56 protein-coding genes and 1 pseudogene (1 of these 57 running past the window's edge) are annotated in these 56,647 nt (G+C 47.3%); 40 read left to right on the top strand and 17 right to left on the bottom strand.

The window, feature by feature from the left end; genetic code table 11:
• The 11 genes and pseudogenes from I8H75_03335 to I8H75_03285 form a co-directional block, all read left to right on the top strand.
• Window positions 1–190 carry the final stretch of a DUF3516 domain-containing protein gene (locus tag I8H75_03335; protein ID MBH2006363.1) on the top strand. The gene continues 2,246 nt to the left of window position 1, outside the view, so only the last 190 of its 2,436 coding nucleotides appear in the window; the start codon falls outside the window, past its left edge; the stop codon is at window positions 188–190.
• Window positions 191–493: 303 nt separating this feature from the next.
• Window positions 494–898, top strand: a complete 405-nt coding sequence (locus tag I8H75_03330) for a PilZ domain-containing protein (protein ID MBH2006362.1) — start codon at window positions 494–496, stop codon at window positions 896–898.
• A gap of 3 nt (window positions 899–901) precedes the next feature.
• Entirely contained in the window at window positions 902–2,080 is a 1,179-nt protein-coding gene (locus I8H75_03325) for an HD domain-containing protein (GenBank protein ID MBH2006361.1), read from the top strand.
• Window positions 2,028–2,975, top strand: coding sequence for a sigma-70 family RNA polymerase sigma factor (locus I8H75_03320; protein MBH2006360.1), 948 nt, complete (start codon window positions 2,028–2,030; stop codon window positions 2,973–2,975). The genes I8H75_03325 and I8H75_03320 overlap by 53 nt, the downstream gene beginning before the upstream one ends.
• An 8-nt stretch (window positions 2,976–2,983) precedes the next feature.
• Window positions 2,984–3,646, top strand: coding sequence for a hypothetical protein (locus I8H75_03315; GenBank protein ID MBH2006359.1), 663 nt, complete (start codon window positions 2,984–2,986; stop codon window positions 3,644–3,646).
• A 21-nt stretch (window positions 3,647–3,667) separates the two neighbouring features.
• Window positions 3,668–3,931 carry a DNA-directed RNA polymerase subunit omega gene (locus I8H75_03310; protein MBH2006358.1) on the top strand — a complete coding sequence of 88 codons (264 nt, stop codon included), beginning with the start codon at window positions 3,668–3,670 and terminating at the stop codon, window positions 3,929–3,931.
• A gap of 3 nt (window positions 3,932–3,934) precedes the next feature.
• A complete protein-coding gene (locus tag I8H75_03305; protein ID MBH2006357.1) occupies window positions 3,935–4,264 on the top strand; it encodes a hypothetical protein in 330 nt (109 codons plus the stop codon).
• Complete coding sequence (locus tag I8H75_03300; protein ID MBH2006356.1) at window positions 4,249–5,022, top strand: ATP-binding cassette domain-containing protein; 774 nt, start codon at window positions 4,249–4,251, stop codon at window positions 5,020–5,022. Before I8H75_03305 ends, I8H75_03300 begins: the two co-directional genes overlap by 16 nt.
• Window positions 5,023–5,084: 62 nt before the next feature.
• Window positions 5,085–5,978 carry an MCE family protein gene (locus I8H75_03295; protein ID MBH2006355.1) on the top strand — a complete coding sequence of 298 codons (894 nt, stop codon included), beginning with the start codon at window positions 5,085–5,087 and terminating at the stop codon, window positions 5,976–5,978.
• Window positions 5,978–8,551 carry a PDZ domain-containing protein gene (locus tag I8H75_03290; protein MBH2006354.1) on the top strand — a complete coding sequence of 858 codons (2,574 nt, stop codon included), beginning with the start codon at window positions 5,978–5,980 and terminating at the stop codon, window positions 8,549–8,551. The genes I8H75_03295 and I8H75_03290 overlap by 1 nt, the downstream gene beginning before the upstream one ends.
• Window positions 8,548–9,738: pseudogene (locus I8H75_03285) on the top strand (replication-associated recombination protein A). The gene I8H75_03290 and the pseudogene I8H75_03285 overlap by 4 nt, the downstream one beginning before the upstream one ends.
• Here I8H75_03285 and I8H75_03280 read toward each other — a convergent pair.
• From I8H75_03280 to trxB, 5 genes are all read right to left on the bottom strand, one after another.
• Window positions 9,683–10,609 carry a hypothetical protein gene (locus I8H75_03280; protein ID MBH2006353.1) on the bottom strand — a complete coding sequence of 309 codons (927 nt, stop codon included), beginning with the start codon at window positions 10,607–10,609 and terminating at the stop codon, window positions 9,683–9,685. The pseudogene I8H75_03285 and the gene I8H75_03280 sit on opposite strands and share 56 nt — an antisense overlap.
• Before the next feature lie 47 nt (window positions 10,610–10,656).
• Window positions 10,657–11,967 (bottom strand): magnesium transporter, encoded by a 1,311-nt coding sequence (gene mgtE / locus I8H75_03275; protein ID MBH2006352.1) that lies wholly within the window; start codon window positions 11,965–11,967, stop codon window positions 10,657–10,659.
• A complete protein-coding gene (gene glmS, locus I8H75_03270; protein ID MBH2006351.1) occupies window positions 11,960–13,795 on the bottom strand; it encodes a glutamine--fructose-6-phosphate transaminase (isomerizing) in 1,836 nt (611 codons plus the stop codon). Before glmS ends, mgtE begins: the two co-directional genes overlap by 8 nt.
• A 41-nt stretch (window positions 13,796–13,836) precedes the next feature.
• Window positions 13,837–14,547, bottom strand: coding sequence for a thioredoxin domain-containing protein (locus I8H75_03265; protein MBH2006350.1), 711 nt, complete (start codon window positions 14,545–14,547; stop codon window positions 13,837–13,839).
• 156 nt (window positions 14,548–14,703) lie between these two features.
• The gene (gene trxB / locus I8H75_03260; protein ID MBH2006349.1) at window positions 14,704–15,633 is read right to left on the bottom strand and encodes a thioredoxin-disulfide reductase; all 930 of its coding nucleotides are present in this window, start codon (window positions 15,631–15,633) and stop codon (window positions 14,704–14,706) included.
• Between the two features lie 91 nt (window positions 15,634–15,724).
• Between trxB and I8H75_03255 the strand changes: the two genes are divergently transcribed.
• Window positions 15,725–16,381 carry a DUF2608 domain-containing protein gene (locus I8H75_03255; protein MBH2006348.1) on the top strand — a complete coding sequence of 219 codons (657 nt, stop codon included), beginning with the start codon at window positions 15,725–15,727 and terminating at the stop codon, window positions 16,379–16,381.
• On the opposite strand, the gene uvrB is transcribed toward I8H75_03255, so the two are convergent.
• From uvrB to def, 3 genes are read right to left on the bottom strand one after another with little or no spacing between them, the layout of a single operon-like run.
• Window positions 16,361–18,367 (bottom strand): excinuclease ABC subunit UvrB, encoded by a 2,007-nt coding sequence (gene uvrB / locus I8H75_03250; GenBank protein ID MBH2006347.1) that lies wholly within the window; start codon window positions 18,365–18,367, stop codon window positions 16,361–16,363. The two genes, I8H75_03255 and uvrB, sit on opposite strands and share 21 nt — an antisense overlap.
• Window positions 18,339–18,728 carry a hypothetical protein gene (locus tag I8H75_03245; GenBank protein MBH2006346.1) on the bottom strand — a complete coding sequence of 130 codons (390 nt, stop codon included), beginning with the start codon at window positions 18,726–18,728 and terminating at the stop codon, window positions 18,339–18,341. Before I8H75_03245 ends, uvrB begins: the two co-directional genes overlap by 29 nt.
• Window positions 18,725–19,246 carry a peptide deformylase gene (def, locus tag I8H75_03240; protein MBH2006345.1) on the bottom strand — a complete coding sequence of 174 codons (522 nt, stop codon included), beginning with the start codon at window positions 19,244–19,246 and terminating at the stop codon, window positions 18,725–18,727. The genes I8H75_03245 and def overlap by 4 nt, the downstream gene beginning before the upstream one ends.
• A gap of 1,307 nt (window positions 19,247–20,553) precedes the next feature.
• Here def and I8H75_03235 point away from each other — a divergent pair.
• Complete coding sequence (locus I8H75_03235) at window positions 20,554–21,696, top strand: tyrosine--tRNA ligase (GenBank protein ID MBH2006344.1); 1,143 nt, start codon at window positions 20,554–20,556, stop codon at window positions 21,694–21,696.
• Here I8H75_03235 and I8H75_03230 read toward each other — a convergent pair.
• From I8H75_03230 to lon, 5 genes are all read right to left on the bottom strand, one after another.
• On the bottom strand, window positions 21,693–22,334 hold the full coding sequence (locus I8H75_03230) for a YggS family pyridoxal phosphate-dependent enzyme (GenBank protein MBH2006343.1): 642 nt from the start codon (window positions 22,332–22,334) through the stop codon (window positions 21,693–21,695). The two genes, I8H75_03235 and I8H75_03230, sit on opposite strands and share 4 nt — an antisense overlap.
• Complete coding sequence (locus tag I8H75_03225; protein ID MBH2006342.1) at window positions 22,321–22,818, bottom strand: aminoacyl-tRNA hydrolase; 498 nt, start codon at window positions 22,816–22,818, stop codon at window positions 22,321–22,323. The genes I8H75_03230 and I8H75_03225 overlap by 14 nt, the downstream gene beginning before the upstream one ends.
• Window positions 22,815–23,423, bottom strand: a complete 609-nt coding sequence (locus tag I8H75_03220; protein MBH2006341.1) for a 50S ribosomal protein L25 — start codon at window positions 23,421–23,423, stop codon at window positions 22,815–22,817. Before I8H75_03220 ends, I8H75_03225 begins: the two co-directional genes overlap by 4 nt.
• Window positions 23,424–23,497: 74 nt before the next feature.
• Entirely contained in the window at window positions 23,498–23,914 is a 417-nt protein-coding gene (locus I8H75_03215) for a response regulator transcription factor (GenBank protein ID MBH2006340.1), read from the bottom strand.
• A 182-nt stretch (window positions 23,915–24,096) separates the two neighbouring features.
• Window positions 24,097–26,523 carry an endopeptidase La gene (gene lon, locus I8H75_03210; GenBank protein MBH2006339.1) on the bottom strand — a complete coding sequence of 809 codons (2,427 nt, stop codon included), beginning with the start codon at window positions 26,521–26,523 and terminating at the stop codon, window positions 24,097–24,099.
• Window positions 26,524–26,583: 60 nt separating this feature from the next.
• Here lon and I8H75_03205 point away from each other — a divergent pair, with 60 nt between their 5' ends.
• Together I8H75_03205 and uppP are read left to right on the top strand one after the other, a co-directional pair.
• Window positions 26,584–27,195, top strand: a complete 612-nt coding sequence (locus tag I8H75_03205) for a matrixin family metalloprotease (protein ID MBH2006338.1) — start codon at window positions 26,584–26,586, stop codon at window positions 27,193–27,195.
• A gap of 42 nt (window positions 27,196–27,237) precedes the next feature.
• The gene (gene uppP, locus I8H75_03200) at window positions 27,238–28,047 is read left to right on the top strand and encodes an undecaprenyl-diphosphatase UppP (protein MBH2006337.1); all 810 of its coding nucleotides are present in this window, start codon (window positions 27,238–27,240) and stop codon (window positions 28,045–28,047) included.
• A 2-nt stretch (window positions 28,048–28,049) separates the two neighbouring features.
• On the opposite strand, the gene I8H75_03195 is transcribed toward uppP, so the two are convergent.
• Window positions 28,050–28,742 (bottom strand): DUF2520 domain-containing protein, encoded by a 693-nt coding sequence (locus I8H75_03195; protein ID MBH2006336.1) that lies wholly within the window; start codon window positions 28,740–28,742, stop codon window positions 28,050–28,052.
• Window positions 28,739–29,608 carry an RluA family pseudouridine synthase gene (locus tag I8H75_03190; GenBank protein MBH2006335.1) on the bottom strand — a complete coding sequence of 290 codons (870 nt, stop codon included), beginning with the start codon at window positions 29,606–29,608 and terminating at the stop codon, window positions 28,739–28,741. Before I8H75_03190 ends, I8H75_03195 begins: the two co-directional genes overlap by 4 nt.
• Before the next feature lie 49 nt (window positions 29,609–29,657).
• Here I8H75_03190 and aroB point away from each other — a divergent pair, with 49 nt between their 5' ends.
• The 6 genes from aroB to I8H75_03160 are packed head-to-tail and all read left to right on the top strand — an operon-like array spanning window position 29,658 to window position 33,965.
• Window positions 29,658–31,172: a 3-dehydroquinate synthase gene (gene aroB, locus I8H75_03185; GenBank protein ID MBH2006334.1), complete on the top strand. Its 1,515-nt coding sequence runs from the start codon at window positions 29,658–29,660 to the stop codon at window positions 31,170–31,172.
• Between the two features lie 22 nt (window positions 31,173–31,194).
• A complete protein-coding gene (locus I8H75_03180; GenBank protein MBH2006333.1) occupies window positions 31,195–31,473 on the top strand; it encodes a 30S ribosomal protein S18 in 279 nt (92 codons plus the stop codon).
• 8 nt (window positions 31,474–31,481) lie between these two features.
• Window positions 31,482–31,766, top strand: a complete 285-nt coding sequence (locus I8H75_03175) for a hypothetical protein (GenBank protein MBH2006332.1) — start codon at window positions 31,482–31,484, stop codon at window positions 31,764–31,766.
• A 55-nt stretch (window positions 31,767–31,821) separates the two neighbouring features.
• Entirely contained in the window at window positions 31,822–32,388 is a 567-nt protein-coding gene (locus I8H75_03170) for a histidine phosphatase family protein (GenBank protein MBH2006331.1), read from the top strand.
• Between the two features lie 54 nt (window positions 32,389–32,442).
• Window positions 32,443–32,772 (top strand): hypothetical protein, encoded by a 330-nt coding sequence (locus I8H75_03165; GenBank protein MBH2006330.1) that lies wholly within the window; start codon window positions 32,443–32,445, stop codon window positions 32,770–32,772.
• Window positions 32,772–33,965 carry a HipA domain-containing protein gene (locus tag I8H75_03160; protein ID MBH2006329.1) on the top strand — a complete coding sequence of 398 codons (1,194 nt, stop codon included), beginning with the start codon at window positions 32,772–32,774 and terminating at the stop codon, window positions 33,963–33,965. The genes I8H75_03165 and I8H75_03160 overlap by 1 nt, the downstream gene beginning before the upstream one ends.
• Before the next feature lie 16 nt (window positions 33,966–33,981).
• Here the strand turns inward: I8H75_03160 and clpB are convergent, their stop codons facing one another.
• Complete coding sequence (gene clpB / locus I8H75_03155) at window positions 33,982–36,537, bottom strand: ATP-dependent chaperone ClpB (GenBank protein ID MBH2006328.1); 2,556 nt, start codon at window positions 36,535–36,537, stop codon at window positions 33,982–33,984.
• Between the two features lie 231 nt (window positions 36,538–36,768).
• Here clpB and I8H75_03150 point away from each other — a divergent pair, with 231 nt between their 5' ends.
• From I8H75_03150 to rpsI, 15 genes are all read left to right on the top strand, one after another.
• Complete coding sequence (locus I8H75_03150; GenBank protein ID MBH2006327.1) at window positions 36,769–37,029, top strand: helix-turn-helix domain-containing protein; 261 nt, start codon at window positions 36,769–36,771, stop codon at window positions 37,027–37,029.
• A 70-nt stretch (window positions 37,030–37,099) separates the two neighbouring features.
• Window positions 37,100–37,369 carry a hypothetical protein gene (locus tag I8H75_03145; GenBank protein MBH2006326.1) on the top strand — a complete coding sequence of 90 codons (270 nt, stop codon included), beginning with the start codon at window positions 37,100–37,102 and terminating at the stop codon, window positions 37,367–37,369.
• A gap of 158 nt (window positions 37,370–37,527) precedes the next feature.
• On the top strand, window positions 37,528–38,955 hold the full coding sequence (locus I8H75_03140) for a hypothetical protein (GenBank protein MBH2006325.1): 1,428 nt from the start codon (window positions 37,528–37,530) through the stop codon (window positions 38,953–38,955).
• A gap of 143 nt (window positions 38,956–39,098) precedes the next feature.
• The gene (gene tsaB / locus I8H75_03135) at window positions 39,099–39,623 is read left to right on the top strand and encodes a tRNA (adenosine(37)-N6)-threonylcarbamoyltransferase complex dimerization subunit type 1 TsaB (protein ID MBH2006324.1); all 525 of its coding nucleotides are present in this window, start codon (window positions 39,099–39,101) and stop codon (window positions 39,621–39,623) included.
• On the top strand, window positions 39,620–42,364 hold the full coding sequence (locus I8H75_03130) for a DEAD/DEAH box helicase (GenBank protein MBH2006323.1): 2,745 nt from the start codon (window positions 39,620–39,622) through the stop codon (window positions 42,362–42,364). The genes tsaB and I8H75_03130 overlap by 4 nt, the downstream gene beginning before the upstream one ends.
• A 45-nt stretch (window positions 42,365–42,409) precedes the next feature.
• A complete protein-coding gene (gene murG / locus I8H75_03125) occupies window positions 42,410–43,456 on the top strand; it encodes an undecaprenyldiphospho-muramoylpentapeptide beta-N-acetylglucosaminyltransferase (GenBank protein MBH2006322.1) in 1,047 nt (348 codons plus the stop codon).
• The gene (locus I8H75_03120; GenBank protein MBH2006321.1) at window positions 43,450–44,811 is read left to right on the top strand and encodes a UDP-N-acetylmuramate--L-alanine ligase; all 1,362 of its coding nucleotides are present in this window, start codon (window positions 43,450–43,452) and stop codon (window positions 44,809–44,811) included. Before murG ends, I8H75_03120 begins: the two co-directional genes overlap by 7 nt.
• Window positions 44,812–44,815: 4 nt before the next feature.
• The gene (murB, locus tag I8H75_03115) at window positions 44,816–45,697 is read left to right on the top strand and encodes a UDP-N-acetylmuramate dehydrogenase (GenBank protein ID MBH2006320.1); all 882 of its coding nucleotides are present in this window, start codon (window positions 44,816–44,818) and stop codon (window positions 45,695–45,697) included.
• Complete coding sequence (locus tag I8H75_03110) at window positions 45,697–46,377, top strand: FtsQ-type POTRA domain-containing protein (GenBank protein MBH2006319.1); 681 nt, start codon at window positions 45,697–45,699, stop codon at window positions 46,375–46,377. Before murB ends, I8H75_03110 begins: the two co-directional genes overlap by 1 nt.
• The gene (ftsA, locus tag I8H75_03105) at window positions 46,374–47,573 is read left to right on the top strand and encodes a cell division protein FtsA (GenBank protein MBH2006318.1); all 1,200 of its coding nucleotides are present in this window, start codon (window positions 46,374–46,376) and stop codon (window positions 47,571–47,573) included. Before I8H75_03110 ends, ftsA begins: the two co-directional genes overlap by 4 nt.
• A gap of 16 nt (window positions 47,574–47,589) precedes the next feature.
• Window positions 47,590–48,921, top strand: a complete 1,332-nt coding sequence (gene ftsZ / locus I8H75_03100) for a cell division protein FtsZ (GenBank protein MBH2006317.1) — start codon at window positions 47,590–47,592, stop codon at window positions 48,919–48,921.
• The gene (locus I8H75_03095; protein MBH2006316.1) at window positions 48,908–49,348 is read left to right on the top strand and encodes a phosphatidylglycerophosphatase A; all 441 of its coding nucleotides are present in this window, start codon (window positions 48,908–48,910) and stop codon (window positions 49,346–49,348) included. Before ftsZ ends, I8H75_03095 begins: the two co-directional genes overlap by 14 nt.
• A gap of 1 nt (window position 49,349) precedes the next feature.
• The gene (locus tag I8H75_03090) at window positions 49,350–50,063 is read left to right on the top strand and encodes a shikimate dehydrogenase (protein ID MBH2006315.1); all 714 of its coding nucleotides are present in this window, start codon (window positions 49,350–49,352) and stop codon (window positions 50,061–50,063) included.
• A gap of 113 nt (window positions 50,064–50,176) precedes the next feature.
• On the top strand, window positions 50,177–50,623 hold the full coding sequence (gene rplM / locus I8H75_03085; GenBank protein ID MBH2006314.1) for a 50S ribosomal protein L13: 447 nt from the start codon (window positions 50,177–50,179) through the stop codon (window positions 50,621–50,623).
• Window positions 50,624–50,626: 3 nt separating this feature from the next.
• Window positions 50,627–51,022 carry a 30S ribosomal protein S9 gene (gene rpsI, locus I8H75_03080; protein MBH2006313.1) on the top strand — a complete coding sequence of 132 codons (396 nt, stop codon included), beginning with the start codon at window positions 50,627–50,629 and terminating at the stop codon, window positions 51,020–51,022.
• Between the two features lie 48 nt (window positions 51,023–51,070).
• On the opposite strand, the gene I8H75_03075 is transcribed toward rpsI, so the two are convergent.
• Window positions 51,071–51,319, bottom strand: coding sequence for a zinc ribbon domain-containing protein (locus tag I8H75_03075; GenBank protein ID MBH2006312.1), 249 nt, complete (start codon window positions 51,317–51,319; stop codon window positions 51,071–51,073).
• On the opposite strand from I8H75_03075, the gene ribA reads away from it, so the two are divergent.
• The 4 genes from ribA to I8H75_03055 all read left to right on the top strand — a co-directional run bounded on the left by ribA (window position 51,312) and on the right by I8H75_03055 (window position 56,334).
• Entirely contained in the window at window positions 51,312–51,947 is a 636-nt protein-coding gene (ribA, locus tag I8H75_03070; protein ID MBH2006311.1) for a GTP cyclohydrolase II, read from the top strand. The two genes, I8H75_03075 and ribA, sit on opposite strands and share 8 nt — an antisense overlap.
• 9 nt (window positions 51,948–51,956) lie before the next feature.
• A complete protein-coding gene (locus I8H75_03065; GenBank protein ID MBH2006310.1) occupies window positions 51,957–53,684 on the top strand; it encodes an arginine--tRNA ligase in 1,728 nt (575 codons plus the stop codon).
• Window positions 53,668–54,279, top strand: coding sequence for an SPOR domain-containing protein (locus I8H75_03060; GenBank protein ID MBH2006309.1), 612 nt, complete (start codon window positions 53,668–53,670; stop codon window positions 54,277–54,279). Before I8H75_03065 ends, I8H75_03060 begins: the two co-directional genes overlap by 17 nt.
• A 687-nt stretch (window positions 54,280–54,966) precedes the next feature.
• Window positions 54,967–56,334 (top strand): hypothetical protein, encoded by a 1,368-nt coding sequence (locus I8H75_03055; GenBank protein ID MBH2006308.1) that lies wholly within the window; start codon window positions 54,967–54,969, stop codon window positions 56,332–56,334.
• The last annotated feature ends 313 nt before the right edge of the window (window positions 56,335–56,647 follow it).

Below are 56,647 nucleotides of genomic sequence, written 5' to 3'. Positions count from 1 at the left end.
GATTCTGAGCAATCATCAAGCGCGCTTCCCAATTTATACGCGTTTTGAGAAAGTATCCGACTACCGATACCGCGTGAAGCAAGTGATCTTGGATCCACAATCGGAGCATGATTGGTATTTGGATTTCTTAGCGGAGCAATGTCCAGGAGCTAGTCTGCCCACTGTAAGCCTGGAGGAGATCAATCGCTGAGAGCTCGTTGAATGGACTTGAAAACTCCAAAGACTTGTTTAGAACGGAGCTGGTGAGGCCAACAGAACCAGAAGCTTAGTTTCTTGTTTACTATTGCGGCATATTTCCGGTAAATTTGCCGACTATGATTCCAAAGAATGCTAAAAAAGCCTTCAAGTTTGGAGTCGCGAGCTGTTTTAGATCGGCTCAGCCCCTAGATTAGGAGCTCGGGCTTGTTGAATGACTTGGTAGGTTACTCTAAATGTCTTGAACCCGGACAGGAGGTTGAGTATTGGCAGGATTTGGTGTAATCTAAACGAACCTATGCCTTCTATTAAAAAAGATATCCCGACTCCTGGCGAACCTAAATTAGCGCTTACCAAGAAAACCCGGCATTTGAGAGCGCCGATTGAGATTCGAGTCGAGATTACGCAGGGCTTGCAATCTTTTACGTCTACTTCCAGGAATTTAGCTCTTGGAGGCGTGAGTTTTGAATCCGTCACTGAGTTTGAAGTGGGGAGCCTGATTAATATTCTCCTGTACATTCCCGTCAAAAAAGAACTTGAGCTTCTTAAAGCGGCTTCTGAAGTTGTTTGGGTAGAAGACCAGCAGGGCTCTTGGATGATGGGAGCGGCATTTCGTAAATTTGCACCCGGAGACCAGAAGCGGCTCAGAGAATGGTTGCTGGAGTGTGTTCGTGCTCAAAAGGAAGGACGTTCGATCCTATAGCCTATGTCCGTACAAATTCGCGACTCCATCCATGGATCTATTCCAATCGAGCCCTGTGAACTTCGCCTGATCGATCACCCGGCTTTTCAACGATTGAGAAATATTCGCCAGTTAGGCTTTGCTGATTTGGCTTTTCCAGGAGCAACGCATTCCCGCTACAGCCATAGCTTGGGCGCGATGCATTTAGCCACTCGTATTTTTGATCACGTTTTTTCTCAGATTGAAGTAGAAATTCAAGAACGAGCGCGGATGCGGCAAGCCCTACGCCTTGCCGTATTGCTGCACGACTTGGGGCATACTCCTCTCTCGCATTCATTGGAATCGCGCTTGTCTTCGGGGAACAATCACGAAGACATCACTCGGCAGTTGATTCAAAATTCTTCCTTTAGCCTTTGTCTCAGGAAAGAGTTTGAGTGTGCTGAAATCGGCCCGGATGAGATTATTTCGCTCGATTTTAAAATCGGAGGCATCGATTTTCAACCCATCTTGCAGCAGATGGTGAGTTCGGAATGCGATGCCGATCGCATGGATTATCTGCAAAGAGACAGCTTTTACTGCGGAGTGAATTACGGAAAATTTGACGCAGATTGGCTGATCAGCAATCTCGTACCCGTTTATCAAGAAAATCAGGTTTATTTAGGGATTCGCTCAAAAGCATTGTATAGTTTTGAGGACTTTCTATTGTCTCGTTATCATATGTTTGCCAGTGTTTACCTGCATCATACGCCTGTGATTTTCGAGAAAATGCTTGTGCGCTATTTCGAAGACTGCCCAGATGAGTTTGTGATTCCGGTTGACCTTGAAAAATTCATTCAGATCGATGATACCGACGTATGGATGCATTTGAAAAGCAGTCAAAACGTATGGGCTGAACGAATCGTGCAAAGAAAGCCCTATCGGTTGATCTCAGACGAACGAACCCCGGAAGAACATCAGGCGATCTGCCATCAATTAGCTTCCCAATCAATTGACTTTATAGCGTCTGAATCCAAAAATGCCATTTCGAAGTATTTCGAAGGCTCCAGTCAGCCGCTTTACGTTCAAACCAAGCGCGGAGATTTAGTTCCTCTGAACCAGTATAGTGAGCTGTATCAACGTTACCAAAAACCAGTACACTTTAACCGAATTTATGTCGCACCCAAAGACCAAGAACGAGCCCAATCAATTAATCAAGCGTTCTAGCGTAGCGCTTCCAAATGCTCAAGGAGAATGGGTCCGAGGGGCCGAATCTGGCGGTGATCTCTACGCCACTTTTGTTCGCCAAGCGACTCGTATTTCCAGGCTTTCTGACGAAGAAGAACGTACCTTAGGCTTGAGAGTGCGAGATGTTCGCGATCAAGAAGCAGCCAAGAAGCTTGTTTCACACAATATGCGCCTTGCGATCAAAATTGCTCATCAATATCGGCGCTCTTGGACGAGTCGAATGGATTTGATTCAGGAAGCTTTAGCCGGGATGAGCATTGCTGCAACAAAGTGGGATCCGGATCAAAATACTCGATTTGGGACCTACGCTGTTTTTTGGATGAAGGCGCAATTAAGTCGTTTTTTGCTGACCAACTCTCGCTTGATTCATACGGGCAATACGCGTTCGGGGAGAAGAATCTATTTTGCACTCCCGGAGGTACGCAGAGAGTTGGTTGCGAAAGGCTTAGAGCCCACGCCGGAACGAATTGCAGAGCGCCTGAATGAAGATTTGGCTGAAGTTGAGTCGGTATTAGCACGACTGGAAAGCAAAGAGACCAGCCTTTCGGCGATCCAAGATGAAGTGCTTTTCTCACAGGAAGAAAATCCTGAATCACAGACTGCGCGAAGAGAAATCCAGAAGACCATTCATCAGCTGATTGAAACCTTTGAACGTAGCTTGAGTGATCCAAGAGACTTAGCGATTTGGCAAGAACATTTGATCGCTCATGAGCCCTTCAATCTGGTTGAATTGGGCAAGCGATTTGGCGTTTCAAAGCAGAGAATGGGGCAACTGGCTGATCGACTCAAGAAGGCTTTTCGCAGGCACGTCATCGATACCTTAGGCCCAAATACACAACTGTCTTGGCTATTTAGCGAAGATTCAGTACAGTAGGGGCTAAGATGAAAAATCTAAAAGTCTTTACAGGTTGGGTTTCAGCCGTTTCGATGCTGGCGGCTTGTGTGGGCTTTTTGATTGTTTTTCAAGTTGCTCCTCAAGCAGCAATCGCTCGGTTTTGTGTTGACTTAGGGGCATTGTTAGCATTGGTCGCGATTGTTGTGGCTGTCCCAAAGACACAGGAGCTGCGATCGGATGAGGTGACAGATGCTTTGCGAGATTTAGCTCGCGGCAAGTATGAGAGAAGGCTTGCATCGAAAGAGAATGATCCGCTATCTGGGGTGATCCAGGCTTTCAATGAATTGGCTGGAACTTTGTCTGACAATGCTGACCCTGGTATTCACCGTCTCAAGTCTTTTCGTTCTTTGAGATACGAACCCGTGGTAGCTAGACAAATGGTTCATGAAGCACATAGTTTTCACCCAGAGTTGGGGCAAGTTCAACCCTTACCGCGTGCTTTTGAGGGAAGAAATTTAAGAGCTTTGTACGAAGAATTTCGAGAAGCTCATAAAAAATTTGGAAACGAACCCAGTGACTTTGAAACATTTGCAGAGACTCTCGATCGTGCTCGAGAAGAGCTGATGAAACAACATCAGGTCAAGTCGGTTCGTTTCGAGGTCGTTTTAGAAAGCGGGGAAGTTGCTTTAAGGCCTAGACTGGTTCGTTAAGATCCTCTACAAGAGGTCTTTATGGCCCGTGTAACCGTTGAAGATTGTCTTAAAGTCGTAGAAAATCGTTTTGCACTTGTTTTGTTGGCTTCGGCTCGGGCTCGCCAGCTGATGAAAGGGAGCCATTCTTTGGTGGATGCTTCCAAAAACAACGAACAGGTTACAGCGCTTCGTGAAGTGGCCGCTGAAAAGGTCCGTTTCGATCGGTCGATTCGGGAGGTTTTAGAAACTTCGCTGTGTGAGCTCGATCGGCAGCACGAAGAATTCCGTAGCGTTCAGGTTTGAAACATGTCGAATGTCATTCCCTTGTTCAAAGACCAGGGTAAAAAGCAAAGGCCGAGTTTGCAAAAACTGGACGCTTTTCGAAAAGGTCTTGAAGAGGGGGGAGTTGTCATGATTTCCTTGGATACGACGCAGCCTGGAGTATCGCTGCCTTCGCGTTTGATGAATCTTGAGTGCGTTAGTCTCAACTATTCGCATCGCTACAATCTACCTGATTTCGGTTACGATGAAGCAGGCGTTAGTGCAACTTTGTCGTTTGATGAAGGTTTCTTTTACTGCATGGTACCATGGATCTCTGTCTTTAGGGTCGGTGATTGCGTATGGCAGGAAAAGTAGCCGTGAGCTATATTTCCTACCAACACGTTGATAAGGCCTTTGGGCAGCAAGTAGTTTGCCAGAATTTCTCGCTGGATATTCAGCGAGAGGATCGTCTCTGCATTATCGGCCCATCTGGAACAGGAAAAACCGTCACGATCAAGATGTTGATTGGCTTGATTGAGCCGGATGCCGGATCCATTTTTTTTGATGGGATCGATTTGGCATCGTTCACTCGAGATGAGCAGTTCTTGCCGGTCCGCAAGCGAATCGCGATGGTTTTTCAAGGAGCGGCACTTTTTGACTCTATGTCGGTATTTGAAAACGTGGCTTACGGGCTTCATGGGCACGGCTTATCCGCTGGCGAGATTCGAGATCGGGTACAGCATAAGTTGGAGCTGGTTGGTTTACAAGAATCGATGGATAAAATGCCTTCGGAACTTTCAGGAGGGATGAAAAAGCGCGTAGGTCTTGCTCGAGCGATTGCCACCGATCCCGAAGTCGTTCTCTACGATGAACCTACCGCAGGCTTAGATCCGATCAACACAGTTCGGATTGTTGATCTGATTATCGATCTGCAAGAAAAACTAAAATCCACTGTGTTGATGGTGACGCACGATATGCCAGCGGTTCAACGTTTAGCCACACGAGTCGCATTCTTTTATCGAGGACGTGTTTTTGCTCATGGAACCTATCCAGAGCTTCTGCGGCACGAGGATTCTTTTGTTCGTGGATTTTTAACTGCGAACCCAGCTTTAACTGATATATTGGCTTCGTGAGCAAAAATATGGCTGTTACAAAACGTCGAAATAATGATGTGCTGCTCGGGGCCTTTGTTTGTATGGGCATCGTTATCACCATGGTGGCCATCTTCTTGATTGGAAAAGAAAATCACTTGTTTGATCGGTCTGCGCACATCAATGCCTATTTTGAGAATGTTTCTGGGCTTGGGGTGGGAGCGGACGTCATGATTGCAGGGGTCTTGGTCGGGTACGTCGATCAAATCGGATTTCCAGGTTTCTACAAACAATCGGCGCAGAGCTTTGGCAAGATCAAGGTCGTGATACGACTTCCCTACAACAAACTTCCATGGCTTCGAACCGATTCAATCGCTCGAATTGATAGCAAGGGTTTGTTGGGTGATAAAATAATCAACATGAGCTTGGGAAGTCCTGGTAGGCCTGAGCTGGTGGACCAAGATACGGTCAAGACGATGGAATCCTTAGACTTGAGTACAGCGATGGAAAAAGCCGAAGATGTCCTCCAGCATGTCACGGAAGCCGTTCAGCTGGTCCAAGACTTCATGAAGAGCTTTACGGCCCAAGGAGGTGACCAATCGCTTGTGGCGATTGCTAAATCGCTTGAGAGCATCATGAAAGCCGTTGAAACGGGACCCGGTTTGCTCAATCGTCTTATCTTCAGCAAGCAAGCGGCGGACGATTTTGAAAACTCGATTGCGGGGATCGATCAAATCTTACGCTCGGTACAAAGAGGTCCTAGCTTGATTCACTCTTTGGCTTTCGATCCCAAAGGTGCTGAGCTTCTAGATAATCTGAGTGCGATGGCTCAGGGTACCAAAGAAGGGCAAGGAACGATGGGTCGTTTGCTGAATGATCCTTCTCTCTACGACGAAATGAAACTGCTTCTTGGAAACGTTCGACGAAATGAGATATTGAAAGGTTTAATTCGCTACTCGCTTCGTCAGAAAGAATTGATGGTGGAGCGTCAGCCGTGATGCAGTCCCTCTTTTTGTGGGCTCTTTTGTTTCTTGCGGGCCCCGCCCACGATTCTCACACCGAGTTGCCTATCTTTAACCGAGCGATGCTGCAGATTAAGGAACAATACGTACAGCCGACGCGCATTGAACCTAAAAAAATGCTGCTGGGTGCGCTGGAAGCCATGCAACGCGAGATTCCTGAATTCATGTATCGAGAACTTTCTTTGAATGAAATCGAAATTCAGATCGTGGATCGGACAGAAACATGGAAGACGGATTTGATTCAATCGCTTTGGGATCTCAGTTTCTTCATGCGAGATATTTTTCGATTTATTGAGCCGAGCCTTCCGAAATCAGTGGATCGAGCAGAGGTCGAGTATGCAGCCGTCAACGGAAGTTTAAGCCGACTCGATCCGCATTCGGTGCTTCTGGAACCCAAATTTTCCAAAGAAATGAAGCTCTCCACCAAAGGTGAGTTTGGAGGTTTGGGAATTGTTGTTGGTCTTCGAGACGGTGTGCTTTCTGTCATTAGTCCTCTGGAGGGAACTCCGGCCGATCGAGCCGGACTTAAAGCATTGGATCGCATCTTGCGAATCGATGAAAGTTCAACGGTAAATCTTGCCCTGGATGAAGCGGTTGATAAACTCAGAGGCCAACCAGGAACGGCGGTCACTTTGCTGGTACAAGGGCATGGAGAGTCTAGCCATCGCAGAGTCACGATCATTCGAGATAGGATCAAAGTCGATTCGATATCCTCTCATAAAATAGACAAGAAGATTGGGTACGTGAAGATCAAAGCCTTTCATAGCAATACGGCTTCGGATCTAAAATCCGCCATTGACGCATTGGGATCGATCAAAGGGCTCATTCTGGATTTTCGCAATAATCCGGGTGGCTTATTGAATGAGTCGGTTGCGGTATCGGATCTGTTTTTAGATGGCGGCGTGGTTGTGGTCACGCAGGGCTCGAAAGCGTTTCAACGGCAGGAAGAAAAAGCGAGCTCTGGTTCTTCTAAAACGGAATTTCCAATGGTTGTTTTGGTTAATTCTGGTTCTGCGTCTGCATCCGAAATTGTCGCGGGAGCTTTAAAAAATCGCAATCGAGCTCTTATTTTAGGAGAGCAAACTTTCGGAAAAGGCTCTGTTCAGATGCTGTATGATTTTCCGGATCAATCATCTCTAAAGTTGACGATTGCTCAGTACTTGACACCCGGTGATGAAAGCATTCAATCGGTTGGGATTACACCCGATATTCTGCTCCAACCGGCTTATCTCGAAAACAAGCGTCACGTGATTCTGTTCCCATTGGCGAGGATACGAGAGGAGGATCTCGATTCTCACTTGGACAACAAAACTCGTGTTCGTCAGAGTCAACCCGCCTATACTTTGACTTATTTGACACAAAGACTTGGGCTTGAAGAGGCACAAAGGCGCGCCGTTTCTTCCCAGTTTCATGAAGATTTTGAGATATCGCTGGCAAAACGTTTGCTTTTGAGTGCGGAAGGAGCTAGCCGAACGTCTCTTTTAAGTTCTGCAAAATCTGTCGTAGCCGAAGTTCAATTGGAGGAGAGTAAGCGCATCCAATCCGACCTTGCGAAATTAGGCGTGAATTGGGAGCCGCCTTCTGTTCCTTCGTCCGCGAATGTGATGCTGCGAGTCATCGGCGCCTCCAAAGCCAAAGCAGGTTCGGTATTGCGGATTACCTTAGAGGCTAAAAATCTTGGAAAAGAGCCTGCGTATCAAGTTTATGGAATCTCGAAGTCATCAACCTCTTTGTTTGCAGAGAGGGAGTTTATTTTTGGAAAGCTTGATGTGGGGCAGAGTAAAAGGTGGCAATCTGAAATTTCGATCCCTAAAGATGTTTTACCTAGGCATGATGCGATGAAAGTCTGCCTTCATACGAATCATGTGCAGACCCACCGTTGCACGAATGTTCCAATCGATATCCAAGGATTGCCAAAACCCATCTTGGCTTTTAGTTATCAGATTCAACCGACGAAAGAGAACTCCAGATCGAAAGTCAAGGTCCTGGTTCGCAACACGGGTTTAGGAGCTTCGATGGAACCCATGGTTTTGCTGAAAAATAAAAAGAAATCGGATCTCTTTATCGAAGAAGGTCGTGCCAAATTAGGAGTTTTAAAGCCAGGACAAATGAAAGAAGTGGTTCTTGCTTTTCATTCTGAGGCATCTGCTGATGCCAGATCGGCTTTACAGCTTCAAATATTTGATGCTGCAAGCGGCGAGTATTGGCTTGAGGATTTGAATCTAGAATCGACTCAATGGGTCAAAAAGACACCCCCTCAGGTGCGATGGCTCGATTCGGTGCGAACAACGAGTCAAGATATCTACCGGCTTCGAGCCCAAGTTCAAGGGAAACCAAATCTGAAAGATGTGTATGTTTACGTTGGAGACCAAAAGATACTCTACAAAGCTTCAGAAGGCAAAAAAGAGATTGTGATTGATCAGATGGTCAAGTTGAAGCCAGGAGCCAACACCGTGACTCTGTTTGCTCGCGATGGAGAATCTTTTGGCCAAAGGGAGAGTCAAGTGATCTACTCCCGTGTTGGAGATTCTTTGGCGAAAAATCCATGATGCCTTTAGCGGCTTTGATGAGACCCAAGTCGCTTGCCGACATGGTCGGGCAGAGTCATTTAATTGGTCCTCAAGGGGTGCTCACGCGTCTTGTTGAGCAAAAGAGTTTGCCTTCCTTGATTTTGTGGGGGCCTCCTGGTTCAGGAAAGACCACATTAGCTGAGAATTTAGCGAGGGCTTGCCAGCGTCAGCTTGTGAAATTATCTGCAGTATCCGCAGGAGTGAAGGAAATCCGTGAAGCCGTGGCTTTGGGTAAAAAGATTTCTGTCTTTTTATTTGTCGATGAGATCCATCGATTCAACAAAGCTCAACAAGATGTTTTGCTGCCCTATGTAGAAGAAGGCCAGCTGACTTTGCTGGGAGCAACTACTGAGAATCCTTCTTTTTCGATCAATTCGGCTTTACTTTCTCGATGCCGGGTCTTTGTTTTAAAGCCTCATTCGGATTCAGACTTAGATCAATTGCTAAAGCGTGCTCTTCAGCAATCGGGATCTTCGATCGATGAAGATGCCGCAGAGATGCTTATTCGGGCAGCAACTGGCGATGCCAGGGTTCTTCTCTCCACCCTGGAAGTTGCATTGGGTCTTCGAGAGAAGGAATCCATTCGAGCTCAAGAGATTCAACAAGCAGTGGGTCGACGCCATCTTCACTACGATCGGCAAAGCGAAGAGCACTACAATACCATCAGTGCGTTTATCAAGAGCATGCGTGCAGGGGATCCAGATGCTGCCATCTATTATTTGGCTCGAATGTTGGAATCGGGAGAAGATCCAAGATTTGTGGCACGGCGAATGATGATTTTTGCGAGTGAAGATATCGGAAACTCCGATCCGAGAGCCCTGCAAGTGGCACTGGCGGCGTTTCAGGCTTACGAGTCCATGGGTCTTCCAGAGGGCGTTTTGCCCCTTTCTCAGGCAGCGATTTATCTATCGAAGGCTTCCAAGTCGCGAACTGTGATCAATGCCTATTTTGCTGCTAAACAAGACGTCCAAAAACACGGCAGCCTTCCGGTACCAATGCATTTGCGCAATGCCTCAACTCAGCTGATGCGAGAACTGGGCTATGGAACCCGTGAGAAGGCTTTGAGCAATTTACCTGAAAAGCTTGGGTCCAAGCGCTACATTTGAGATCTCAGCTCCTTAAGATGTTTTTAATTTTGAGCAGCGAACTTTGAGCAAATTCGATGATCTCTGCGTTGGTGGCATCTGAATCGGGAACTCGAACGCCAATATTCTTGATCAGATCCAATGCTTTCGTAACACCGTCTTGTTGGCTATCTAAATGTATTCCGCAGTTCTGAAGCGTTTCGATGCTGCCTTGAACGGTTGGAAGCAGCGCAAGAGCTTCTGGCCAACGATCTTTAAATTTTAAGAGCGCGAGCCCAAATAGGATTTGAGCGTGCCGTGTTCGTTCGATGCCGAGTGTCCGAAGCCATACTTTCTGAATAAAGGTTCCTAAGGATTTGAGAGCGCTGAAACCTTTCATTATAGAACCCATGAACGAAAATCCGAGCCCAGCAGGAGCTGCTACGACGCTGGTCGTCGCACTGGCACCGATTATTTGTAAGTCGGTCGCAAAAGCTTTCATGTTTAGTTTTTTGATTCGTTTTTGAAACTGTAATTGAGCGTACTCACACGAATTAGCGAGTAAGTCTTTGCTTTCTATGCCAAGATTTTCCGAATATTGAATCGGATCGATGCCTCTTTTCAAGTTGACGATACTTTGCTTTGAGGTTGATAAGGATTGAAGCCGAACGCGATCAAAGACCTGAAATTGCCTCAACGTTTCTGCTTGGTCTTGCTGAACTCTTCTCTTGGCAAAAAGTGCAAAAAAGCCACCTAAAAAGGGGATGTGATGGAGAAAGGTTGCACCGTGATCTTGAGCGATTTCGGCACTTCGATGAACGGCTTCCACCCCAGCTTCTTTCGGATTTTTGAAAACGTCCCTAAGCTTTTGCTGAAGGGCTTGCTTGCTGAGTTCAAATCGACTGGGAGTTTCCAGCAAGATCTCTTCTGTTCTTTCGATTGGAGGATAAATGCTCTCAATAGGATCTGGCATTCTACGAGTGTATTAAATGTGAATGCAAAATAACAGAAATAAATAAATTAAACAGTGAAAGATTTGAATAATTGAGAAATTAAAATATAAATTAAAATCCCTGTGATGTCGTTTAGGGTTGTTACGAAAGGCCCTGCAGCGATTGCCGGATCCACTCCCAGGCGCTTTAAGAGAGCTGGAGCTAAGACTCCGAGCCCTGCAGCTGTAATCATGGCAAATACCATCGAGAAAAATACAAGAATGCCAAGAGAATGATTAAAATCACTCAATAAAAATGTTGCTACCAATCCCGCGCATATTCCGTAGAAAATGCCCATGATAAGCCCGACTCGAATCTCTTTATAGAGCATTCGAGGGATGTCACTGAGATCAGATTTGCCCGTCGCTAAACCGCGAATCAGGATTGTTGAAGATTGAGTCCCTACGTTTCCGCCCATGGCCATGATGACCGGCAAAAACGCATAGATCACCACCATCTGCTCCAAAAGAGGTTGAAAGAAACGAAGCAGTGAAGCCGAGACTAAGGAACAGCCCAAAGCGACCGCTAGCCAAGGCAAGCGAATACGGGCCGTGGAGAACACTTGCTCTGGATGTCGTAATTCTTGAACGCTGGTACCCGCCATTCGAAGTGCTTCTTCTTCGGCTTCTTCGGTCAGAACATCCACAACGTCATCGACTGAAATCCGGCCAATCAAATGGTTTTCATCGTCTACAACGGGCAGGGTTAGTAAATCGTATTTCTGAAATAGTTCGGCAACTTCCTTTTGATCGACCAAGGGTCGCACGCAAATGATATCCGTATCCATCAAGGTTTTGATCAGGCGAGTCGATTTGTGAATCAATAGATCAGCCAGTTCAACCGAACCCACTAAGCAATCGCTTTTATCAACGACCCAGACAGCCAAGACTTGGACATCGTCTTCTACGAGTTCTCGCACTCTTTGGATTGCTTCTGAGACAGGCGCGTCTGCTCGCACACGAGCCAATTCCAGCTGCATGATACCGCCGGCCGAGTCTTCGGGATATCCTAATAATTCCAGTACTTGCTGTCTTTCTTGATTGGGGAGCCGATACAGTGTTTCGTAACGCAGATTGAGTGGAAGCTTTGCTATGATATCCACAGCATCATCCGATTCCATCTCACGGATGATATTCGCAATCTCTTCTGGGCCTAACTGAGTGAGCAAGTCTTGCCAGTTGCCTTCATCGATTTCAGCGACCACTCGAGCCCGTTTATCTGGGTCATCAATGAGCCTGAGCAACTGAGGCCATTCGGCGACAGGAGACTGTTCCAGATATTCCTTAATATCGGCTGGATGAGGCAAAGATGCCAAATAAGTTTTTAGATCTTCATTCAATGGTGACGCTCTTGGCTAGGTTACGAGGTTGATCAACGTCCTGGCCTCTCAAGACAGCGAGGTGATAAGCCAATAGCTGCAAAGGGAGTATCGCTAAAGCAGGAACAAGATAATGCGGGGAAGGTGGAATGATCAAAGCATCTGGGTAATCTGCTCGAAGTTCTAAATCGTTCTCATTGCACAAGACCAGTACCCGTGCCCCGCGTGACTTTACCTCTTCCAGGTTGGATAAAGTCTTTTCGTAGTTCATGCCTTGGACGGCTAGTACCAAGACTGGCATCTTGTCATCAATCAAAGCGATGGGACCATGCTTCATCTCACCCGCTGCGTATCCTTCTGCGTGGATGTACGAGAGTTCCTTAATTTTAAGAGCTCCTTCTAGCACGGTTGGATACAGGAGACCTCGCCCCATCAAAAGCATGTGATTGGAGTTGACTAAGCTGCGAGCGGTTTCTTTAATCTGTGGCTCTTGTTTGAGGGCTGATTCCAGTAACATGGGCAGAGTAAAAATTTGCTCCAAGTGTTCATGAATCTCTTGGGTGCTCAGAGCATGGCGTTGTTGAGCCATCAAAAGGGCGAGCAAGTACAGGCTAATGATCTGAGTGAGAAGGGCTTTGGTACTGGCCACGCTGATCTCAGGCCCGGCACGCGTGTAGAAGGTGCCTGTACTGGCGTTGCTCAGGCGTGCGATAGCAGAGTCCATCACATTACACAGTGCCATAATTCGAGCACCTCTGGATTTGGCTAGTTGCAAAGCAGCGAGGGTATCCGCAGTTTCGCCAGATTGCGAAATCCCGAGAACCAGGCTCCCTGGCTGAATGAGAGGATTTCGATAACGAAATTCACTGGCTAAATCGACTTCAACAGGAATTTTCGCAAGTTCTTCAAAATAGCGTTTGGCGATGAGTCCCGCATGAAACGAAGTACCACAGGCTACGATGGTGATTTGGTTAACGGATGCGAGATCTTCGGTTCGAATACCGTCCAGGGCTAAATTGAGTTCTCCTTCCGAGAAGCGTCCTCGTAAGGTGTCTATAACAGCTTGGGGTTGCTCAAAAATTTCCTTGAGCATAAAATGCTTGTATCCGCCTTTTTCGGCTGCAGCGGGGGACCAATCAAGCTTGATTGGGTTGCGGGTTTGCGGCACTCCGTTGAGATCTGTAATCTGCACAGAATCTGCACGAACAATCGCCATATCGCCGTCGTCCAAAACGATAAAATGTCGAGTATGGCTTAGCGCAGCAGGAAAGTCAGAGGCCAGAAAATTTTCATTTTCACCCAGGCCGATGACCAGAGGGCAGGCTTGCCGGACTCCAATGATTGTATCTGGATGTTCTTCGTCTATAATCGCGAGGGCATAAGCGCCTTCGATCAATTTGAGGGCGCGTGAAACGGCCAAAGGAAAATCTTTGGGATGCTTTTTTTGATGCTGCGCAATGAGGTGTGCAATAATTTCCGTATCTGTATCGGAAAGAAACACATGACCTTGATTTTGCAGTTCTTTTCGGAGCTTGGCGTGGTTTTCGATAATCCCATTATGGACGAGCGTAATCGAGCCGAATCGGTGAGGATGAGCGTTCACTTCGTTGGGTTTGCCATGAGAAGCCCAACGCGTGTGAGCGATTCCGATTTGTCCAGGAACCGGAGAATCTTTCAAAACTTGAGACAGAGCGGAGAGTTTACCAACCGCTTTTTGAATGTGCGTTTGATGGTTCCACAATGTAGCAATACCAGCAGAGTCATATCCCCGATACTCTAGGCGACGAAGCCCTTCGATGAGTATGCCTTCAGCTGGTTGGTTGCCAATGTATCCAACAATTCCGCACATAGGTGGATCTCCTTCTGCTCCTACCTATGTCGTAGGTAAAGCTACATCAAGTTCTTTTCTTTGATCAGATTCTTAATACCTTGGACCGATCGTTCACGCAACTCCCAGCCTCCCACATAAATCGACGGTGTCCCTCGTACTTGGGCCTGGTTTGTACCAAGATCCATATCCGCTTTGATCATTTCCTCGTATTTTCCATCGTTATCTTTCAAAGATTTTTCAAACTTTGTTAGATTGAGACCAAGTTCTTTGGCCCATTTTTTAAAATTCTCTTCGTTCAGATTCTGCTGGTTCGCAAAAATCTTCTCCATCATTTTCCAAAATTTATCCCCACCTTGTTCGCTGGCGGCGAGGGCAGCCTTCGCAGCGGGTTTGGCGTTTGGATGGAAAGAAAGAGGGAAATTCTTAAAAACAACGTTTACTTTTTCCTTTAATTCCGGATCTTTGACCACTTCACGGAGTAAAGTATCGGTTCCTGCGCAGAAAGGGCACTGGCCATCGCTAAACACCACCACGCTCACGTTTGCGTCTTTCTTTCCTAAGACGGGGCTGTGGGCCACGGGGAGTTGGTAGGCTTTCTCTTGGGCTGCTGGCGCTGGAGGCCGAGCTGCGAGGGCTGGCTTCTTCTCCAATTCCTCAAGGCGTTTTTCCAAAGAACCCAGGCGTTCTTCTATTTTTTTGTTATTGCAACCCACCAGAGCAATGGATGAAATCAGCAGGGTTGCGAGAGAAATTCGAGTCAAATTCTTCATGAGTAGTCACTCCTTGTGGCTTAACGGTTATCAAAATTGCGAAGTTTGTGTCAAGTTTTTACATGAGGAAGTGAAATTAACACAAATCGTTGAATCGTTAGAACATTGAGGCGGGTCCCATGAGCTTCTGGCTGAAACGCGCGTGCGAAGTTTGCATCAATGTCCGAGCGATTCGAGATAGCGTTCGCAATCGATAGCAGCTTGGCATCCGGAGCCTGCAGCGGTAATGGCTTGTCGGTACACCGGGTCTTGCAAATCTCCGCAAGCGAAGACGCCTTCGATGGCAGTTTGAGAGCTTTTAGCCTGTGTTTTTAAATAACCCGTCGATTCCAGAGCGAGCTGCCCGCGAATGAGTGAGCTGTTGGGTTGATGTCCAATGGCGATAAACAGGCCTTGAATTTTCAAGGATTTGTTTTTTAGACGCACTCCGCTGACTTGCTGATTTTCCGTCATAATTTCCTGAACTTCTTCGTTCAGTTCAAAGCGAATTTTAGGATTTTTCTGCGCACGTTGGACCATAATTTTGCTGGCTCTAAAATCATCTCTGCGATGAATAAGAGTGACAGAGTTCGCAAATCGGGTGAGAAATTGCGCTTCCTCGAAAGCGGTATCTCCCCCTCCCACAACCGCGACATCCATGCCTCGATAAAAAGCCCCATCGCACGTCGCACACGCAGATACGCCAGCCCCTTTCGCCATCAGCTCTTTTTCCAAAGGGAGACCCAGCAATTTCGCATTGGCTCCCATGGCTAAGATAACGGTTCGAGTGGTGATCGTTTCGCCATTTTCTGAAGTCACTCGAAAGGGCTGAACGCTGAGATCGAGCTTAACGACATTCTCGGTTCGAGCCATGGCGCCAAAACGCAAAGCCTGTTCTTTAAACTGAGCCATCAGCTTTGGGCCCAAGATGCCTTCCGGAAAACCGGGAAAATTTTCGACCTCAGATGTAATCATTAATTGTCCACCGGGCAGATTGGGAGCGGAGCCTTCGAAAACAAGGGGTTGAAGGGTCGCTCGAGCGGCATAAAGAGCTGCCGTCCAACCTGCAGGGCCTGAGCCAATGATAACGACGTTTTGAGTGCTCATCGGCGAGGCTATAAGCGTATTTTGAGGGATAGGCAAGATGCCTTGTCTGTGGACTTGATCTTAGGCTTGGTTAATGCAAGAACCGGGGTGCATGATTCTGATCTCAATATTGATTTTCTGTTTGGCTTCATCGGTCTCGCTTTCCAAGAGCGAATTCAGCCAGATCAACTCCATTGTAGAAGTCAAGAAACACGTAAACGAAACTTCTCTTTTGGTTTTTGATCTGGATAACACTGTTTTTCAGGCTGCTGTCGCTCATTGCCATGCCAATGTTTTCTACGATCAAGTGAAAACAGGAACCGACCCTGTTGAGGCTTATTCGTTGTGGGAGAATGCACAGGAGAACTGTCCAGTCAGTGCGGTGGAGGCATCTACGCCGGATTGGATCCGAAGTTTTCAGAAACGTGGAATCCAGGTGATGGGATTGACCAGCCGAGGATTTACGGCCCTTGAGACGACTAAACGACAATTGCAATCGATTGGCGTGGACTTGGCCCTAACAGCGCCTAATATCGATTGGGAGAACTACGATTCCGGTATTTTGTTTGTTTCTGTTTATAAATCCAAGGGCGAACAGTTGATCGATTTTCTCAAGGCTCAATCTAAAACTTACAGTCGGGTCGTGATGGTCGACGACTTGAAAAAGAATCTGGAAAGTGTTGGAGAATCGCTGGCAAAAGCAAACGTACCATTTACAGGGCTTTACTACCCGATGGTCACCGATCCTTCACAAGCTGCTTTGAAGTAATTGTTCGAGCAGTTTCGCTTCATCTCTTAAAATGGCTGCCTGTTCAAAATTCAGTTCGGTAGCTGCTTTTTGCATTTCTTTGCGCGTGTTTTGAATGCGCTTTTCTATTTGGCTAACCGAAAGTTTCTTCACTTCCTTTTGAAGTTTTTGTTTCTTCTTCGGTTCTTCGACTAAAAAGTATTCGGATAGTGCAGCGATGGGCTTCTGGATTCCTTGAGGAGTGATGCCATGCTCTGAATTATATTGCTCTTGAAGAACGCGTCGACGGTGTGTTTCATCTATCGCTCGTTGCATAGAATCGGTCATTCGGTCTGCGTAAAGAATCGCGTGTCCGTGAATATTTCGAGCGGCGCGGCCGATTGTCTGAATCAACCCAGTAGTGGAGCGCAAAAAACCTTCTTTGTCTGCATCTAAGATGGCCACCAGCGATACTTCTGGAAGATCAAGGCCTTCTCGGAGCAGGTTAATACCCACCAGTACGTCAAATACTCCGGCACGCAGTTGCTTCAAGATTTCGGTTCGCTCCATGGTGTCGATATCGCTGTGCAGGTACTTGGATCGAATTCCAGCATCTTTGAAATAATCGGACAGGTCTTCTGCAAGCCTTTTGGTGAGTGTTGTGATCAACACTCGTTCACTCACTTTTTGTCTTTGCTGGCACTCGCGAACAACATCTTCGACTTGGTTTGAAACGGGCCGAACTTCTACCAAAGGATCCACAAGGCCGGTGGGCCGAATCAATTGCTCGATTACGTTCGACGCACTGTGATCGAGTTCGTATGGACCTGGGGTTGCTGAAACATAAATCACTTGATGCGTTAGTTCTTCAAACTCTTGAAATTTCAACGGACGATTATCCAAGGCAGAGGGAAGCCGAAAGCCATGCTCAGAGAGAGTTGTCTTGCGAACGCGATCGCCATGATACATTCCGCCAACTTGGGGGATGGTTTGATGAGATTCATCGACTAAGAGTAAGTAATCTTGGGGGAAGTAGTCTAATAAGGTGGGGGGAGCCTCTCCTTTCAGCCGCCCTGTTAAGTGGCGGGAATAGTTTTCGATTCCTTTGCAGATACCGACAGTCTCGAGCATTTCTAAGTCGAAAAGAGTTCTTTGCTCGAGACGTTGCGCTTCCAGAAGTCGATTCTCTGAGCGCAGGGCTTGTAGCCGCTCATGGAGTTCTTCACGAATCGATTTCATGGCTTTTTGAGTTCGTTCCGAAGTGGTGGCATAATGACTGGCAGGCCAAAAAGTGACTTCTTGAATATTTTCCAAGACTTTTCCACGCAGGGGATCGACAATTTGAATGGACTCAATTTCATTGTCAAAAAAGCTGATCCGATAAGCGGTATCTTCAATGTGTGGTGGAAATACTTCAATGACGTCTCCTCGAACTCGAAAAGTGCCACGGGCCAGAGCTAGGTCATTGCGTTCATACTGGCTTTCGATCAGTTGTCTTAGGAAAGAATCGCGTTTTTGTTTTCGTCCAACCGCTGCATACACCGTCATTTCTTGATAGCTGTCTTTGCTTCCAATGCCGTAAATACAGCTGACGGAGGCAACAATGATCACATCCTCTCGAGTGAGTAAGGATGTGGTGGCTCGATGGCGCATGCGATCAATGGTTTCGTTGATGGCGCTATCTTTTTCGATGTAGGTATCTGTGGAAGGGACATAGGCTTCTGGTTGGTAGTAGTCGTAATAACTGACAAAATATTCGACCGCATTGTTGGGAAAGAAAGATTTGAATTCTTCATACAGCTGAGCCACTAGGGTTTTATTATGGGCTAGTATGAGAGTCGGCTTTTGGACTTTTTGAATCACGTTGGCCATGGTGAAGGTTTTTCCCGAACCGGTGACTCCGAGCAGAGTTTGATGTCGCAAGCCCGCAGCAATGCCTTGCGAAAGTCGAGCAATCGCCTGAGGCTGATCTCCCGTCGGCGCGTACGAGGACTCTAGTTTAAAGGTCGAGGGTAAACGGGTATTCATGAGGACGTCCACAAGAAGAGTGCGAGCAAGTTTGCATCCGTAGGACGCCTGAGAGCGGACCTTGTCCTGCAGTGATCTGAGCCAAAATTTCAAATTGACCGCTTAAAAGATGATTTTTATCTCCGGCCGGGAGCTTCGGTTTGGATCTTAACTTCCATCCATTGTGAGCTCTGATCTCAAGTTCGATGGATTTTCCAATGCGCTCCCCGGGAGCGTAAGCGTGCAGCCCACTTGGGAGCGTGACCAGAACTTTAAGTTCGCTTCGTTCGGAATCCAACAAGTACTGGATATGCGGTTCTTGTTTCGTGGATGGATTGCAGGCCATGAGGAGCAGGAGGCCAATCAAAGAAGCAATTTTCATAAGCTAGCCTTGAGCTTGAGCATTTTTTTACGGACCAGCTCTTTTTTGAAGGAGCTTTGATAATCAATCCAGAGCTTGCCGTCTAAATGATCGGCTTCGTGTTGAAAACAGCCGGATAGATAGTCAAACGCTTCACGTTGGTGCGTATTGCCCTCTAAGTCTTGGTAGCGCATGATGACTCGATAAGCTCTTTGCACTTTTCCTCGCTCGCCGGGTATGGATAAGCAACCTTCTTCCCACTCAAACTGACCTTCTTTGAGAATAAATTCTGGGTTGATAAAAAGCTCAGGACCATCCGTTCCATTGCCGTCGTTATGCTCCGGCGGAATATCGGCTATGAACAAACGCTTATGAACTCCGATTTGGGGAGCTGCAAGACCGGCTGAATTTCCAATGGCCTCCATGGTTTGAATCATGTCCTGCACCAACATTTTTAAAGAGGTGTCAAACTCAGTAACGAGTTCCGATTTTTTCTGAAGAGCCGGATCCGGCCAAATAAGAACCTTGCGAACAGCCATGGGTTTTGAGTTTATAAGAATCTTTCGCGCAGGTAAAGACAGGAGAGAACTGGCTAGGGCAATCGCAAAGCCCGCTTAACATGCCTCAGGTCACTGGAGCCGCGAGAATCCTGTAAAATTGAAGACGCATAATCAGATTTTCGATGGGTTCGGTTGCTTCCATTAATGTATGTTCATTAGCGCTTGGGTCTTCATGGGCCGGATATGGACGATGGTAGTCGGATGGGTCGAGAGGTCTAAGTCTGGTTCTGTGAGAGCCTGAGGGTCAGATTCTCTTGGGCTACTCACCTGGTTGAAGTTAGGAAAATGAAATGGCGACACGCTCTAGTCGAAAGACTTTGCTGTACATTGCCAAGACACGTTGCAATGCTGGCCCTCCGGGCAGCACTGAGGATCGCTGTTATCTGTGCAGCACACTTGTCCAAGAGGACAACAGATTGAGAAGGTATCACCGTAACAACACGTTGTATCTGGTGGACAACAAATCTGCGAGTTAGAGCTGTGATCCCCGCAACATACATGATCATCAGAACAACAAATCGGCCAAGTGTCATAAAAACCATAACAGGAGGATTGTCCTTGTGGACAACAGGTGTCATTACCACCCATCTGTTGGTCAAGTATGCATTGAGCACTCGTATTACATAGCCACGAACAAGCCCAATCCATATCACTCATAGTCGCCGGGCAACAAGCCCCCTCCTTGAGGTCGTAGCAAAATGAACGTGATCCTCCCAATGCGCAAAGCGTACTAACATTTTCAGGGCCGCACCAAGAACATTCTCCAAACCCAACACAAACTTCTTGCGATACGATTGTATTGCAAATTGATGTAGGAGCGGGAGTTGCTGGGGCCGGCGTAGGTAGGTAGATCGCTGTGCAACCTTCTGACTCTATCAGAGGGGTCGTTTTATTTTTTAAATAGCAATAGTAATTCAAAAATACTGCAGCAACACAACCGGGGGTGTCTTTGCAGTACGCACAACAATCTTCTACAGAGCTGGCAAATTTCGAGGGAACCAGATCGGCCGAGCTTATGTTGTACCCCTGACTCATACCGCAACCAATGGGTTCTCGATTTTCTGGTGGGTTTTTATGTGCATCTGCCCAAGCAACAATTACCCAAATAAAGGATAACAAGATGACACCTTTGAACTTCTTCATTATTTACTCCTTTTGTAAGAATGCTTTATATCTAGAACTCGACCTTGCTAGCTAGGATGTCAATCCATGTTAAATCCGGACTTTGTGAGCGCCCTGGAGAACTGGCTTGATTCTCCAAGCTCGAAGGGCTAGAAACCAGCTCTATGTTCATCAGTCCTGAGATAAAAGCAGAATTTCAGAAGAAATTAGAGAAAAATCGGCCTTTGGTGATTAAAATTGGTTTTGATCCAACTGCTCCAGATATCCATTTGGGTCATGTGGTTGTTTTGACCCAGCTTCGAAAGTTGCAAGATGAAGGGCATCAAATCGTTTTTATCATTGGAGATTTTACGGCTCGTATTGGAGATCCTACCGGTAAGAACGTGACACGCCCAGCTCTCTCAGAAGAAGAGATTCGAGCCAATGCAGAGACTTATCGAAGGCAGGTTTTTAAAGTTTTAGACCCGAATAAAACTCAGATTCGGTTTAATTCCGAGTGGTTTCAGAATATGAATCTTGCGGAATTCATTCGCATTGCGGCGAAGTATTCGGTGGCTCGAATGATTGAACGCGATGATTTCAAGAAGCGTTTATCCGAAGGACGCACCATCAGCATGCATGAGATTCTTTACCCGCTCTTGCAAGGCTACGATTCGGTGGTTTTAAAAGCAGATTTAGAGATGGGTGGCCAAGATCAGCTTTTTAATCTGCTGGTAGGGCGAGATCTCATGCGGCATTTTGACCTAGAGCCTCAATGTGTGGGGACGGTGCCTCTGCTGGAGGGTTTGGACGGGCACGATAAAATGTCCAAATCCCTGGGAAACTATGTGGGCGTTGAAGAAGATGCGCATACCCAGTTTGGTAAGCTGATGAGTGTGTCCGATGAGCTCATGTGGCGATATTATGATCTCTTATCTCTGAAGACGAAAATCGAAATTGAGGCGTTAAAAGCGGGACACCCGAAAGAAGCAAAAATCGCTTTGGCCCTTGAAATTGTAGAACGTTTTCACGATGCGAAGGCTGCCGATGCCGCATTGCAGCGTTTTAACCAATTGTTTGGCGTGGGCAAGCGCTCGGAAGTTCCTGCCGATGCTCCGAGCCAGAATTTTAAATCGGGACTGACCTTGATGCAACTGATGGCCGAATCTGGCCTGAGTCCCACCAATGCCGAAACCAAGCGTCTTTTGAAACAAGGAGCCGTTTTGATCAATGGCGAACGTGAGAGCGATGGGCAGAAAACGATGGGGCAGGGCGAATATGCGATTCGAGTGGGCAAGACGCGTTGGTTAAAGGCTTCGATCGTTTAAAGACCTTCAAAAATCGCTCGGCCGATTCGGAGCCAAGTGGCTCCATGAGCGATGGCTTCTCGAAAATCTTCGCTCATTCCCATCGACAAGCCTGGCGTATCGGGGCGTGTAAGGGCTTTCATGGTTTGAAACCAATAACTCGCTGGCATTTCAGGTTGCAAAGGCAGGATTGTCATGAGGCCTTCTACCATGAGCTGCTTGTGGCTCTTCAGAGATTCCATGAAAGAATCGAGCTCAGCAGGGACTAAACCTCCACGATGCTCTTCTGGATTTAATTTTACTTGGATGAAGACTCGAATGGCTTTGGTGGCTTGGATTGAAAGAGCCTCTGCGTGTTTCAAGTTGCACAGACTGTGGATGTAGTCGGCTTGGGCAATCAAGTTGATTTTGTTAGACTGGATTTGCCCAATATAGTGCCAGCAAATTTCTGGGCAACGTTCTTGCAATGCCTTGCGCTTTTCAGCAAACTCGATGGCATAATTTTCACCAAAGTGGCGCTGGCCTTCTTGATAAAGGGCTTCAATCGCTTCGATCGATCGATTTTTTGAGACTGCAATCCATTGGACGCTTTGGAGATTGCGCTGGGCTTTTTGGCAAGCGGTATGAATCTCGCTTTGAACGACTTTAAGCGTGGACATGCTCGTTTAAAAGCTCAATCGATTGTTCTATTAAGGTGGGTAGCTTTTGCTGTTCTTCGGTTGAGAAGTTTGAAAGAACGTAGTCTGCTACCTGCATTTTTTGTTCTGGGCGCCCAATGCCGAAACGAATTCGATGAAACTCAAGGCCTAAGACGCGCCCTATATCTCGAAGACCGTTGTGTCCAGCGTGTCCACCTCCCTTTTTATAGCGAATGCTTTCAAAAGGCAGGTCTAACTCGTCGTGGATCACAAAAATTTGATCGGGTTGGATTCGATAAAACTGAGAACAGGCGAGTACGGAATCTCCAGAACGGTTCATGTAGGTCAGGGGTTTGAGATAAACCCAATCGCCTTTTTTAGCCTGTAAACCAGAGAATCCTTTTTGAAATGACAAGCCTAGAAAGTCTAAAACCCGGAATCCAGCATTATGCCTGGTGTTGGCATAGCGCTCGCCCGGGTTTCCCAGTCCAACGATGAGCTTCATGCAGATTTAGCAGCGCCTGGGCCTGAGGTAGCATCTTCTTTTTCTGCACGCGGTATTTTGATGGTGACAACAGGAGCTTCAGGAGCACAAGCTAACGCAACTCCAGCGGGGAGTGGAATAGCGCGTGCAGGCGTCGAGCCAAATTCCAGATCGGTTATATCAAGTTCAAGTTTGACAGGGATTTCGGAAGGCAACACTTTGACTCGGATGGTGTGATTCACTTGCTCCAGTTTTCCGCCTGCCACGACCGATTTGCTTTTACCAAAAGTCGAAAAAGGGACTTCTACTTCAACCGGGATCGAAGGATCAATCTCGATAAAATCAATGTGTGTCAAGTTTCTGCGTACCGGATCAATCTGAAGATCTTTGACCATCACGGTCTTTTGAGCCTGGCCATCCAAATTCAAGTGAATCAGAATGTTGCGTCTCAAGGGAGAAAGCAGCATCTTCGAAGCGGGCTTCGGATCGATTGCGACACTAAGAGCCAGGCTGCCCTTTCCATAAACAACGCCCGGGACCATCCCAGCTTTGCGCAGAACGCGGGAAGGGCCTTTACCAAAAGAATCACGGACAGTTCCTGAAAGTTCATTGATCGGATTGGACATGAGGCCGCTTATATCAGTTTTATAGGCAAAAACAAGAGTTCAATCCTAGCACTCTCGTATCCGGCTATTGTGATCTAGATAGCGATAATGCCTTGACGAAGTCCTTCGGTGACCGCTTCAACTCGGTTGCAGACATCAAGCTTTTGGTAAATGTGTTCTAAATGAGTTCGGATCGTGGCTCTGGAGAGTCCCATCACGCTGGCTGCCTCATGATTGCTCAGGCCTTTGGCGACCATCTGCAAACATTCCTGTTCTCGTTCGCTGAGTTTAGCTTCAGAAATCCCTTTGACAAGGTAGCCAACCGCTCCTTTTTGAATCGTTTCAAGTACGTGAGTCTTGTCATCCGATACGGTCAGCATCAAGATTTCAATTTCAGGATACTTTGTTTTGCACCAACGACAGAGATCGATCCCACTCATATCTGCGGGAGCCTCAATTCGAATTTCAGTGCCTTCTTTGTTTCTAGACGTTATTTTTAGCTTTCCACCCATGAGTCTCACCCTCTCTCGAATGCTTCGAAGTCCGAAATGATTTGGCGGAACCTGATTTGGATCAAATCCGATGCCGCTGTCTCTTATAGTGAGCAAGAGCTGATTTTGTTTAATGAAGGCATCGATTTTGATCTGAGAGGCTCGCCAGTGCTTGCCAATGAGACCTTTAATCCGCTTAAAAATCAGGCTTCTGGTTGCGCGAGTTTTGAATCTTGCGTTATTTTGAGCTCTGGGATGGGCTTCAGCGTTTGGGACAGAGCGAATTCCAGCACGTCTTCAATTCGCTTTGCCAGGATAAATCGAATTTCAGAACGAATATCCATTGGAATATCAACCAAATCCTTCTCATTGCGAAGGGGTAAGATAACATTTTTAATCCCCGCTCGATGAGCGGCTAAGACTTTTTCTTTAATGCCTCCAACGGGCAGAACGAGCCCTCGCAGGGTGATTTCACCGGTCATGGCCGTGTCAGAGCGTGTGCATTGCCCTGTTAAAAGGGAGATCAACGCCGTGACAATGGTGACACCGGCTGAAGGGCCATCTTTGGGGATTGCTCCTGCAGGGAAGTGAAGATGTATATCGGTTCTGTCCAAAAAATGATCTTCCAAGTCCTTGGCTAGTTTAAAATCGGTTGCATGAGTTCGGATCCAGCTTAACGCTGTCTGAGCAGATTCTTTCATGACATCCCCCAGTTGGCCGGTGAGGATCAAAGAACCTTTGCCGCCCATGCGTGTCGCTTCAATGAACAACAGGTCTCCGCCGGCAGCTGTCCAGGCAAGGCCAGTAGACACACCGGGTATCGCCGTTCTTTCAGCGGTTTCATTGTAAAATTTTTCAGGTCCGAGGATTCTTTCCAGTCTTTCGAAGGTGATCACTTGTTTGGGCTGATCTCGGTTTCCAACAACATCAACGGCGATGGCTCGGCATACCGAGGCTATTTCTCGCTCCAAGTTACGCACACCCGCTTCGCGTGTATAGCCGGAAGCAATCTTGAGGATGACTTCTTTCGGAATTTGGATTTGGCTTGCATCAATTCCATGCTCTGTCATTTGCTTGGGAATCAGATGAGTTTCCGCAATGGCAAGCTTCTCCTCAAAGGTGTAGCCCGGAACTTCAATGATTTCCATGCGGTCTCTTAAGGCATGAGGAATGGTATCGCCTTGATTTGCAGTGGCAATGAACAAGACCTTAGACAAGTCGAAGGGAATATCTAGATAATGGTCGCTGAACGCGTTGTTTTGTTCAGGATCTAATACTTCGAGCAAAGCAGAAGCGGGATCGCCTCGAAAGTCATGGCCCAACTTGTCCATTTCATCCAGCAAGAAGACAGGGTTTGCGGTTCCAGCCCGTTTCATGCCTTGAATGATACGACCTGGGAGCGCACCAATGTAGGTTCGCCGGTGGCCACGGATTTCGGCTTCGTCTCGCATGCCGCCTAAAGAAATCCGATGAAATTTTCGCCCAAGCGTGGTAGCAATCGAGCGCCCGAGCGAGGTCTTTCCAACCCCCGGCGGACCTAAAAAGCACAGAATAGGCCCTTTCATATCGGATTTTAGCTTTCGAACGGCTAAATATTCGATAATCCGCTTTTTGATTTTTTCGAGCCCGTAATGATCTGCGTCTAAAGTCTTTCTGGCATTCTCCAAATCCAGATTGTCTTTGCTTTCCTTTTTCCAAGGAAGCTCTGCCAGCCAGTCCAGATACGTACGTGCGACGGTGTATTCGGCTTGGCTGGGCTGCATGTTTCGCATGCGTTTGAGCTCTCGTCTGGAAACTTTGTCGGCTTCTTCAGGTAGATTCGCTGCTTTGAGCCGCTTTTCAAGTTCTTCCACTCCGCTTTCGTCGTCTTCTTTATCGCCAAGCTCTTCTTTAATGGCTTTGAGCTGCTGGCGAAGATAGTATTCGCGCTGAGTTTTGCTCATTTCCCCTTTGACTTGAGAGTTGATTTTGTTCGAAAGCTTTAAGACTTCAAACTGACGATTTAGCAACTCCAGCACACGGGTGAGTCTCTTCTTCAAAACAGTTGCTTCAAGGACATCTTGCTTTTCTTCGATGGTTGCGTCGATGTTTGCTGTAATCAAGTCCGCTAAGTGACCGGGAGCGGTGATGGAGTCTAAGAGCTGCTTTGCCATGACCGGGATCTCTGGCAATAGATCAATCACCTCGCGAGCGGTATTACGCAGATTTAATGAGAGAGCTTCGACTTCAACATCGTTGGTGCCTTCGTCAGGAAGGGCAGAAATCTGAGCGGTAAAAAAAGGATCCTTTCGAGAGTACTGATCAACGTGAAAGCGTGAAATGCCTTCGACAACGATGTTGAACCCATCTTTTCCGGTGCGAGCGAGCTTGATGATGCGTGCCACGGTTCCGATTTGGTATAAGTCTTCCGCAGAAGGATCATCCATTTCGGGAGCTCGTTGAGTGACAATCCCCAGTAAGCTTTTTTCTTGCGTGGCTTCTTCGATGAGGCGAATCGTTTTATTTCGCCCGATGGTTAAAGGCATGACTGCGCCCGGGAAAAAGACGCTATTTCTAAGCGGCAGAATTGGCAACTCCGACGGTAAAGTCAGAGATTTAAGTGCTTCTGGACCTGGCTTTTGCGGTGTCATGACCGAAGATTATAATGACCGAGTTGAATAAGGCAAGCGTAACAGTTGTTTCCTTTCTCTGTGAGACAAAAACCTCTCTATTGGGCTCAACAATCGGTTGGAATTGCCACGGAACAGGATGAACTCAAGGCTCCTCTGTGGGTTGCCATCCAAGAATGGAATGAAGTGGAATGCGGGCAGCTTCGATTGCATTGGGATTCAGCAAGCGAGAACCGTGTGCATCTTCGCTCTCCAGCAGACTGGAAATACAGCCAGAATGTTTTAGCCATGACCACGCAGGTTTATTTCGGAAATCCACACATTTATCGAAATGCTACCATCGAAGTTAATCAGAAGAATCATCTCTGGACCTTTGTCGATTATAAAAATGTTTTGCTTCATGAGCTTGGGCATGTCCTTGGTTTGGAGCACTCAGACAATTTGCTGGCTGTGATGCACCCCAATGGCCAGCTGGGAGATGAAGAGCGTTTTTTGCTAGAGGAGGATCGAAATGCCTATTGTGAATTGCATCCTTTGAACGATCAGATCCTGGAGAGGCAGGTTTTACCTGGAACATCGAGTTGTAGCCAGATTCTTCCATTGTCGACCGTTTGGGGAGACGCTTGCTTGATCTGTGGCCTGTTGATGGCTTTTTGTTTTCGAAAGAACAGGTCTCGCTTGAGGACCTTCTAAGACCGATTGGTATTTGGGCTGAAAATGAGCTAGGTTGAGACGATGGATTTGACTCAAGCATCGGTACTGGGGCTCGTACAAGGCTTAACCGAATATCTCCCTGTTTCCTCCAGCGCGCATTTGGTTTTAGTGCCCCAATGGTTGGATTGGGAGTTCGAACCGAAACAGGCTTTTATCTTTAACGTGCTGGTTCAGTTGGGGACTCTTCTGGGAGTGATTGTTTATTTTTTTAAAGATTTACGGGCCATCGCGATTGCGATGATTCGAGATATGATATCGGGAAGCCCTTTCCGAGAACCGGAGGCTCGTTTAGGATGGATGGTTGTTTTGGCGACGATTCCTGCCGCTGTGGTTGGGTTATTGTGGAAGTCGGAAATATCGGCTTTTTTTGCTTCGGTTCGTTCGGTTTATGGATTCTTGATGGTAACCGCTGCATTGCTGGCGATAGCAGAAGCTTGTAATCGAGGTGTTTCATCAAAAATTCGTTGGTTGGATGCTGGCGTGATGGGCTTGGCGCAAGCGTTTGCCTTGCTACCCGGTATAAGCCGTTCTGGGGCAACGATTGCTGCGGGAGTTGGCTTGGGACTTTCTAAAACCGAAGCCGCTCGGTTTTCGTTCTTCATGTCCATTCCAGTGATGCTGGGTGCTTCAATCGTTGCAGCCAAAGATGGGGTTCAAGATATGGGTGCGTTTGAGACGATGGTGGGCCCAATTCTATTGGGAATGCTGGTGGCCATGACGAGTGGCTACCTCGTCATAGCCTGGTTTATGCGCTTTCTACAGACCAAAAGCTTGCTTTGGTTTAGTGCTTATTGCGGGATAGTGGGTATTTCGGGCCTGCTTTTTTCGTAAATCTATTTTGAGAGAATGCTGCGTAGCTGATTCGTCAGCATTTCATAGATTTGTCGAGAGGTTCCATGGAGCACGCTTAAATGTCGTTCGATGGTTTGTTGATCGCCTCTTTTCACAGGCCCTGTCAAAGCTTCTGCGAGGGTCCGGGATTCAAGATTGCTGGCAACGCTGTGTAATAGCGAGGCGAGTCCCTCTCGGGCCAGTGGCTCGGGTACGCCGGCCTCAGCCATTTTTTCGATGGACAGTTGCACGAGCGCCAGGGTCAGATTCCCAGTCAGCGTACAGGCGGTATGGTATTCAATCGTTTTGCCATGGCTGAGTTGAATGGGTCGAAGTTGCATTTTTCGCGCTAAATCTTGAAGCGTGTGCAGGGCATGTGGGCAATTCGAACTGATCGCGCAGAGGCTATTGGGAGGGATCGGAGAACTGTTTTTCAAAGCTGCGAGTGGGTGAAATTGAGCCAGTGCTGCGTGCTCTTTGAGCGCTCCGAGGACTTCCCACGAGTAGCTGCCGGAAAGATGGGCAATCACAGCCGGAGCTTTAAATTGAGGATCTTGAGCCAGTTGTTGAGCCACTGCTTCGATGGCGTGATCGGGAACGCTTAAAAATAAAACATCCGGTTGTTTCTGAAGGGCTTTGAGCGAGAGGGAAAGCGCACTTCCTGCCTGCCCCAAAGCGTAAACGCTGCAGCTCATAATATCCTTCGATCTATCGTGCTGAAGTCTGGGGCGACTTGAAAATCCATTTTGGCTTCGGATCGAGGGTGCGAAAAAACGATGCGCTCCGCGTGCAGCGCCTGTCGATGAAATCCTGGAATGAGTGGCCCTCCGTAGAGTCGATCTCCTAGAAGAGGGTGGCCGATATCTGCAAGCTGTGCTCGGATCTGATGGGTGCGCCCGGTGAGAAGGTCTACTTGAACTTCTGTCGTTCCGTTTTTGCGCTTGAGCACGGTGTAGCGAGAGTGAGCGATGCGGGTGGTTGTCTCTTGGGTGGTGAATCGCTTCCGGTTGGTTGGATGTCGCTTATGGCCGGTGATCAATTCGAAAGAATCTTTTTTGAGGTTGCCTTGGCAAATGGCTCGATAAGTCTTTTGAATGGTTCGGTTTTTGAAGGCTTCGCTCAGGGCTTGGTGGCTTTCGTTGTTGCGCGCGATCAGAAGGATGCCCGAGGTATCTTTATCGAGCCGATGAACGATTCCAGGTCGTTCCGTGTCGCCAACACAGAGCCCTGGATAGTGGTATAGTAGCGCATTGACCAGCGTTTTATCTGGGTTGCCTGCTCCTGGATGCACAACCATGCCAGCGGGTTTGTTGATCACGATCAGATCTTCATCCGCAAACAGAACTTCTAGTGGAATGTTCTGAGCCTCCAAGGTACTGGGTGTCACGGATGGAGGGCAGAGTTCAATTTTCTCGCCGATTTGTTTTAGGATGCGCGAAGGTTTTTGGTTCGCGATTCTAAGCCAATTTTGAACGCGAGAACGTGACACTTTTGAAAGATGCTTTTGGCAAAAAACATCCAAACGAGATCCCAGATCCTCTTCTGCGACACAAAACGACATGCTTGACTGATAGCAGATAGACCGTATAAAAAAAGCGCTTGATTCAAAAATGCGAAAGAGAAACTTGATACTCACAGGGTTTATGGGAACCGGCAAAACGCGTGTGGGTCGTCTATTGGCCAAGCAGATGAAGATGCCCTTTGTCGATTTGGATCAAATGATTGAAGAGCGACAGGGAATTGACATTTCAAGCCTGTTCCAACGTTATGGACAGTCGTTTTTTCGAGAATTAGAGCATCAATATTGCCAAGAACTTTCTAAGAGTTCTGGGCAGATTATTGCTACGGGTGGTGGAACTTTGGTTTCGCTTGCAAATCGAAAACTTTTTGCGCAGGACTCCATTTTTTGCTTGGAAGCACCCTTCGAGGTGATTCGAGAACGCTTATCTCGGAGTCAGAAGCGACCTCTGGCCGCCAATGCGCGTGAACTTTGGATCGAGCGAAGAGCCGAGTATCGTAAATTTTTGCACCGGATTTCTTCCTGGACACATTCTGTCGAATGGATGGTGGAGAGAATCCAGGTTCTGTACCAGTTGGAGCAGCAATTGGGCCTTGAAGGACAAGCGGACGATTCGATTTCGATTGCCCCAGGGAATCTCAATCGCTTGTCCGATTTTCTGACTTATGTGAATCCCCATCCGGGATCTCAAGTGGTGGTGATCACTCATCCCAGTTTGCAAGCATTGTATGGTTCGCTTTTGGACTCTTATCCTGTCTTATTAGTACCCGAAGGAGAGGCTTCGAAAAGCTTAGAGCAGGCCAGTCAGCTGTACGAAGCTCTATCTCAAATGCAGATTGGACGCAGAGACTTGTTGGTGGCTTTTGGAGGGGGAGTAATCGGTGACTTGGTTGGTTTTGTCGCCGCCACCTATTGTCGTGGAATGCCTTATGTACAGGTTCCTACGACGCTTTTAGCGATGGTGGATTCTAGCGTAGGAGCCAAAACCGGCATCGATTTTCTGGGAAGAAAGAATCAGATTGGTGCTTTTAAAGAGCCAAGAGGGGTCTTCATGGATACAGATTGCCTAAAGTCCCTTCCCAGGCGTGAGCTTGCTTGTGGATTTGCCGAAGTGGTGAAGCACGCTATGATTGGTGACACGGAGCTGTTCGAGTATCTGGAAGCCGGTGGGCGAGATTTTGAGTGGATTATTCGCCGTTCCATTCGGGTGAAATCTCAGATTGTTCAAGAGGATCCGGAAGAAGAATACACGAGAATGGTGCTTAATTTGGGTCATACGTTTGGCCATGCAATTGAAAAATTATCCGCTTTTGAAGTTCAACATGGGGAAGCGGTGGCCATTGGTTTGGTGATGGCTGCCCGATTTTCGAGGCAACAGGGGTATTGCTCGCAGGAATTGCCTGAACGCGTGGTTCGGCTTTTGCAGCAGTTCAATTTGCCTACGGAGCTACCCTCCAACGTGTCCGAGAAGGAAGTATGGGCAGAAATCGCTTACGATAAGAAACGGCAGGGCCACCGAGTTCACCTGATTTTGCCCTACGCATTGGGAGATGTTCGCATTTGCTCTTTAGCCATTGCGGACTTTTCTCTCTTGCCAAAGAGCTAAGAATGTGAGAGGAAGCGGGTTTATGACGAACTTTACGGTGGCTGATGATCCTCTCAATAACCCCAAAAATGCAGTGGGTGGCAATCGCAATAGAAGACGTTTAGCTGATTTCTTCATGCAAAACAAAATACCTGTGGACTACCACAACACCGATGTTTTGCGTCGCTTTATATCTCCAGAAGGTAAGATTTTGCCAGGTCGTCGATCCGGCTTAACCTCCAAAAACCAGAGAAAAGTGATGAAAGCGATCAAAATGGCGAGAGTCATTGGACTTCTGCCCTACGTTAACGTAGAATATTAATAGATTTTATGCGGCTTCATCATGCGATGGCTGCTTGTGTAGCTGTCGCGCTTCTCATCTTTGGGTACACCGCCTTCTCCTCTTCGAGTTTGCCGGCTTATCTGATCCTGAAACGGAAGCACCGAGATCTGTCCGTTCGAGTCGCGCTGCTCCAAGAAAAGAAAATGCAACAGCAAGAGAAAGTACAGCTTTTATCAGGTACGACACCTGAGTCACATGCCAGGCTCAAACAGATTGCGCGACGAGAATATGGTTTCGTCGGAAATGAAGAGACGATCTTGATACTTCATTAAGAATGAAGAAAACATTGATTGGCCGATACCGGTCGACGTGAAAAAGGGGAGAGCTGTGTTTTATTTGGTTCGACACGCGGAGACCCTTTGGAACGTCGAAGGGCGGCAAACAAGTTATACAGAACTCGGGCTGACTTCCAACGGAGAAGAACAAGCCCGCAGATTAAGACCTTTCTTGAATCGCATTGCTTTTCACGAAGTGTGGTGCAGCCCCCTTGTACGGGTTCGGCAGACGTGTCGTTTGGCAGGGTATCAGGATCGTGCTGAGCTCTGGAATGCGCTGGTTGAGTGGAACGCGGGCGAGTACGAGGGTATGCTCGAGGCAGATATCCAAAAAAAACAACCAGATTGGGCCATGATGTTGCATGGTGCGCCGGGTGGTGAAAGCATGGAGGATGTGGAGTGCCGAATTGCTCCCATCCTGAGTCGCATGAAACAAACCCAAGAAAATATCCTGATTTTTTCGCATAGCTATACGATTCGGGCCATTGCAGCTGCATGGATCGGTCAACCCCTGAGCTTTGGGGTTCATTTACCAATGGCTCGCGCAGCCGTGAGTGTGTTGGATGATGAAAATCAGATTCCGGCGATTCGTCTGTGGAGTCATTCCTGCGAAGTCTAAAGAGATAAACTACATAAACTTGACTTTTTATTTGAAAATAGTAACATTTAAGTTATGTCAAAAGGCTCTTTTGCCCATCTCAGCCTTCCACCCATTGCATCTGACGCGTTGAAGAAATTGGGGCAAAACTTCAAAATTGCTCGTCTGCGACGAAGAGAATCGAGAAAACTTTGGGCTCAGCGCTTGGGAGTCTCGATTCCTACCTTGATTCGCCTTGAACAAGGAGATCCTGGAGTGGGTCTCGGTATTTGTGCGACTGCTTTGTGGTTGATGGGTCGAACTCAAGCCATCCTTGAGCTAGCTGATCCGAAGCACGATCAAGGAGCGCTCGAAAAAGAGATACGAGAAGCTTCTTTAAGATATGCGCCAAGGAGAAAGAATTGATGGATACTTTGTTTCTTTGGTATGTAGCAAAACCGAGCGATCCGAAATTAATCGGTGAACTCAGGTTGGTTCAAAGTTCACGAGGTGTATCGTTATGTTACGTCGATTCGTGGGTTCAGACAGGGTTTTCACTCAGTGAAGATCTGCCTCTTCAAGCGGGTCACGAATTTTTGCCAATGGAAAAAGATAGCGCCGTTGGTGCTGTCGACGATGCTCGTCCAGATCGATGGGGTGAGCGAGTCATTCGGCTTTTAAACAAGCCATCACGATTGTCATTGATGGAATATTTGTATTTTTCCGGGGATAATCGATTGGGAGCTCTCGGTGTTTCAAGATCATCGACTCGTTATATCCCATGTCCTGATAATCCTTTACCCACTTTAAAGGATATTCATACACTTCAAGAACTTATTGAAAAAGTGTTGGCCAGTGAACCAATTCCGGAGAATCAAAGACCTTTGATCTCACCAAGCGTTAGCATGGGAGGCGCGAAGCCCAAGGCTCTCGTCAGCATCAATCAAGAACCTTGGATTCTTAAATTCGCACCGGGTGATTCCATCGATCGTGCTTTGATTGAGCATGCTAGTATGACCCTGGCGGAACAGGCAAAGATTCGGATTGCTGAGACTCGAGCGATTCCGACTCACTTGGGTCACGTTCTCGCTATCAAACGTTTCGATCGTTACAAAGAGCAGAGGCTGCATGTGTTATCTGCGCACGTGGCCCTGAGAGCTGCTGGTGAGACTTATGGATACCCGGAACTAGCGCTTTTACTGCGTCGAAAAGGAGAGGCTGCTGATATCCAAGAACTTTTTCGCCGCATGGTGTTCAATATTTTGATGGATAATACCGATGACCATGAAAAAAATCATGCACTCTTGGTTCGCAAATCGGGTCAGTACTCTCTCTCACCTGCTTACGATGTATTGCCATCCGGTCAGGCTCTAGGATTTCAACAAATGCGAGTGGGCCAAGATGGCGCCGATTCCACGATCGATAATGCTCTCTCAGAGGCGCAGTTTTTTGGTCTTACCCGTTCAGAGGCTGTGTCGGAAGTGAAAAGAGTCGTTCGGGTGGTCAATACCTGGAAAGAACATTTTAAAAACGTTGGTGTATCTGGACGAGATATTGAGCAAACGGCAGAACAGGTAGAACGGCCGTTTTTGATTGAGCAACGAAAAGCGTTTGTTTAAATCTTCCCTCGTTTGTTCAAGGAGTCTTCAGGGTTAGAGAATCGCCTTCTCGAACTACTTCGACGGTACTGCCAGCAGGGTATTTGCCTTCAAGCAAAGCTTTCGATACGGCATCGACAATTTCACGTTGAATGACGCGTTTGAGAGGCCGTGCGCCCAAGATCGGGTCATATCCAATCTCAGCAAGTCTGTTACGTGCTTCTTCGCTAACTTCGAAATGGAGCTCTCGACTTTTTAAACGCTTTCGAACTTGCTCGAGCTGAATATCGACAATGGCTCGAAGGTCTTTGGGGCGAAGTCCATGAAATAGAATGATGTCATCCACTCGATTTAAGAACTCAGGTCTAAAATGATTCTTAAGCTCTCTCAAGACGAGCTCCTGAGCTGCTGGTGTAACGCCTTCCAGCAAATACGGACTGCCTAAGTTGCTGGTCATTAAAACGATGGTATTACGGAAATCGACAACACGGCCTTGTCCATCGGTTAAACGACCCTCGTCCAGAAGCTGAAGCAGGACGTTAAAAATTTCGGGTGCTGCTTTCTCGATTTCGTCTAACAAAATGACCGAATAGGGCCTTCGACGGATGGCTTCTGTGAGCTGGCCGCCTTCTTCGTAACCTACATAGCCAGGCGGAGCTCCGATGAAGCGGGACACGGAATGCTTCTCCAGGTATTCCGACATATCGATGCGCACCATGGCGTGTTCATCATCGAACAAAAACTCGGCGAGTGAACGCGCGAGCTCGGTTTTTCCAACGCCAGTTGGACCTAAGAACATGAAACTTCCAAGAGGTTTACTCTCGTCCGAAAGGCCCGCCCGACTTCGGCGAACCGCGTTGCTAACAGCTGCGATCGCTTCTGGTTGACCAATGACGCGCTGAGCGATGCGATCTTCCATGTGGAGCAGGCGCGCGGACTCGGCTTCGAGCATTTTTTGAACGGGAATTCCCGTCCATCGAGACACAACTCCTGCGATATCTTGATCGCTGACCTCTTCGCGTAGAAAACCTTGGGTGGATTCGCTCGATTCTTGGAGTTTTTTCTCCAAGGCAAACAAATCCCCGTATTGGAGTTTGGCTGCTTTTTCAAAATCCCCTTGCCGTTGAGCTATGTCAATTTCGTGTTTTACTTTCTCAATCTGAGTTTTGGTTTCTTTGACCCAGGAAAGGCGATTCTTTTCGGTGGTCCACTTGGCTCTTAAAGCGAGGGCTTTCTCCTTGTCATTGGCCAGCTCTTCTTCGGTATCTTGAAGACGTTTTTGGCTGGCCGAATCACTTTCTCGCATCAAGGCTCGTTTGGCCACTTCCAGGCGAGTGATGTGTCGTTCCAGCTCATCGAGTTCTTCTGGAGACGATTCAATCTGCATTTTCAAGGCACTCGCGGCTTCATCGATCAAGTCAATGGCTTTATCGGGTAGCTGGCGACCGGTAATGTAGCGATTGGAGAGCACGCAGGCCGAAACAATAGCTCCGTCTGTAATGCGGATTCCATGATGCAACTCATAGCGTTCTTTAATGCCTCTTAGAATGGTGATGGCATCTTCTACGCTGGGTTCTGTGACCAAAATAGGCTGGAAACGACGTTCCAGTGCAGCATCTTTTTCTATGTGCTGACGATATTCCTTCAGAGTCGTTGCTCCAATGCAGCGTAATTCTCCGCGGGCCAGGGCTGGCTTCAGCATGTTGCTGGCATCCATGGCTCCTTCTGCACTCCCTGCTCCTACGAGCGTGTGAAGCTCATCGATGAATAAGATATATTGCCCTTCTGCTTTCTGCAGTTCTTTTAAAAGTGCTTTGAGGCGGTCTTCAAATTCCCCTCGGTATTTTGTGCCGGCGATCAAAGCAGCCAAGTCTAGTGAGACTAGTTCTCGGTTTCGGAGGCTTTCAGGAACATCGTGGCTGGCGATTCGAAGAGCGATGCCTTCGGCAATGGCTGTTTTCCCCACACCCGGTTCTCCGATCAACACTGGATTGTTTTTCGAGCGGCGGCTCAGGACCTGCATGGTTCGACGGATTTCATCGTCTCTTCCTACGACTGGGTCTAGTTTCCCGGAGCGAGCATCGGCGCTCAAGTTGTGCGTATACTTCTGGATGGTTCCTTGCTTGGATTCGGGATTTTCATCGGTGACGTGGTTGCCTTGCCTGAGATCCAAGATGGCTTTTTCGAGTTGCTTCGCATCAAGGCCTCGGCGCTCTAATAAGCTTTGAGTGGTTCCGGTTTGAGCCAAAGCGAGCAACATGGCTTCAGTGGAAATAAAGGTATCTCCCCATTTCTGGGCGATTTGATTGGCACGATCGAATGCTTTTAAGACATTAGGGGCCATGTAAACTTCATCTGGCTTCGTGCCGCTGATCTGAGGCTCCGAATTGATTTGAGTTTTGATATCCGAAAGGATTCCTGGAAAATCAACGCCCAAACGTTCGAATACCTGCGGAAGCAGACTTTCAGGTTGCTGCAAAAGCGCGCCTAGCAAGTGCGCCAATGACAGTTGTTGCTGATTTTTGGCCGCGCAAACCTGTCGAGCCGATTCAAGAGCTTCGCGGAGCTTGGTTGTCATTTTATCGATTTGCATGCAAAAAATATAATCAGGCGCTAAAGACGGACAAGTCAACCATGGCAAGTCTGGCTTGCGAAAATGAGTCTCTCTTCAATCAATGGAAACCACTCACGTCATTGCCATCAGAGTTCTCGTCCGGTAGAAAGTACTGCGTTAATGCCCAATTGGAATGCCGGGTGAAATACAAATTTTTTTTAGCGAGTTTGATGTCGGGGGTTTAGTTTGTTGGTGGATATCCTGGCTCAAATGGCCAATGGAAATTCCGTCACCGTTCTTCCTGTCCAAGCCGAATTAACCACGCAAGAGGCAGCTGAATTGTTAAATATCTCCAGGCCTTATCTAGTTCAGATTCTAGAAGAAGGAAAAATACCTTTTCGAAAGGTTGGAACCAAACGACGCATCCTTGCAAAAGATATTTTTGATTTTAGAGAAAAGGTGGAAGCAGAGCGTTTTTGTGTGCTCGAAAAATTAGCCAATGAGGCTCAAAAGCTTGGCATGGGATATTGAGCCATGTCAGCGATGACTGTTATCTATGATGCTTTGTGTTTTATATCCTGAACCTTTGCGGGATTTGCTCATGCACCTTGCAATGACTGGCATTTTCAAGGCAAGGTGGACGGAGCAGATTCACGATGAGTGGATGAGAAACGTTCTCATTCAACGACCTGATTTGAACAAGCAGCAATTGGAGAGAACTCGAGAGCTGATGAACCTTAACGCTTTAGACTGTCTTGTTGAAGGCTATCATCCTATAATACCTGGTTTAGTCCTGCCAGACTTGGATGATCGTCATGTTTTGGCTGCTGCCATCCGGTCCTCTTCCTCTATTATCTTGACTTATAATTGAAAGATTTTCCAAATAAAACTTTGAATCAATTCGGATTGGAGGCTCAGCATCCAGATGATTTTCTAGAAGCCTTAATTCAATCTCATGCCGGAAAGGTTTGATTTATTTTGACAAAAAGGGTCCATGAGAGCAAGTTCCGATGCAAAGGAGATTAGGTGATGGGTAGAGAATTACAATTGGCGAAACGAATGGTTTTAATGGCGTTTTTGCTATGGCCGATCGCGACAGCCGAAGCGACCAGCTATTATTTTCCTCGCCGTATTCGCTTATGGCATAAAAATGCAGATGGAGCTTTGCAGGTTGAGAATCTTGATGAGAAATTTGATTTATCTCAGCCGCAATCCAAGCGAGAAGATGTGATACGGGTTGCGATTTATATCTCGGGTAGCAAATCTCAAACTGAGTTTATAGATAACTTTCTCGAAAGTTTTCCCCATCTGCAAAAGTTGACGATTACAACTCATGACGGTCCCTATCCAATCGGTCGCTCTTTGCCCAAGTTGGCTAAGCTCGATAGCTTAAATTTGCAAAGTGCGATTTTGGAGCCAGCTGTTTTGGGGGCTTGCACAAATTTACGGCATCTCCAATTAAGGTTCAGTACGAAAAAAAGAGATCCCAATGCGCAACCTTCTGAATCGCTGGGTGAAAATTTGATGAAGCTTTCAAAGCTGGAAAATCTAGAGCTAAGTTCGTTTGATGAATTGGATAAGCTTGGTTCAGAAGATCTGATCCGTGCCATCCAGACTCTTCCCAATTTAAAAAAACTGGTACTTAAGTACAATTTCTTATCAGCGGATGCCTTGTACCAGTGGAACAGCGCTCCATTTGCTTCGAAAGCATCTTTGAAAGAACTGCATTTTTCTTATTTGAGACTTAATTCCGAGAAATTGAGTATCATTGCAGCGGCGATGCCACAGTTTACCGAACTCACGGTTCTTAACTTGCCGGGTAGCGCAGTGACTCCAGAAGTAGCGGATGTATTATTTCCAGGGCTGAGCCATACCATACAGCATCTGGATTTATCTCAAACAACGCCACAGGATTGCCACTCGTATGCTCATCTAATCGACTTGTCACGAAGAGCACCGAATATTACGACATTGGATTTATCCTATTCGGATATTGGTGACGATGGCGTTGCGAATTTGGTATTTGCGATTCAGGAAGGGAGGCTCGATAATATCACCAAGCTGCTTTTGACCCGCGCTGGAATAACGGAAAAGGGCGCTACTTTGTTGGCCACTGCACTGCCCAGGTTAAGCAAATTGGATTTTTTATCGCTGCAGGAAAATCCTTTGGGGGATGCAGGTGTAAAACTTTTGGTGAATGATTTGAGAAAGGTCACATCCTTGCAGCGCTTGGATCTTTGTCAAGTGGGAATATCTTCGGAAACGACCGATTATATACGAGCTCAGCTGGGAGACAAACCCGGTATCCAAATTCGAATAGAAGGGAAAGAATCCGATTTCGGTCGATTCTCTTTTGAACATGCAGGGCCTTGTCGCGTGTTCTCTGCACTCGGAATGAAGACGTGGTTTGATAAGAATGAGAATTGGTATGAAGAGTACGGAGGCTGGTTGGAGTAAAATTTGCCATCCTTAAACGGGAGTGTTTTCAGCCTAGGCGGGCTTTGTGGCCGCCCAGGAAACACTCCTTTGTCTCGTGGGCCTTGGCTGCTCAATCGAGCTTCTTGAATAGTCGAGCTATTTCGGTTAATCACCACAAACCCATGGAATCTGTTTGCCTCATACTGGATACTTCCTGTCCTCGTGCTTTGGTAGCACTGACTCAAGGAAATCAAATTTTGGCGGAGCACTATCTGTCCGAATATCGACGACATGGAGAGTGTTTGCCTGCAGCCGTTCAAACGGTTCTGAAAGAAGCCGGTCTTCCATTCGAAGGAATCAAGCAGATAGCAGTTGGAAGAGGCCCGGGTTCGTTCATCGGTGTTCGAGTTGCCATGGCCTATGCGAAGGGACTTGCTATGGCTCTTCAGATCCCTTTGATCGGCTTTGGTACCCTGGATGCGATTGAACACAGCTCGGCAGTGGGAGCAGCGATCGACGCTCGCAGAGGAGAGTACTACGTGCGTTTGAACAGTCATCCCAGGCCGATGATCTTAAAAAGCTTGCCAGCAGGGATTCATTTGGAAGCACAAGGCCCCTCTGCACGAGGCGTCGTGAAACACCTGTCGAATGATATTGAAGATGAAACATTTACCTTAGTTCCGGATTATATACGAGATAGTCAATGACCGAATATTCATGGCTTCGTTTGAGAGAGCATTTCAAACAAGAGCAGTCTCCATTAACCGTTGTTTTTCATGAGCTTCCACGTCGTGAGGGCAAATGCCTGGCGGAGCTCAAGATAGACTCTCATGAGTCTGTCACAGAGCCGGCAAAACTCTTAGAGCCTAAGAGTGGCCTCTCTGTTCGTCAGCAAGCCTGTGTTCAAGTGTTCCTTTCCGCGACGGCTTTTTCAGCCAAACGAGATATTTGGGCTTTAAGCCCTTCTCAGGCGGTCTCCATTTTGCTGTTAGCGAATGATGTTCAGATTGAGATTCGAAATCGAGGTTTTATCACATTCACGATGGAACCAGCCCGGATTCGGGCGAATGGGGTTGAATCCGGGTTGATTTTTGAGGCAGCGGTGGATGGAAAGAAATTGGAGGTCTTGGCTGTTTTAGGCCAGGAACGATCCTTTTTACTCGATTCTAGTTTGCGACTTTTTACGGTGGAGCCTTGGCTGATGCCAACCGAGATCGATGCGCTTTTGAACGCTGAGCCGATAGGAGTGGATGCATTCGCGTCTGAGCTGAATCAAGAAACCTATACACAGCTTGCAAAACTGGGTGTGGATTTTTCTTGTTTTCGGATGAATGCCTTGGTCCCTCACAGCGAGATTGTGCTCCGTGCGTTGTTGGGACGTCAGATGGAACTCCGATTGCATCTCGTGACAACGCTGGAGTGCCAGGGGGAGGCAGACGAGGTTGAGATCCGATCCAAAGGAGACTTGGAACCGGTATTTTGGCTGAAGGGTTTATGGGTGCAAAGACCGACTCAGCAAGAGCAGGCTGCACGAGAATGGCTCTATTCCATGGGGGCAAGCCCGAGCTCAAAGAATCGAGGATTCTCGGCCAAAGGTCAGCGGGCGCTGGATATTCTAGAGTCGTTATCCAGACAAGACCAGCTTCCCCAAGGGATTCAACTGGATCGAGATTGCTTACCCGTCCTCGTTCCGTTGCCCGAAATACCGACTCTGCGGATTGAGCGAACCCAAACATCGCAAGTTGAGGTCAGAGTTTCCGCTGGCGAGTTATCGTTTTCTTTGGAAAAGTTATTTGAAGTACTGGATCAAGAAGGGCGAGCCATGCTGCTCGACGAAGATCATGTCTTAACCTTTTCCCCTCAAGCCGGTCATCTTTTCAGACGCCTGAGTGAGGTTCTGGATGTGACAAAATTAGGAGAAGAGAAAGAGTATTCTTTCTATGAAATCGCTTCTCTCCTGAAAATGTTTGAAGGGCAGGTATCCATTCAGGCAGATCTGCAATTAATGGAGCGCTTGCGTTTATTTGTTCCGGAACTGATTCCGAGTGATCATGTATTGCCAGCCAACTTGAAAGCAACTCTAAGACCCTATCAAAATGATGCCATCGCTTGGATGTCTCAGTTGCATCGGGCTGGACTGGGTCGTTTGTTGGCAGACGAGATGGGTCTTGGAAAGACTTTGATGGTATTGACGTTGATTGCCAAAGTGAGAGAGCAAGAAGGCCAAAAGCCAACCTTGGTCATTGCTCCAACAAGCGTATTGGACGTTTGGATCTCCGAATCTCAGACACACTTTTCAGGAATGATGGCTCTTAAGTGGCATGGTTTGGATCGCGAAGAGCGTATCGAAGATGCTGAGAAAGCAGATATCATTGTGACAAGCTATGCGCTGCTTCGAAGAGATTTAAGCTTGTTCGAGAAGATCTCGTTCCGCTATTTGATCATCGATGAAGCTCAAATTGTAAAAAATTCAAAAACCGAAAGCTGGAGAGCCGCCAAAAGCATTCGAGCTGAACAGCGTTTAGCTCTTTCCGGTACGCCGATTGAGAATCGCATTTCGGATCTGTTCAGCATCCTGGAGCTGGTTGCTCCCGGTATATTAGGCGATGAAAAGCGATTTTTGAAGCGATATGGCGCGGGCGATCGGAATCCAGAGCTTCGTGATCGCGTTCGACCCATGATTCTGAGACGCCGCAAAGAAGAAGTTGCGAGTGATCTGCCTCCCAAAATTGAAAGCATTTTGCATTGCGAGATGAAGGATTTTCAACGAACTCTCTACATTGAAATACTTCGAGCTGCTCAACATGAACTCAGCTCAATGGCTCAAACGAGTATCCCCTTATTGGCTGCTTTGACGCGTTTGCGACAAGCTTGTTGCGATCCAAGCTTAATTCCGGGGCAAGGGATCGAATCCAGTTCGGCCAAGGTGGATCTATTTTTAGAGACGGTGAAAGAATGTTTGGCAAATGGCAGGCGTGTGATTGTTTACAGCCAATTTGTGAAGATGCAGCAAATTCTCATCGCTAAGCTTCGAGAAATAGGAGTGAACGATACATTGTGGCTTCACGGAGCGACCCAAAACCGTGGCGATATTGTCGAAGCATTTCAAAAACCAGATGGCCCGGGCGTGATTGTCGTGAGCTTAAAGGCTGGTGGGACTGGAATCACGCTAACAGCGGCAGATACCATTATTTATTACGATCCTTGGTGGAACCCAGCGGTGATGGATCAGGCGGCAGATCGAGCTCATCGAATTGGACAGACCAAAACCGTGCATTTGATCAAGCTCGTTTGCAAAAATTCGATCGAAGAGCAAATACTGGCGTTGTGCGAGCGCAAACGTGCCATCGCAAACGATGTTTTGTTGGGTGAAGGCTCAGGTCCGAAGTCTTTGACTTTAGAAGATATCAAACAATTGCTCGAAGTAGAATTCGAGAGAGAGTTCTAATAGAAAACAGCTGCGCGATGGTCTGTTCTATCGTATGCTGGCTGCATGAAGATTGTGATTGCAGGCGGCGGTACTGGGGGCCATGTTTTTCCGGCGATTGCTCTTGCTCAGGGTATCAAGCGCCTTAGTGCGCAGCATGAGGTCTTATTTGTGGGGACCGAAAAGGGCATTGAAGCACGCACGGTGCCAGCCTCTGGGTTTCGCCTGCAGACGATTGAGATTTCAGGCTTTAAAGAAAAAGGTCTGCTCAAGGCTTTCGTTGTTTTTTTGAGACTCCCGTTTTCGCTGTTCGAGTCCATTCGAATTCTTCGTCAATTTCGTGCCGATGGAGTCGTTGGGGTTGGAGGATACGCATCTGGTCCCGTCCTTCTGGCGGCTTGGTTGCTGGGTATTCCTCGAGCGATATTAGAGCAAAACAGCATTCCAGGTTTTACGAATCGCATGCTTGCCCACTTCGTTTCGCATATTTTTGGAGCTTTTGAGTGTTTGCGGGCTCATTTTCCTGCTCGAAAATTGCAATTGCTTGGGAATCCACTTCGAGACAGTTTTCGATTCCAAGGCCGTGAAGATCCTGATTCGATACTCATTTTAGGGGGAAGCCTGGGAGCAAGACCCCTCAATGTTCTGTTGCCACCGGCAATGGCTCAGGTAGGGTCTATCCAGGTTATTCACCAAACCGGCGCTTTAGAGCGAGAGAAAGTAGAACAAGCGTATCGAGAACTCGGAGTTGCCGCAGAAGTCGTTTCGTTTATTTCGGACATGCCACTGGCGTATGCTCGAGCCAAACTGGTGATTGCGCGATCGGGCGCGATGACTTGTTCCGAATTGACTGCGATGGGAGTTCCAGCCATCCTCATTCCTTTTCCGCAGGCTGCTGACCAGCATCAGCTTTACAACGCTCAAGAACTTGCTCAGGCTGGAGCTGCCATTGTCATGGAGCAAAACAGTTTAAATCCAGAAACTTTGGCAGGCTTAATTAAGCATCTATTTTTAAATACACAAACACTTGAAACTATGGCACATAAATCTCGGCAATTGGGGAAGCCGAACGCGGCAGACGCAATCGCAAAGAAAGTTATTGAAATATGTTAAAAAAAGTTCATTTTATCGGAATCGCTGGAATTGGCATGAGCGGCATTGCAGAAGTGCTGTTAAGCCTTGGAATAGAAGTTCAAGGTTCGGATTTAAGCTCGAACGAAAGTTCTCGCCGTCTTCAAGATTTGGGAGCCAAGGTTTTTCAAGGGCACCGGGCCGAACAGATTGAGGGTGCCGACATCATCGTCATCTCCTCAGCAATTCGATCGGATAATCCCGAGTTTGTGGAGGCAGAGCGAAGAGAAATACCGGTCATACCCAGAGCGCGCATGTTGGCAGAGTTAATGAGGCTGCAGCAAGGCATTGCGATCGCGGGTTCACACGGCAAGACCACCACGACAAGCTTGGTGGCGGCAATTCTGGAAGAAGCAGCACTGGATCCAACCGTTGTCATCGGCGGCAAAGTGAATCATTTGGGTTCGAATGCCAAACATGGAAAAGGTCGGTTCATGGTGGCGGAAGCAGATGAATCCGATGGCTCTTTTTTGATGTTGCTTCCTAACATTGCGGTTGTGACGAATATTGACTCGGATCATCTCGATTTTTGGAAAGGCGGATTGCAAGAGATAAAAAACGCTTTTGAGAAATTCTTGAATGGTTTGCCTTTTTTTGGATTGGCCGTTGCTTGCGTCGATGCGCTTTCAGTCCGTGAGGTGTTACAATCGGTGAAACGTCGTGTGGTCACTTATGGGCTCGTTCATTTGGCTGACTATCAAGCGAAAGAAATTCAACATGAACGCCATGCGACCCAGTATCGTCTTTTTCGTTATGGAGAAGATTTAGGGTTGATCCGGCTGAATTTATTAGGCGATCATAATGTGCAAAATTCTTTGGCAGCGATTGCAGTGGGGGATGAATTAGGAGTTGATTTGGAATCCATGAAGCGTACTTTGCAGCGCTTTTCCGGAGTTCAACGTCGATTTACGCAAGTAGGGGAAAAAAATGGAATCCTGGTGATTGACGACTACGGGCATCACCCGATTGAAATTTCGATGGTTTTGAAAGCGGCTCGGCAAACCTTTCCAGGCCGGCGCGTTGGAGTTTTATTCGAACCGCATCGTTATACTCGAACACGGGATCATCTGAACGAGTTTGCGGATGCGTTGATGAATACGGACTATGTGGTGATCAGCGATATCTATCCTGCTAGCGAGCCCCCCATTGCAGGGGTTGATTCTTCTTGCCTTGTGACGCTGATCCAGGAACGGCAGCACCCAGAGGCTTATTGGGGTGGTTCTCTTCAGGATGCAACGAGTCAGCTGATCCATTTAGCGAGATCCGGAGATGTTTTAATTACGCTAGGGGCAGGGTCTATTGCTCAATGTGCTCCTCGCATTTTAGAGCGGTTGTAAGCAGGTGTTTGAAGGAATCGATGTTCGAGAAAACGAAGTTCTTGCCCCTTATACAACGTTTAAATTAGGTGGCCCAGCGGATTACTTGGCTTTTCCAAAGAATGTTGCCGAACTTCAGAGGCTGTTGGATGAGGCGACTACGAATCGGATTCCAATCCATTTATTAGGCGGTGGCAGCAACTTACTCATTCATGATTCAGGGCTTCGAGGCCTTGTTGTATCGCTTGAAAAAGGTTTTTCTCATCTGGAACTAAGCCTTGAAAAAAATGAAATACGCGTGGGTGCAGGGGCTTCTTTTCCCAAATTAACACGCCGCTGTCTTGAATTAGGATGGGAAGTTGCTTTGGGGTGGGGTGGGGTCCCCGGTTCGGTCGGTGGCGCTCTTAAGATGAATGCTGGAACTCGATTGGGTGAAATTGGGGAAGTAGTCTTATCGGTTGAGGTTTCTACCCTGGAAGGCATGCGTGTGTTAACTCAAGAGCAGATGGGCTTTGCGTATCGCTCCACGTCTTTTCCGAGCGGTACTATTTTATGCGAGGCTCTGCTACGGTTTCCAGGGGCAGACCCGCTTCGCAAGCAAGAGCTTCTTGAAAAAGCACGTTTATTGGCTTTGCAGCGCAAGGCAACTCAGCCTAAAGAGCGTTCGGCAGGCTCCATGTTTAAGAACCCTCCCGGTGACTACGCGGGTCGCTTAATAGAATCTTGTGATCTGAAAGGGCTTAAAATGGGAGGCGCCGCTGTTTCGTCCGTGCATGCTAATTTTATCGTCAATGAAGGAAAGGCAACAGCCTTCGAGATTCTGAGACTCTCGGAGTACGTTCGAGAAAGAGTTGAACAAAAATTTGATATTAAATTGGAATACGAAGTCAGAAGGTGGGGATTTTAATGATTCGAATTGGAATATTAGGCATTATTTTCTTAGTGACAGGCTCTTTCATTCCTTTGATCTATGTTTGGGTAACCAGTGACAGCGGTCTGACGATCCGAACCATTCACATTCAAGGAGGCGTTCATGCTCGTGATGAGGAGCTTCAGCTCTATTTGAGTGAATTTATCGGAAAATCTCTTTATGGGACAGACTTGAAACGGGTTCAAAAGGTAGCGGGACAGCATCCTTGGGTCCGATCGGTTCGTGTCAGAAGGCAGCCTCCACAGGCACTCGATGTAATTGTGGTCGAACGAGAAGCGACTGCGTTGCTGAAGAATCATAAGCTTTGGGTATTGGATCTCCATGGAGTTGCTTTTAAAGCAGCTGAAACCGAAGAAGAATTTTCTTTGCCCCAAGTTTCAAGCCCAGAGTGTGTGGGGGTTTTAGAGGCTCATCGACGGGTGAGTCAGCCGGGTGGCACGATTGTTCAAATTGAGTCCAGCGGTGCGAATCAATTTCGAGTGCTCTTTGCTTCGGGTTTAGAGGTTCTGCTTGGAAGTCAAAATTGGGATGAACAGTGGAAAAAATTAGTTCGAGTTTTGAATCAGTTAGGGAATAAACGAGAATTACTTGCTTTTGTCTACCTTGACGATACGCCTAAAAGTAATCAAATTGCGGTACGCTTTAAAAAGAGGTGACTTCCTTGATTGTTGGTTTGGATATTGGAACAACGAAAATTGTCGCGGTGGTAGGCGAATTATCACCGAGCGGTGTTCAGATTGTTGGGGTCGGCACGAGCCCTTCTAAAGGACTCCGTAAGGGCGTTGTTGTCAATATTGAGGCAACCGTCGCTGCGATGCAAAGAGCGATTGCAGAAGCTCAAAGAACCACAAAAGTCTCGATTAAACGAGTCGTTGCTGGTATTGCGGGAGCTCATATTCAGGGTGTCAATAGCCATGCTGTGGTTGCCATCAAAGACGGAGAGGTTAAAAAATCCGATATTGAACGTGTGATTGAAGCGGCTAAGTCTGTTTCAATCCCGAGTGATCGAGAAATTTTACATACGCTTCCCCAAGAATTTATCATCGACGGTCAAGATGGCATTCGCGAGCCTTTGGGGATGTCAGGTCGTCGCCTGGAAGCTAAAATTCACATTGTAACCGGTCAAATTAGTTCAGCTCAAAATATTATCAAGTGCGCGGAAAGATGCTCTTTGGAAGTGTCAGATATCGTTCTGGAGCAGCTTGCTTCCGCTTATGCTGTTTTGAGTGACGATGAGCGTGAGTTAGGGGTTGCTTTAATTGATATTGGGGGTGGAACAACCGATGTTGCAATATTTTCTCATGGTTCTATACAGCATACTTCGGTGATACCAATTGGTGGCCAGCATCTGACAAATGATATTGCAGTTGGTCTTCGAACACTGCAAGAGAGTGCTGAGGAAATCAAAAAAACGTATGGCTCTGCCAGCGCAAAGATGATAGGAAAAGACGAAGTCATAGAGGTCCCAAGTATCGGTGCAAGACCAGACCGTATCTTGCGAAGGCAGATTTTAGGAGATATCCTGGAGCCTCGTGTCGAAGAGATTTTTGAGTTGATTGGGCATGAGATTCAAAAAGTTGGCTTGCGTGAGCTACTGGCTTCTGGGGTGGTTATAACCGGAGGATCTGCTTTGTTGCCAGGGCTGATTGAGGTGGGTGAAAGCATCTTAGGGCTTCCTGTTCGCAGAGGGGTTCCTCAAGGGGTCGGTGGATTGTTGGATGTCATAAAGAGTCCAATCTATGCTACGGGTGTTGGATTGGTTCTGTACGGGGCCAAGAATTTGAGTCGACAAGAGAATGTTTATTTCAGGTTGAAAAATAGAATCGGTGCCTGGATTCAAGATATGATTTAAGGGAGGGAGGCGGTTTATGATTGAATTTGATGAAATGCAGCAAAAAGGTCCGCGGATAAAAGTAGTAGGGGTTGGCGGCGGTGGCGGAAACGCGGTGAACAATATGATTCAGCACGGGATAGCCGGCGTGGAGTTCATCGTCGCGAACACCGATTGCCAGGCCATTAATATGAGCATGGCCGATGTTAAACTCCAGCTTGGACAGAGCTGTACGAAGGGCTTGGGGGCCGGAGCGAAACCGGAAGTGGGAGCCAATGCTGCTCGTGAGAGCATCGACCGGATCGAGGAACTTCTACAAGGAGCCGATATGGTTTTTATTGCCGCTGGAATGGGCGGTGGTACTGGAACCGGGGCTGCTCCGATTATTGCAGATGTGGCTCAACGATTAGGTGCCCTGACCGTAGGGGTTGTGACGAAGCCTTTTCTTTTTGAAGGAAATCGTCGTAAAAAATCAGCGGAGTCTGGCGTAGAAGCTCTCAAGCAATCTGTGGATACCCTGATTGTGGTTCCCAATAATCGCCTTTTGCAATTAGCGGATTCAAGTACATCGATGCTCGATGCGTTTAAAATGGCAGACCAAGTTCTGCTGAACGCGGTCAAGGGGATCAGCGACATCATCACGCAGCAGGGTATTGTCAACGTCGACTTTGCAGATGCGATTTCTGTCATGAGTGACCAAGGCATGGCTTTGATGGGGATTGGAACCGGAAAAGGTGAAAATCGAGCGATTGAGGCAGCTCAAAAAGCGATATCCAGTCCCTTGCTGGAAGATATCTCCGTGGATGGAGCAATGGGTATTCTGGTCAATGTGACCGGAGGGAAATCGCTTACTTTGCACGAAGTGAATGACGCGATCGAGCTTATTACCAAAGCGGCTCACGAAGATGCGAACATCATTTTTGGTTATGTGGTCGATGAATCTCTGGAAGATGATGTGACCATTACAGTGATTGCTACGGGTTTTGAGACGGCGAAACGCCAGGCAGCAAAATTGGGGCATACTTTCACGGCGGTACCTCCTGCTGCAGTGCCTGTTTATCGGGCCTCTCCTGCGCATGTTCCTGCTGCGCTTTCTTCGTATGCAGTACCGGCGGCCTCCATACCAACACCGATTCCAATGGCTCCGCCGCTGCCGGCTCCAACGCCTTCGCAGCCTGTGGGAGCTCAAACGATGAGTTATCCTCCTCCTGCTTTGGCTCCGTTGCTGCGCCATGAAGTTAAGGTGCCCGTTTTAGCGCCGATGGAAGAAGATGCCTCTTTGACCGTACACGAGTCGCCTATGCAAAAAACGAAAGAAGACGAATACGATATTCCGGCTTTCTTGCGACGCAATAATGCTGAATTCTAAGTGGATTTCAACCTGGGGAGGGGTTGGCTTTTCACCTATTGCACCGGGAACGATGGCTTCTTTGGTGTCTCTTCTTCTTTGGATTCCCTTAATGAAATGGGGCTCCTTCGGGCTTTGGGCAGCAGTTTGGTTCCTTCTGTTTGCTTTGGGGTTTTGGGCCATTGGAACTTATCAGCAGAAAACTAAAAAGCACGATGCTTCTGAAATTGTCATCGATGAAGTCTTAGGGCAAGGATTGGCTTTGTGGGCTTGTCCGGATCATTGGGCATTTATTCTGCTTGCTGTCGGGCTTTTTAGGCTTTTCGACATTCTAAAGCCTTGGCCAATTTCTTGGATTGATCGTTCGCTCAAGACTCCATCAGGTGTTTTATTGGATGATTTGATGGCGGGAATTTTCTCCGCTTTAGTAATTGCTTTTATTTCTTAAGATGAAACGATTTGTTTTACTGGGTAAATTCATTGATCACAGCTTGAGTCCCGCGATTCATCGTGAAGCGTTTAAGGAAGCGGGTTTGGACTGGAGCTATGGCTTAATGCCGGTTTTAGAAGCTGAGTTGGGTTCTGCGGTCAACGAGCTTCGTTTGGGTCGCATTCAGGGAGCCAATGTGACTACCCCCTATAAAGAAGCGATTATTCCGTATTTGGATCGGCTGAGCCCTGCGGCTCAAGCCATTGGTGCGGTCAATACGCTTTACTGTGTGGATGGATTGCTTTGGGGAGCCAATACCGACGCGGAGGGTTTTATTCGAGATCTCCGAGCCAAAGAGCCTGGATTCAAAGACCGAAGCTTTTTAGTTCTAGGGGCAGGAGGGGCGGCCAAGGCTGTCCAATATGCTTTGAGACAAGCAGGGGTTTCTCATGTCGATACTTGGACGCGTCAATCTCTGAAAGCTCTCGAAGCTCTTGAAATAACAGTTCATTGCACCCCGGGTTTGGATGAACGAGCGATGGCACAATTAAAATGGAGGCCTGGACAGGTATTCTATGATTTGCGTTATACTCCCGAGCAAACGGATCTCATGCGTTTGGCCATCAAATCGGGAGCAGTGGCCTACGGTGGCTTGGGGATGCTTCAGGAGCAAGCTCGCTTAAGCTTTGATATCTGGAAATCAGCGATTTTGTTTAAACCAGTAGCACCTTGACATTTGGCTTCTCAATAGACATATTCCGCCAAACAAAACTGAGGAATCCGAACAGGCGATGGCGCTTGATCGGCTTCTCCGTAGTGCGCTGCGATGGCGCGATAAGGAATGAAATGAAAACACCGAATCTATCGGAAAAATCCATAAACCGTGAGTGGTTTGTGGTCGACGCAACAAACGCTGTTGTGGGTCGTTTAGCCACCCAAGTTGCTTCTGTACTAAGAGGCAAGCATAAACCAATATTTACGCCGCACCTTGATACAGGTGATTTCGTCGTGGTTGTGAATGCAGGAAAAGCTCGCTTTACAGGCACCAAAGAGGTCAATAAACAATATTGGCGTTACACTGGTTTTCCCGGCGGAGAACGCTCCCGTACCCCTACGGAACAGCGTGAACGTGCCCCTGAACGGATCATGTTTGCTGCCATTAAGGGCATGTTGCCCAAGGGGCCATTGGGTCGTCAAATGTTGACCAAGCTAAAAGTTTACGCAGATGCTGAACATCCGCATGCTGCTCAACAGCCTAAACCCTTAACTGTATTAGCCAACAAGGGAGCCTAAACGATGTCAAATATCCAATTTTATGCCACAGGTCGTCGAAAAGTTGCTTCAGCCCGTGTTTGGTTGAGGCCTGGTTCGGGAGTTATCACGGTCAATGGTCGTTCTTTGATCTCTTATTTCGGACGAGAAGTCCTTCAAATGATGATTCGTCAACCGTTTGAGGCGAGCGAAATGTCTAATCGTTACGATGTCAACGCGACTGTGGTTGGAGGAGGCCTTTCCGGTCAAGCAGGAGCTTTGCGCCATGGGATTTCACGTGCGCTGACCGAAATTGATGAAGGTGCTTTGAGACCTGCTTTGAAAAAAGGCGGATTTCTCACTCGAGACGCGCGTATGGTCGAACGTAAAAAATACGGTCGAGCCGGTGCTCGTAAACGCTTCCAGTATTCGAAGCGATAGTACACACCCTCTCTTGCTATTGAATGCAGGGAGGGTTTTTTCTATCTTTTAAGATGCCGATTGGCACGCAGGTTTGTCTGGGCTACAACCCTCTTGGTTGCAGGAAGGCTTCGAGGAAGCGTAGCCCTCACTGTACCAGCCTCCTCCTTTTAATTGAAAAGAAGTATGGCTAACAACTTTTTCCATCCCACTTTCTTTTTCACATGCGCTACAATGCTTAGGCGCTGGGTCATTTATTTTCTGCAACACCTCTTGTTGGTTATGGCAGTACTTACATCGGAATTCGTAAATGGGCATCGATAAACCTCTGCAAGGCAAGATAGTCACCTCAACGGACTCGGTCAAGCGACTGGACCTCTATGCAGAAACGAATCTGCCTACGCGTCATGGCTTATTTCGTTGTATCGTTTTTCGTGACTCCAAGGGGCTGGAGCATGTGGCCATGGTTCAAGGAAACATTGAAGGCCAGAGCCGTGTATTGTGCCGGGTTCATTCCGAATGTCTGACCAGCGAGGTCTTTGGGTCGTTGAAGTGCGACTGTAAGGAGCAACTGGATTCCGCCTTGGATCTCATTCATACTCAAGGTCGAGGTCTTGTGCTTTATTTGAGGCAAGAAGGGCGCGGGATTGGGCTTGGAAATAAGGTCCGAGCTTATGCGCTGCAAGAAAAAGGGTTTGATACGGTCGATGCGAATGAGGTTTTGGGGCTGCCCGTGGATGCGCGAGATTTTGGGATCGCTGCAGCGATGCTGCATCAGCTTGGTGTAGAGTCGATTGAATTGTTGACGAGCAATCCTCTTAAAATTCGTGCACTGGAAACGGCAGGGGTTGTGGTTTTTCGTAAAAAGCTGGATACACCCTCCATTTCGAATGAGGCTCGTGCTTATGTATCGGTGAAGCAGAAGCGACTTGGGCATCTTAAGTGAGAGTGTAGGATGGAAGAACAACTGCGGCAAATATTGCTTGATACCATTGCGTTAAAATGGCCGGCCTTGGAAATACCTGAATTTATCATTGAGCAGCCTAAAAATGGGCTGCATGGTGACTATTCTTCGAATATCGCGATGCTCTTGACCAAGCAGCTTAGCCTGCCTCCGCGTGAGATCGCGAAGCAAATCTGCGAGAGCCTGGTAGACCCCCTGGGGATGATTTCTGCGATTGAAATGGCTGGGCCTGGCTTTATTAACTTTAAAGTCGAGAATCGTTTTCTACAGAAAGTCATACAGGTTATTTTGGCTCAAGGATTGGAGTATGGGAAGCAGCCTCAAAACGGGAAATCGGTTTTGATCGAATTCGTTTCAGCCAACCCGACAGGCCCACTGCACTTGGGGCATGCAAGGCCCGCCTTTTTAGGGGATGCCATTGCTCGGGTTTTGACTGTAGCCGGTTATGCAGTCACGCGTGAGCACTATATCAATGACGCGGGCAATCAAGTCTTGACCTTAGGCCGAAGCGTCTATGCGCGATATTGTCAACTTTTTGGCAGAAAAATGGAATTGGCTCAGGATGCGTACCCTGGCGAATACGTGATAGAGATCGCGCAGAAGTTGAAACAGGAAGACGGCGATATTTGGTTGGATCGAACGGATTATTTAGATCGTTTTGTTTCATTTTCAGTGGCAGAAAATCTGAGAAATATTCGGGAGACGCTTGAGAAAGCGGGCATTGTTTTTGATTCTTGGTATTCGGAGAAAACACTTTATGCGAAAGAAGCGATTCCGAAGCTACTAAAGGACCTAAGAGATCGCGAAATGCTTTACGAAGCGTCTCAAGCTGCAGGAACGAATGAGAAGATTCGCCGAGAAGAAAGCAAAGCTGCGCAATACACCCATCAGCAAGAGGGGGGTACCTTCATTAAGACAAGCTTGTTCGGAGATGAAGAGGATCGGATCATTGTCCGTAAAAACGGTGTGCCCGTCTATCTGACAGCGGATATTGCTTATCATCAAGAAAAATACACGCGTGGGTTTGATCGTTTGATTGATGTGTTTGGAGCGGATCACGGTGGGCATGTACCTCGCATGCGCGCTTGCATGCGTGCTTTGGATCTGTCGGACGACAAGCTTGACTTTGTTTTGGTTCAAATCGTCCGAATGATTAAAGATGGTCAAGAAATGCGTTTTTCTAAGCGAAATGGACAAATTATTGAGCTATCCGAGTTTATTGACGAAGTAGGGACGGATGTTGCCCGGGTGATATTTTTGATGCGATCGGCCCATGCGCAGTTTGATTTTGATCTCGATTTAGCGAAGCGGCAAAGCAACGAAAACCCTGTTTTCTATTTGCAATACGGTTACGCTCGTATGGCCACAATTCTATCTAAGGTATCGCTTGCGGACGTGACCGTAGAGACATTGGCTCGGCTGCAATTGCCTGAAGAACGAAATATGCTGAAGAAGATGGCCTTGTTTCCGGATGTGGTTCGAATGGCCGCTCAATCTTTAGAGCCTCATCGAGTTCTTTTTTATGCTCAAGATTTAATTGCTGATTTCCATTCTTATTTTACGCAGTATCGCCATAAAGAGCGAATTATCTCTGAAGATCAAGAATTAACACAAGCAAGATTGGCAATGGTGAAAAGTTTAAAACAAATCATCTTTAATTCACTGTCTATTTTGGGCATATCCGCCCCGGAGCATATGGAACATGATACGACTGATTAGTATCGTTACAGGATTGGGCCTTATGTTCGGAATGGGCTTCTGGGTGGGGCGTATTTCCGATATTTTGCCAGAAATGGACTCCGAAGTACCCTTAGAGCTTCGAGATAAGACCTTCAAAGAGGTTAAGAAGCGCTTGGAATTGACTTACTACAGCGAGCTCATGAAGAAGCCAGAGCAAACCGAGATTCTGCCGCTTGAGCCGGAAGAAAGCAAAGGAGCAGCAGCGCCTGAACCTGTTCCAGTAGAAGCCAATACGGCTCCTTCGAAAGCAACTCCAGATAAAATGGCCGCAGCTCTGGCTCATGTTTTGGGCGATGAAACACCCGCTTCGGTCCAAAAAGTGGTTGATGAGGCGCTGCCATCCGGGACTGGGTCCGCATTTGCGATTCAGATCGCTTCCTTTCCAAATCGCGAAAACGCTACAGAGCTTGTGAGTCGTTTACAAAAGAAAGGCTACCGTGCCAAATTGGTCCAAGCCGATATTCCTGAAAGAGGACAAGTGTTTCGCGTTCGAATCCATGGGTTTCAGACGCGAGAAGAGGCGGACAGCTACCGTGCTCAAAACGGGTTGGAAGGGATTGTGGTAGCTCAATAAATCACCAGGTACAAACGCGAGCGTCCTAACGGGAACCATTGTTTCTCTGCTCCAACGTTTCACCGGCAAACGGGTAGTCTCAAGTCAGTCCCAAAGAAATCGGCGTCCAAAAGAGTCTTGCGTGTTGACTGGGCTTCTACCAGACTCCGCAGATTATGGCACTTGGACGATTCTTAGACCCCCAAAAAATGACCTAGCCTTCAAAAGAATCTTTGGGACCGAGAAGAATCAAGGCTATGAGATGGGGCTCAGAATTTGTGCAGCAATCTGAGTTTATTGAGACTGCTGGCGTTTCTGATGGATCCGCTTTCGGAGCTATCGGATAAAAGCTTTCAACAAGGGAAAGAGTCTGCGAAGAGCTGCAGGCTATCTTTAAGTTTTTTATGCTGGAGAGCTTTGAAGGTCTGTATTTGAGAATCCTACCGGAGATCGATACGACGGTAGCTGAGGGTGTGCCACAATCAGTTCCGACTGGTAATCTCCTCTAAGGGCGGTTCATTCTCCAGTAGCCTCAATTGGTCAAAATGAGGTATTTTTCTCAAAAATAACTGATTGCTCTTGCATCTCTTGCGATTTTTCGAAGTTCGCTGGAATCCCTGGTGGGTTAAAAAATAAGGGTTGTAATTAGAATTTTAGTGGAATAGTTGTGGATTATGGGTTCGAAGATATAATCCCAAGAGGTTCGAAATGAGTAAGAGTTCTGTTCTCGGTTTTCACTTATTTTTATTGTCTTCACTTTCTTATGCTGAAGTTACAATTGGACAGCCGGTTGGTTTCAGAGAAGCCTTTAAGAGCGTCGGCAAAATGGTCCACTCTCCGCCAAATTTTTCAGGCTTAAATCAAGGCTTGTTTCCTTTGCCATTTTTGTCGAAAATTGTATCTTTCATTCAAGATGGCGTTGCGAAGACTAAAGAGGTCAATGAAGAGGCGAAGCGAAGGGAGCAAGAATTCAAGACTGCTTTGAAGCGCGACAAAACCTTTGAAGAGCTTGTTGAAGAGCGAAAAGAGCGGATTAAAGAGTTGAGACAGAAGATTGAAGAGACTCGGTACTTATGGAAACGAGATCAGGAAGGCGAATCTGTTGAGGAAATGCAGGAAGAATTGAATGAGCTCCTAGAAAGTCCGATTGTCTTTGAGCGAGATGAAACTGATAGCGTTGTTATCGGTACAAGTGATAGCATTTTTCCAGGTATCGAAAAAAAAACAACACTGTTTGTCCCAGGTATGCTCAGTTTACCAAATGGAAATCAAAACCAGGCTGGAGCTCCTAACCAAAAACCGCGCCCTGGAGTAAAGCTAGATTGCGTGCTTGAATACCAAAGAACTAGAGAAGAAGCGGAAGAAGAAGAAGAGCTTTTGCGTCCTCCGCCAGCTTTACGTTCGGCTGTTACCGTACAGCCGAAAACGAGAATTTTTTTCGAGAAATTACTTGAACCATGCAAACTTTCACCCACTAAAGCAAGATTCTATGAGTTAACATCATTTCAGAATGCAATGAAACGCGCAAGAGATGAGTTGGCAGAGAGTGATCAAACAGTCATGAGCTCACTTTTAGCGCAGTACTCGGGTGGACAAATGGGAGATGGTTCTATGGATACAACGATACAGCTTGAAGAGGCTGCATTGACTCTTGTTTTGAATTGTTTGAAGGCCAAGGGGTTCGGGGTTTCAATTCGTGGAAGCCATTTTAAGGGAGTCCAGGTGTCAAGGGTTAGGGATTTTGATGTTCTAATATTTGATGAGGAGGTTTTAGGTCAGCCAAATATTACAGCAGTTCGAGAACGGGCCGCAACAGTTCTATTAGATTGGGTTGGTGATAAAAACATGGAAGATAATCCGATACGATTCCCTGAAAATCAGAAGATTTTGAAAGCAAAAAACAAAGAAAAAATTATGGATTTGCGTCTAAAGTCTAAATCAACGAAGGTTTTTTTAGACTTAGTCCCCGCATGGAAAGATGGTGAGGAGATCAAAGTCTTCCGGAATAAAGGTTGGATAACGGATCTTGCGCAGCCTATCATTGGCGAAGTAGATCGCATTCTATCGGAACTATGAAAAACAGATAACAAGAGTAAGAAGCGAGGAAGTTATGTTCAATAAAAATATCGCATTGGCTTTTAGTCTACCGTTGTCTATTATGTAGCGGGGTTCTAGTAACGGATTGTATCTTGCGATGAGTTCTGGAAACTCCGATCCGATAAGCCATTGTTCCCCAAGCCCCGCGAACTCCCAGCAATAACGCCCAGTTCCCCGAGATAGCCCTCGCATGGTACCGCAAAATCATTGAAGCCCAAGGCGAGTCGGGTCGGACTGTCTTGCTAATCCGGCGGGGGCAGGTTGTCATTGCAAGCGAGAATGTCGAGGATCA

The organism is Myxococcaceae bacterium (assembly GCA_016000045.1).
Taxonomy (GTDB): Bacteria; Myxococcota; UBA727; order UBA727; family JABDBI01; genus AER2-1.
The sequence above is the reverse complement of the archived record's forward strand: the minus strand, read 5'-3'. Positions and strand labels throughout refer to the sequence as shown.

What these genes read in the sequence shown, in the direction of transcription:
- I8H75_03330 (MBH2006362.1), top strand. Translation starts at nt 494, where the DNA reads ATGCCTTCTATTAAAAAAGATATCCCGACTCCTGGCGAACCTAAATTA.
- I8H75_03325 (MBH2006361.1), top strand. Translation starts at nt 902, where the DNA reads ATGTCCGTACAAATTCGCGACTCCATCCATGGATCTATTCCAATCGAG.
- I8H75_03320 (MBH2006360.1), top strand. Translation starts at nt 2,028, where the DNA reads ATGTCGCACCCAAAGACCAAGAACGAGCCCAATCAATTAATCAAGCGT.
- I8H75_03315 (MBH2006359.1), top strand. Translation starts at nt 2,984, where the DNA reads ATGAAAAATCTAAAAGTCTTTACAGGTTGGGTTTCAGCCGTTTCGATG.
- I8H75_03310 (MBH2006358.1), top strand. Translation starts at nt 3,668, where the DNA reads ATGGCCCGTGTAACCGTTGAAGATTGTCTTAAAGTCGTAGAAAATCGT.
- I8H75_03305 (MBH2006357.1), top strand. Translation starts at nt 3,935, where the DNA reads ATGTCGAATGTCATTCCCTTGTTCAAAGACCAGGGTAAAAAGCAAAGG.
- I8H75_03300 (MBH2006356.1), top strand. Translation starts at nt 4,249, where the DNA reads ATGGCAGGAAAAGTAGCCGTGAGCTATATTTCCTACCAACACGTTGAT.
- I8H75_03295 (MBH2006355.1), top strand. Translation starts at nt 5,085, where the DNA reads ATGGGCATCGTTATCACCATGGTGGCCATCTTCTTGATTGGAAAAGAA.
- I8H75_03290 (MBH2006354.1), top strand. Translation starts at nt 5,978, where the DNA reads ATGCAGTCCCTCTTTTTGTGGGCTCTTTTGTTTCTTGCGGGCCCCGCC.
- I8H75_03280 (MBH2006353.1), bottom strand. Translation starts at nt 10,609, where the DNA reads ATGCCAGATCCTATTGAGAGCATTTATCCTCCAATCGAAAGAACAGAA.
- glmS (MBH2006351.1), bottom strand. Translation starts at nt 13,795, where the DNA reads ATGTGCGGAATTGTTGGATACATTGGCAACCAACCAGCTGAAGGCATA.
- I8H75_03265 (MBH2006350.1), bottom strand. Translation starts at nt 14,547, where the DNA reads ATGAAGAATTTGACTCGAATTTCTCTCGCAACCCTGCTGATTTCATCC.
- trxB (MBH2006349.1), bottom strand. Translation starts at nt 15,633, where the DNA reads ATGAGCACTCAAAACGTCGTTATCATTGGCTCAGGCCCTGCAGGTTGG.
- I8H75_03255 (MBH2006348.1), top strand. Translation starts at nt 15,725, where the DNA reads ATGATTCTGATCTCAATATTGATTTTCTGTTTGGCTTCATCGGTCTCG.
- uvrB (MBH2006347.1), bottom strand. Translation starts at nt 18,367, where the DNA reads ATGAATACCCGTTTACCCTCGACCTTTAAACTAGAGTCCTCGTACGCG.
- I8H75_03245 (MBH2006346.1), bottom strand. Translation starts at nt 18,728, where the DNA reads ATGAAAATTGCTTCTTTGATTGGCCTCCTGCTCCTCATGGCCTGCAAT.
- def (MBH2006345.1), bottom strand. Translation starts at nt 19,246, where the DNA reads ATGGCTGTTCGCAAGGTTCTTATTTGGCCGGATCCGGCTCTTCAGAAA.
- I8H75_03235 (MBH2006344.1), top strand. Translation starts at nt 20,554, where the DNA reads ATGTTCATCAGTCCTGAGATAAAAGCAGAATTTCAGAAGAAATTAGAG.
- I8H75_03230 (MBH2006343.1), bottom strand. Translation starts at nt 22,334, where the DNA reads ATGTCCACGCTTAAAGTCGTTCAAAGCGAGATTCATACCGCTTGCCAA.
- I8H75_03225 (MBH2006342.1), bottom strand. Translation starts at nt 22,818, where the DNA reads ATGAAGCTCATCGTTGGACTGGGAAACCCGGGCGAGCGCTATGCCAAC.
- I8H75_03220 (MBH2006341.1), bottom strand. Translation starts at nt 23,423, where the DNA reads ATGTCCAATCCGATCAATGAACTTTCAGGAACTGTCCGTGATTCTTTT.
- I8H75_03215 (MBH2006340.1), bottom strand. Translation starts at nt 23,914, where the DNA reads ATGGGTGGAAAGCTAAAAATAACGTCTAGAAACAAAGAAGGCACTGAA.
- lon (MBH2006339.1), bottom strand. Translation starts at nt 26,523, where the DNA reads ATGACACCGCAAAAGCCAGGTCCAGAAGCACTTAAATCTCTGACTTTA.
- uppP (MBH2006337.1), top strand. Translation starts at nt 27,238, where the DNA reads ATGGATTTGACTCAAGCATCGGTACTGGGGCTCGTACAAGGCTTAACC.
- I8H75_03195 (MBH2006336.1), bottom strand. Translation starts at nt 28,742, where the DNA reads ATGAGCTGCAGCGTTTACGCTTTGGGGCAGGCAGGAAGTGCGCTTTCC.
- I8H75_03190 (MBH2006335.1), bottom strand. Translation starts at nt 29,608, where the DNA reads ATGTCGTTTTGTGTCGCAGAAGAGGATCTGGGATCTCGTTTGGATGTT.
- aroB (MBH2006334.1), top strand. Translation starts at nt 29,658, where the DNA reads ATGCGAAAGAGAAACTTGATACTCACAGGGTTTATGGGAACCGGCAAA.
- I8H75_03180 (MBH2006333.1), top strand. Translation starts at nt 31,195, where the DNA reads ATGACGAACTTTACGGTGGCTGATGATCCTCTCAATAACCCCAAAAAT.
- I8H75_03175 (MBH2006332.1), top strand. Translation starts at nt 31,482, where the DNA reads ATGCGGCTTCATCATGCGATGGCTGCTTGTGTAGCTGTCGCGCTTCTC.
- I8H75_03165 (MBH2006330.1), top strand. Translation starts at nt 32,443, where the DNA reads ATGTCAAAAGGCTCTTTTGCCCATCTCAGCCTTCCACCCATTGCATCT.
- I8H75_03160 (MBH2006329.1), top strand. Translation starts at nt 32,772, where the DNA reads ATGGATACTTTGTTTCTTTGGTATGTAGCAAAACCGAGCGATCCGAAA.
- clpB (MBH2006328.1), bottom strand. Translation starts at nt 36,537, where the DNA reads ATGCAAATCGATAAAATGACAACCAAGCTCCGCGAAGCTCTTGAATCG.
- I8H75_03150 (MBH2006327.1), top strand. Translation starts at nt 36,769, where the DNA reads ATGGCCAATGGAAATTCCGTCACCGTTCTTCCTGTCCAAGCCGAATTA.
- I8H75_03145 (MBH2006326.1), top strand. Translation starts at nt 37,100, where the DNA reads ATGCACCTTGCAATGACTGGCATTTTCAAGGCAAGGTGGACGGAGCAG.
- I8H75_03140 (MBH2006325.1), top strand. Translation starts at nt 37,528, where the DNA reads ATGGGTAGAGAATTACAATTGGCGAAACGAATGGTTTTAATGGCGTTT.
- tsaB (MBH2006324.1), top strand. Translation starts at nt 39,099, where the DNA reads ATGGAATCTGTTTGCCTCATACTGGATACTTCCTGTCCTCGTGCTTTG.
- I8H75_03130 (MBH2006323.1), top strand. Translation starts at nt 39,620, where the DNA reads ATGACCGAATATTCATGGCTTCGTTTGAGAGAGCATTTCAAACAAGAG.
- murG (MBH2006322.1), top strand. Translation starts at nt 42,410, where the DNA reads ATGAAGATTGTGATTGCAGGCGGCGGTACTGGGGGCCATGTTTTTCCG.
- I8H75_03120 (MBH2006321.1), top strand. Translation starts at nt 43,450, where the DNA reads ATGTTAAAAAAAGTTCATTTTATCGGAATCGCTGGAATTGGCATGAGC.
- I8H75_03110 (MBH2006319.1), top strand. Translation starts at nt 45,697, where the DNA reads ATGATTCGAATTGGAATATTAGGCATTATTTTCTTAGTGACAGGCTCT.
- ftsZ (MBH2006317.1), top strand. Translation starts at nt 47,590, where the DNA reads ATGATTGAATTTGATGAAATGCAGCAAAAAGGTCCGCGGATAAAAGTA.
- I8H75_03095 (MBH2006316.1), top strand. Translation starts at nt 48,908, where the DNA reads ATGCTGAATTCTAAGTGGATTTCAACCTGGGGAGGGGTTGGCTTTTCA.
- I8H75_03090 (MBH2006315.1), top strand. Translation starts at nt 49,350, where the DNA reads ATGAAACGATTTGTTTTACTGGGTAAATTCATTGATCACAGCTTGAGT.
- rplM (MBH2006314.1), top strand. Translation starts at nt 50,177, where the DNA reads ATGAAAACACCGAATCTATCGGAAAAATCCATAAACCGTGAGTGGTTT.
- rpsI (MBH2006313.1), top strand. Translation starts at nt 50,627, where the DNA reads ATGTCAAATATCCAATTTTATGCCACAGGTCGTCGAAAAGTTGCTTCA.
- ribA (MBH2006311.1), top strand. Translation starts at nt 51,312, where the DNA reads ATGGGCATCGATAAACCTCTGCAAGGCAAGATAGTCACCTCAACGGAC.
- I8H75_03075 (MBH2006312.1), bottom strand. Translation starts at nt 51,319, where the DNA reads ATGCCCATTTACGAATTCCGATGTAAGTACTGCCATAACCAACAAGAG.
- I8H75_03065 (MBH2006310.1), top strand. Translation starts at nt 51,957, where the DNA reads ATGGAAGAACAACTGCGGCAAATATTGCTTGATACCATTGCGTTAAAA.
- I8H75_03060 (MBH2006309.1), top strand. Translation starts at nt 53,668, where the DNA reads ATGATACGACTGATTAGTATCGTTACAGGATTGGGCCTTATGTTCGGA.
- I8H75_03055 (MBH2006308.1), top strand. Translation starts at nt 54,967, where the DNA reads ATGAGTAAGAGTTCTGTTCTCGGTTTTCACTTATTTTTATTGTCTTCA.